This window comes from Streptomyces sp. NPDC058257 (assembly GCF_042881845.1).
In the GTDB taxonomy this organism is placed as follows: Bacteria; Actinomycetota; Actinomycetes; order Streptomycetales; family Streptomycetaceae; genus Streptomyces.
This window is the reverse complement of sequence record NZ_JBHVXJ010000025.1, coordinates 1-57,423: the sequence shown is the minus strand read 5'-3', so window position 1 is coordinate 57,423 and position 57,423 is coordinate 1. Positions and strand designations below refer to the sequence as shown.

The window sequence follows — 57,423 nt, the reverse complement described above, 5'->3', positions numbered from 1 at the left end:
GGGCGCCGACGGTGTGACTGTGGCCACATCCCTTCGGGACGAACTGCCGCACTGCCGCACCATGATCGTGACGAGTCATGGCAGACCGGGGCATCTCAAACGGGCGCTCGCGGTGGGGGTTCGGGGCTTCGTGCCGAAGACCGTGAGCGCGCAGCGCCTCGCCGAGATCATCCGTACCGTTCACGCAGGTAACCGCTATGTGGACCCGGAGTTGGCCGCCGACGCGATCTCCGCCGGGGACTCTCCGCTGACCGCCCGTGAGGCGGAAGTGCTCGAACTGGCCGCCGACGGGGCGCCCGTCGCGGAGATCGCCGAGCGGGCCGCGCTGTCCCAGGGAACCGTCCGCAACTACCTCTCGTCGGCCGTCACGAAGACCGGGGCGGAGAACCGTCATGCCGCGGTGCGTCTCGCACGCGAGCGGGGTTGGGTATAGTTGGGCTCGCGCTTCGGCGCAGCGCGGACGTAGCTCAGTTGGTAGAGCGCAACCTTGCCAAGGTTGAGGTCGCCAGTTCGAACCTGGTCGTCCGCTCCACAGAGAGAACCCCCGGCGCCGAGGCGCCGGGGGTTCTCTCTGTCTGTAGCTGTGCCTCTGCGGGAGGGCGCCGCTACCAGGGCAGGCCCGTCAGGCGCTCGTACGCCTCGATGTACTTGGCGCGTGTGGCGTCCACCACGTCCTGCGGGAGCGGGGGCGGCGGCTGCTCGCTCTTGCGGTCCCAGCCGGAGGCCGGCGAGGTCAGCCAGTCGCGTACGAACTGCTTGTCGAACGACGGCTGGGCGTGGCCCGGCTCCCAGCTGTCCGCGGGCCAGAAGCGGGACGAGTCCGGGGTCAGGACCTCGTCGGCGATGACAAGGTCGTCCCCGTCGAAGCCGAACTCGAACTTCGTGTCGGCGAGGATGACACCCCGTTCGCGGGCGATGTCACAGGCACGGCTGTAGACCGCGAGGGTCGCCTGACGCAGCTGGGCCGCCGTGTCCGCGCCCACCTGGCGGGCCACTTCCTCGTAATTCACGTTCTCGTCGTGCTCGCCGACCTCCGCCTTCGTGGCGGGCGTGAAGATCGCCCCGGGCAGCTCCGAGCCGTCGCTCAGGCCGTCGGGCAGCGCGAGGCCGCAGACGGTGCGCGACTCGTTGTACTCGACCAGGCCGGAGCCCGTGAGATAGCCACGGGCGACGCACTCGACCGGGACCATCCGCAGGGACTTGCAGACCGTGGTGCGGCCCTCCCAGTCGGCGGGGGCGCCGGGCGGCAGGTCGGTGGAGATGACGTGGTTGGGCACGAGGTCGGCGAGCTGGTCGAACCACCACAGGGAGAGCTGCGTGAGGACCCTGCCCTTGTCAGGGATCTCCGTGGGCAGCACCCAGTCGTAGGCGGACATGCGGTCGCTCGCGACCATCACGAGGTCGCCCGCCTCGTTCTGATACAGGTCGCGCACCTTGCCGGTGTGCACATGCACCAGGCCCGGCACCTGAAGCGGCTCGGGCTTTTCTACGAATCCGGACACGGTTCCTCCCCGTGGTTCTGACTGAGTACGGCCGATTCTCCCGCATGGGGAGAGGGCTCGCGGCCAGGGGGAGGTCGGTGGGCAGCCTCTGTGGGTGCGGTGGGTGATGTCGGGGGGCGTCCCGGGGACATTCGGGGGGGGCGTCCGGGGGCGTCCGGGGGCGTCAGTCCCGGGGGCGTCCGGGGGCGTCCCGGGGGCGTCAGTCCCGGGGGCGTCAGTCCCGGGGGGGGCGTCCGGGGGCGTCAGTCCCGTTTGCAGATGCGGTCCAGGAGGTTGGCAGTGGCGCGTTGGACGCGGGTGTCCACATGGCCGGGGCGGTCGAGCGCCGGAGACCAGGCGAAGGTGCCGGAGGCGAAGACCAGGGCGCCGGACGGGGCGCGGTAGAGGGACGACTCCTGGTGGCGTTTGACGCCGTCGGAGTCCTCGTACGGAGAGTGGGCCAGGAGCATGCGGTCCTGGTGCTCCGGAAGCGCCGTGCGCGGGAAATAGCGGTCGGCCTCGCCCGCGACCAGGCCCTCCAGCTCGTCCCCTTCGTGCGCGCCGGTCGCCTCCCACAGCCAGTGGTCGGCGTTGCGCACGACGAGGGGGGCGGGCTCCGGGACCCGTCCCGCGTACTGAATGCCCAGGAGTTGCTGCTCGGCCTTGTCCTGCTCGCGCCAGAGGGCGGGTTTTCCGGGGCCGTTCCGCTTGCGGCAGGTGAGCAGGCGGTCCTCCACGCCGGAGGGGGAAGGACCCAACTCCACCTGCCAGTACATGGTGTTGGCGGAGAGGAAGACGAGGGAGGTGCCGTGCTCGCGGGCCTCCTCCGTCGTGCGGCGCATGTTCGACGACCAGTACTCGTCGTGGCCGGGGAAGACCAGGCCCCGGTAGCGGGTCGGGTCGATGCGTCCCGCGTGCAGGTCGCGGGTGTCGGCGTACGCGAGGTCGTAGCCGTACCGCTCGGCCCAGCGGATGAAGTCGTAGGCGTGACCGACGTGCAGGGGCAGTCCCGCGCCCGCGTACGGACGGTCGAAGGAGACCGTGTGGGCGGCCTCGCTCTCGCCGAGGAGGCGGCCCTTCTCGTCCCACGCGTGGTAGAGGCTGGCGCCCGTGTGCCCGTCCTCGGGGTAGAGGTTGTAGGCCTGCCAGGTGATGTCAGGCAGCAGCAGGAGCAGATCGGCGCGGCTGTCGTCACGGACCGTGAACGGGACGTGCGAGCGGTAGCCGTCGACCGTGGTGAGGACCGCCACATACGCCCCGACGCTCCAGAAGCTCGGGATCTGCAGACGCCAGGAGAGCCACCAGTGGTGGCAGGAGACGGTGCGGTCGGCGGTGAGCGGGGGCGGCTGGACGATGCCGGAGAGGCGGGGGCTCGTGCTGATCTTGCTGGCGCCGTCGCCCCCGTAGTGCCCGATGCGGTAGATGTCGACGCTGAACTGCTGGGGCGGGTCCACCGTCACGTGGAAGTCGATCGCCTCGCCGGGGGCGGCGGCGCCGGTGGAGGCGAAGCCCTTGATCTGGCCGTGCACGTCGTCGGCGGTGCGGGGGCCGTTCGTACGGACGCGCTTGCGGGGCGCGGGGATGTTCTGCGCGCCGGGCGCCGGGGCGTGGTCGATGTACCAGGGCACGACCTGGCCCGTGTCGTCGAAGTAGTGCTCGGGGCCTCGGAGCCAGGGCAGGGGCCCCTGCCCGAAGGGGTCGGTAACGGCGTGCGCCAGGGCGCCCGATTCCCACCTGCGAATCTGCTCCGACCCCATGTGTGGTACCCCTCCCTTGCTGCTCCCCCGAGATTGCTCTGCGCTGTGCGGTGCGGGTTGCTCCGTTGTCCGTCTGTGGCGTGCGGTGCGCGGTGTGCGTCGTGTGGTGCGTGTTGCCCGTGCGTTGTGGCGCGTTGTCCGTGTGGGGGCGCTGTCGGCATGTCCCGTACGGCGGTCGATCCCAGCACATCACATTACGCACGCACTCCGTCACCGTTCGTCGCTAATCGACGAGAACGGAAGGAAGTGTTCCGGTACTTGGGGGCGGATGGGTGGGGTCCGCGCGCAGGGTGGGGTGCCCGGGGTTCAAGTTTTCGCCTCAGACCAGCCGGACCGGCTTCTCCGGCCGGACGCCGAGACGGGCCAGCCAGCCGCGCAGCGGGATGGGGTCGCCGTCCTCCACGAGGCTCAGGACGTGCGGCGTGAGGTCCTTCGCGCGCTCGCCGTCGACCAGGAGGGAGGGGCCGTCGAGCCAGTCGAGGCCGGGGGCCGCGCCCGCCGTGTCCACGGCCGCGCAGCAGACCAGGGCCGTGACGTGGTCGGCCAGCAACTCCCGCCCCGTACGCGGCGGCTGGAGCGGGAACAGCGGCAGCATGCCGTCGTCCCAGAGCGCGTCGTCCGGGCCCTGCCCCGTGGGTGCGGGGCGGGGCGGGGCGGCGGCTTCCTCGCGGGCGAGTTCGGCGGTGAGGCCTGCGGCGAGGGGTCCGCCGGGGCCGTCGATGGGCTCTTCGAGCTCGTCGGTCTCGTCGGTCTGGTCGCGCGCTTCGGTCTGGTCGCGCGCTTCGGTCTGGTCGCGCGGTTCGGTCTGGTCGCGCGGTTCGGCGTCTGCTCCGGGTTCTCCGGCTCCTCCGGCTCCCCCGGCCGCGAACTCGTCGCTCTCGGGCGTGAGGTCGGGCTCGTGGGCCTGGGCGGGGATGCCGTCGGGCTCAGGTTCGAGGTCGAGGTCGCGTTCGCGTTCAAGGTCGAGTTCGAGGTCGGGTTCGGGTTCGGGTTCGGGTTCGGTGGGATGTGTCCCGTCGAAGCCGGGGCCCTGCGCCGTCAGATGGTCCAGTACGCGGCCCAGCGTCGGCTCCTTGGAGTCGGGGGCCGTCGGGTCGGCGGAGTGGCTGACTCCCAGGGAGTCCAGGACGCGGTGGAGGCGGGCGGCGTCCATGCGCCATTTGCGGTCGACGACCTCGTCCGGATACTCGTCCCACGCCACCGGCGCCCAGTCCGGCCCCTGCTCGGCGGGGCCGCCGTGGAAGAGGCGGGCGGCGAGCAGTGAAGCCGCCTCGTCCATCGAACCCGGCTCCTCCAGAAGGTCACAGGCGGGGCGCTCCCCCAAGCGGGACGTGAAGCCCTCGGCCAGACGGTCCCTGCGGGAGAGCTCGGTGAGGGCGGATACGACACCCGCGTCGAGGCGCGAGGGCCAGCGCCCCATGCGCCACGCGGGCAGCGCGACCTTGGTCAGGAGCCGGTCCCACCCGGCATACGCCAGGCCCACCTGCTCCTGGGCGACGATCCGCACTCCGTAGTCCACGGCCTGGGCGCGCTCGGCGGCGGCTGCCGCGACCCCGCGCTCCATCTCACCGGCATGCCCCCGGCAACTGCGCAGGAGCAACCGTGTCACCCAGCCGGCGCCGCTCAGGGTCGCGCGCACGAGCGGGCCGCGTCCCGGAGCGGACGTGACGGCGACCGCGGCGTCGAGCCCGCGGATGAAGCGCCGGGCCGCGGCTATGTCGGGATGCGCCGATGGGCCCGTGCCCGCCACGACCGGGGCGAGCACCGCGCGCAGCTCGCCGACCCGCATCCACCACAGGAACGGGGAGCCGATGACGAGCACCGGTGCCACGGGGGCCTGGCGGCGCGGGGCGGGGCCGCCGTCCCGTACGCCATTGCCCTTGGCCTCCGTCGATACCGGGGCCCGGGCGTCGGCGGGCGGGCCGTGCGCCGGATGTGTGCGGTCCTCCAGCCAGCTGTCGCAGTCCGGGGTGAGCGCTATCGCCGACGGCGCCGGGACGTCGAGGCGGTCGGCGAGGTCCCGCACCAGGCGGTACAGGTCGGGGGCCGAGCTCTCGGCGATCGGGACGGTCGGGCTGACGGCGGGCCTGGACCGCGCGACCACGAGCGCGATGGCCGCGGCGGCGAGCAGCACGAGGGCGGCGACGACGGTCACGACGCCGCGCGCGGCATCCCAACTCCCGCCGGTCATATGACCCGTGGCCCCGCCCGCTGTCAGCACGACGGCGACGGCCGCGGGCAGCAGTGCGACGGCAAGGGCCCTGCTGCGGATGCGCAGCACGGCGAGCGCCTGGGAACGTGCGGACTGCACGCCCACTTCCACACCCGTACCTGACACGACCGATGTCACCCCCTGCTGCCTGTGCCGCCTGCTGCCCGGCCATGGGCCGGGACGGTTGGCGGACGGCAGCCGCCGATGGATTTGCTCACTCCCCCACTGTGGCACCCGCCACCGACATCGCAATGCCGGTGGTCTGTTTGGCTCTGGGCACCTGAACCGCTTGCGCCGCACCCTAGTTGGGGCGCCGGGCATCGTCAGCCGGATGGGCCAGCGGTCACTCGATCGAATGGCTTTGGGTAAAGGTGTAGGGCGGGCGCAGGGCGGGTGCAGGACGGGCGTACGACGGTCAGGCCCCGGATCCGATGTCGGATCCGGGGCCTGTGAGCCGTTGCTTGGGGCCTTGCTTGGGGCCTTGCTTGGGGCCTTGCTTGGGGGCGCGTAGGTGACCTTGGAGACGGCCTTGGTGAAGCCTTGGTGACGGCCTTGGTGACGGGCCTTGGTCAGGGCCTCGGCTACGCCTCCGAGGCCGCCTTCGCCGCGATGTCCGTGCGGTGCTGGGAGCCGTCGAGGCGGATGCGGGAGAGCGCCGCGTACGCGCGCTCGCGCGCCGCGGTCAGATCCGTGCCGGTGGCCGTCACGGAGAGCACACGGCCGCCCGCGCTCACCACGGCGTCGCCGTCGCGCTTCGTCCCCGCGTGCAGGACGTACGCGTCCGGGGCATCCTGTGCCGCGACATCGCCGAGTCCCTCGATGGGGTCGCCGGTGCGCGGCGTCTCCGGATAGTTGTGCGAGGCGATGACCACGGTCACCGCGGCGTCGTCGCTCCAGCGCAGCGGCGGCAGGTCGACGAGGGTGCCGTTGGCGGCGGCCAGCAGCACTCCGGCGAGCGGAGTCTTCAGGCGGGCGAGGACGACCTGCGTCTCGGGGTCGCCGAAGCGGGCGTTGAACTCGATGACGCGTACGCCGCGACCGGTGATCGCGAGGCCCGCGTAGAGCAGCCCGGAGAAGGGGGTGCCGCGGCGGCGCAGTTCGTCGACGGTGGGCTGCAGCACGCTCTGCATGACCTCGTCGACCAGCTTCGGGTCGGCCCAGGGGAGGGGCGAGTACGCGCCCATGCCGCCCGTGTTCGGCCCTTCGTCCCCGTCGAGCGCGCGCTTGAAGTCCTGCGCGGGCTGGAGCGGGACGACGGTGATGCCGTCCGTGATGGCGAAGAGGGAGACCTCGGGGCCGTCGAGGAACTCCTCGATGACGACGCGGTCGCAGGCGAGGGCGTGGGCGCGGGCGGCCTCGATGTCGTCGGTCACGACGACTCCCTTGCCCGCGGCGAGCCCGTCGTCCTTGACGACGTACGGCGCTCCGAAGGCGGCGAGCGCCTTGTCGACGTCCTCCGCGCTCGTGCAGACGTAGGACCGCGCGGTGGGCACCTGGGCGCCGGCCATCACGTCCTTGGCGAAGGCCTTGGAGCCCTCCAGCCGGGCGGCCTCCTCGGAGGGCCCGAAACAGGGGATTCCGGCGTCGCGTACGGCATCGGCGACTCCGGCGACCAGGGGCGCCTCCGGGCCCACGATCACCAGATCGGCGCCGAGGGTGGTGGCGAGGGCGGCCACCGCGCTGCCGTCGAGGGCGTCGACCGGGTACAACTCGGCCACGTCCGCGATGCCGGCGTTGCCGGGGGCGCAGTACAGGGCGGAGACGTCGGGGTCGAGGGACAGAGAGCGGCACAGGGCGTGTTCGCGGGCACCACTGCCGATGACGAGGACCTTCACGGGCGTCAGCCTAGCTGGCGCGGGCCGGTGCGTTCGTACGGGAGCCCTAGGGGTGGGGCCTCCGGCGGTTGTACGTTCCTCCAGGCTCTCTGGCCTTGGGCCTGAACCTGGACCTCGCCTCGGCCTGCCCCGGCACGGGCATGCCTGGCCTGCCTGGCCTGGCGGAGCAGGGGGTGGCGCTCACCCGGTGTCGGGTTCGCGTCCGCGGGTCGAGCCGCACTGGCCCGCCCGTGCCCGGGGTGACGTCCTGACGTGGGGTGGCGGGGAGCATCCGCCGCGAAGCGGGCGGGCTGAACCGGAACCGAACCCACACGCTGGACCTCAGTCGCAGGCGGGCGGCACACGTCCAGCCGTGAGGCTGCCCGGCGATCAGGGCCGCTCGGCCATGGCCACCCGGCCAGGGACACCCGGCCAGGGACACCCGACCAGGGCCACCCGGTCAGGGCCACCCGGTCAGGGCTCGTTGTTGTACTCCTCGACGATCGTCGCACCCAGTTCGCGGACGATCAGGTCATGGCCCGACAGCGCCGACTCGACCAGATCGGGGTCATCGTCCGCCCAGGTGTCGTCCTCCGGAGAGACGTGATCCGGAACACGGCGCTCCGGGGCCGTGGCCGGTGCCGGATCCGGAGCCGGGGCGGGAGTCGGGCTCGGCGCCGACGCCGGAGCCTGCTGCTGCGGAGGCGGAGCCTGCCGGGACGGCGGAGGCGGCGCACTGCCCCCGAAGTTGCCCGCCGCGGGCGGCGGCGCACTGCCCCCCGAGGGGTCGACGATCGCCTCGACCTTCCACTGCACCCCGAACTGCTCGGACAACGCCTGCCGCAGCACATCCTCACTACCGCTGCTGGCGAAGTTGTCCCGCGCCCCCGCGTTGACGAAGCCGATCTGCAGTGTCGTCCCGTCGAAGCCCGCCACCTGGGCGTTCTGGCTCAGCAGGATCCAGGTGAAGCGGCGACGGCCCTTCACCGCGTCGAGGATGTTCGGCCACAGGGAACGCGGGTCGGGCCCGCCCACCGCAGCCGCCTGGGCCGGAGCCTGAGCCGGGGCCGGGGCCGGGGCTGAGGCCGGAGCGGGTGCCGCCTGCGAGGGCTGCTGCGGAGCCGGAGCGCCGCCGCCCGCGTTCGCGGCAGTGGGCCAGCCACCGGGGCGAGGGGCCGCCGGAGGAGCGGAAGCAGGGGCAGCGGGAGCGGGAGGCTGCGCCGGGCCGCTACCGGGCGCCGAAGCCGTGGGCCACCCACCGGGCCGCCGCTCACCGGACGGCGAGGCAGCCTCCTGGGCCGGAGCCTGGGCCGGAGCCGGAGCCGCCTGCACGGGCGCGGCAACCGGCGCCGCATGCTCAGGCGCGGAAGGCACGGAAGGCGCGGAAGGCGCGGAAGGCGCGGGAGAAGCGGGAGAAGCGGGAGAAGCCGGGCCAGAGGGAGCAGCAGCAGGACCCGGAGAAGCAGGCCCCTGCCCCCCGCCCCGCACAGCGGCCCGCGCCGCCGCAGCCCCGCCCCCCGGCGAAACCTGCTGCTCAACGGGGCCGGGCTGCATCGCGCCCCCTGGCTGCTGCCCCCCGGCATGAGCCTCGGGCCCAGGGACGTAAGCCATCGCGGGCCCGGGACCAGGACCGGGACCACCGCCCTGGGGACCCGCCACGAAGTTGCCGCCGCGCTCAAGGCGGTCGAGGCGGGCCATGAGCGAGCGCTCGTCGTCGTACGCGGCCGGAAGCAGTACGCGGGCGCAGATCAGTTCCAGCTGCAGCCGGGGCGAGGTCGCGCCGCGCATCTCCGTGAGGCCTTCGTTGACGAGGTCGGCCGCGCGGCTGAGCTCGGCGCCGCCGAAGACGCTCGCCTGTGCCTGCATCCGCTCCACGACGTCCGATGGGGCGTCGATGAGCCCCTTCTCCGCCGCGTCCGGAACCGCCGCGAGGATCACCAGGTCCCGCAGCCGCTCAAGGAGATCCGCGACGAAGCGCCGGGGGTCGTTTCCGCCCTCGATGACGTGGTCGATGATCTCGAAGGCGGCCGCCCCGTCCCCCGATGCGAAGGCCTCCACCACGGAGTCGAGCAACGACCCGTCCGTGTAACCGAGGAGGGAGGTCGCCATGGCGTACGTGACGCCGTCCTCCTTCGCGCTGGCGAGGAGCTGGTCCATGACGGACATCGAGTCACGCACGGACCCGGCACCGGCCCGCACCACCAGCGGAAAGACGCCGTCCTCGACGGCCATCTCCTCACGACCGCACACCTCCGCCAGATACTCGCGGAGCGTCCCCGGCGGCACGAGCCGGAATGGATAGTGGTGCGTACGCGAGCGGATCGTCCCGATGACCTTCTCGGGCTCGGTGGTCGCGAAGATGAACTTGAGATGCTCCGGCGGCTCCTCGACCACCTTCAGCAGGGCGTTGAAGCCCGCCGACGTGACCATGTGGGCCTCGTCGATGATGTAGATCTTGTACCGACTGCTCGCCGGGCCGAAGAAGGCCTTCTCGCGCAGGTCACGCGCGTCGTCCACACCTCCGTGCGAAGCGGCGTCGATCTCGATGACGTCGATCGAACCCGGGCCGTTCCTCGCCAGGTCCTGGCAGGACTGGCACTCGCCGCAGGGCGTCGGAGTGGGACCTTGCTCACAGTTGAGACAGCGGGCCAGGATGCGCGCGCTGGTCGTCTTGCCGCAGCCGCGCGGACCACTGAACAGGTAGGCGTGATTGACCCGGTTGTTGCGCAGCGCCTGCTGCAACGGGTCGGTTACATGCTCCTGCCCGATGACCTCGGCGAACGACTCCGGGCGATAGCGGCGGTACAACGCGAGAGACGACACGCATACGAGGTTAATGGCGACCACTGACAACACCTACCGCGAACGCAAAGCGCCCCCCACGCACCCGCCAGAGCCAACTTACCCTTGCTGCCTTCCGGCCCTGGGGGAGTTCAGTCAGATAGCGCCACGTGAGGGGCTGACGCCCACCTTAGCGGATCCCGAGGGCCGGAAGCCACGTCGGTCCGCACCCGGCACCCGGCACCCGGCACCCGGCACCCGGCACCCGGCTCGGAACGATCTCGGAAGCGATCTCGGTTCCGGAGACGGCCGGAGACGGCCGGAGACGGCCGGAGACGGATCATGTTCGCGAGCACTCCCCAACGTCTTGTATTGTTTGCGGCGGAGGATTCGCCTAGTGGCCTAGGGCGCACGCTTGGAAAGCGTGTTGGGGGCAACCCCTCACGAGTTCGAATCTCGTATCCTCCGCCAGTGCCTCACCGGGCACGATGTTGAAGGGCCCCGCTGCTTGCAGCGGGGCCCTTCTTCGTGCTCGGTCGCAGTTTTGGTCTCAGTCGGCATGATCGGATGGGGTCGGATGGGCTCGGACCGCAAGCTCGCTTACATGCTTCTCCAGGAGTTCGTGATCCGGCCCGTGGACGAACGGGCATCGGATGAGGCCGGGGACGAGGCGGATACGGCCCCTGGCACGGCGGCCTGAAGGTTCATGCAGATGGTCACGCGCGTGCGGCCCTGAGACGGCCGCACGGGCTCAGCGGGGAGACGTACAACTGACCCGGAAGTAACGCTCAGACCTCTGCTGAGATCCCGAACTCCGCCCCAGAGATCCCCGCCAGCGAAGCAGTCGCCCCCCGGAGTGGCTCCCGCAAGGCGTTCAGGTCCGTGCGGAACGTGTCAGCGTGATCCCAGGCGCTTTCGTGGTCCAGCGGGCTGGTGTGGGGCGGCCGGTCAGCCTCCCAAGCCCTGAGGAGGGGATGCCAGCGAGACAGGAAGGGGCGGAGGATCTCGTTCAGAAGATGGTCCGCCACCGACTGAACGGAGGGCGCCGTGCTCGGGCCCAGCCCGACGCTGTAGCGATGCAGCGTCTCGCGGGTGAACGGGAACAGGCTGTTCAGGGAGGTGAGCGCCTCACGCAGACTCCCGCTGCCGTCCGGGAGCTGCTGCACGCCGATGCGGCTCACCAGCTCAACCTGCAGGTCGAAGGCAGCCATCCGCTCGGCCTCGCTGACCGTCATCGGCACGCTCTCCTTCCGTACGCCGGGAACCGGGAGTCCGGGGGCACCCAGCGTAGTGGCCGTGGCTCCGAGGCTGGAGAGAACCGCACGGCGCAGTGCCTCGGCGCGCGCCGAGTCGCCTTCGTGGTGGAGCCAGGCATGCGCCGTGACCGGGTGCAGGTGGTGCGGGAAGGGCGTGAGCAGTCCACGGGCAATCAGCTCGGCCAGACCTGCACTCGCGCGGCGCAGGGCTACGGCACGCGGCAGCCGATCGGCTGCGGCGAGGACGGTGGCCGCGGTCTCGGCGGTGACCGGCAGAGGGGACAGGGCCAGCGCGCAGCGCAGCACGTCCTGGGCCTCGGCGGGTGCGGTCAGCGCGTCGCGCACGTGATCCGCTGTGAACTCATCGGCGGCGAGGACGTCGAGGAGTGAACGGCCCTGTTCGTACAGCCGCCTTGCCAGGGCCGCAGGATCCTGGCCAGTGCTCACCGCACGGCCGAGCAGTCCGAGCGCCCCAGGGTGCCCGGCGGCAGCTTCGGCGATCTCGGGGGCGCCCGCCAGGACGGCGGCGACCGCGTCGGGGAGCGGTTCCAGGTCGAGGTGTTCGCCGTGTCCCCCGTAGGCGCGGCTGCGTGTGATCAGCAGGGTGCGGACCGAGGGATGCGGGGACGTGAGCTCGGTGACGGAGCGGGGGGCCAGGCCGTGGGGCACGTCGTCCACGACGTACAGACAGGGGCCGTCGGGTGTCTGCGGCGGCTGCGGCGCGTCGGCACGGGCCCAGTGCACGCCGCCGGGGAACGCGGCGCCGAACCGCAGCGCGTACTCGCGTGCGAGCCGGGTCTTGCCGATGCCCGGCATGCCGCGCAGCTGCACAGGTCGGCCCGAGGTGCGGCCCGTGACGAGGGGTGCCTCCTGGACGTGCAGGGCGCTGTGCAGGCGCCACAGTTCGGGCATCCGGCCCATGAACTCCCCCACGGCGGCGGGAATCTCGCCGTGCACGCGTGGGGGCGCGGAGTGCAGCCGCATGGGACCGGGCACCTGCCGCAGGTGGGCCAGGACGTCCGGGACGAGGGTCTCCGGTTCACCGTGCCGGGTGTCGCGCAGCTCGACCGGGTGGATGTGCGCGGCGTCCGGCTCGGGGTTGACCACCAGAACTCGGCGGCGGGGGTCGCCTTCGCCGAGCCCCGCGAGGAATGCGGCGGTCAGTTCCCATTGACAGGCGGGGCGTTCGGGGTAGCCGGTGGAGTAGTACGCAAGCAGGACGCGGGAGTTGGCGAGCGCACGGCGGATGCTGTCGCTGATACCGGCGAACCCGGCGACCGCGGACTCGTCCGTGAACACCGTCAGCCCGGCCGCGATGAGCTCCTCGTGGAGCCGGCGGACGTGCCCGGCGTCTCGGCGGCTGTAGCTGAGGAAGACGTCCCACACGGTGCCATACCCTACTGTGGGGAACCGGGGAGGCGATCATGACGCAGTCCGGCGAGGCGCCGCGGCGGGGGCGTACGGGGCCTTCACAGGTCACGGCGAAACTGACGATCCCGTTCGTCGGCGAGGTGACGGGCCTGTGGGAGCCGGCCGAGGCCGAGCGCACGGCCGCCTGGGAGTTGTACTTCCAACTGGCCAGCCGGGTCGCAGTAGTTCCGCTGGAGCGGGACGAAGGCGTGCTGCGCGAGGCACTCACCTCGCTGTACTCCCTCTATGACGTCACCCGAGGCATCCTGCACGAGCACGGCCCGGCCGTTGCACCGCCGGTGCCGCCGGGGCGTCTCACCTTCGGGGTGCTGGCGATGGTGACACTCAACCGCGTGCTGCGGCCTCTGCTGACGGTGTGGCATCCACGGCTCTCGGCGTATGAGTCGCTGCGGCCGGAGGGCACAGATCCAGTGAGTTACGAGCGGGCCTGGTCCGAGGCCGACGAGCTGCGGCGCCAGCTGGACGCCACCCGCCAAGCGCTGCGGTCACTGGCACGGACACTGCAGCAGGTGGCCGAGGTGGGTGACCTGATCGATCTACCGGTACCCAGGCCGCCGCTGCCGCCCCCGGCTCGTGCGCCGCAGCGGCCCGATCACCCAGGCCCGCGTCATGGCGATGGGCCCATTGGGGGCACCCCCCCCCCGCTGATCAGGGGTAGTACTGCATTTTGCGGGGTTCCACGCGGTTCTGACCTTCCTCCATCGGGGCGGGCGCGCCGCATCCACGTGGGCCGTCCGGCAGTTCGCCCGGCAGCGGCTACAAGAACGCCTCCGACCCGACGGTCTTCATCCGGAACCCACCGGCCCGACCTCTCACCCGACCGTTCCCCAGCTATCGGCCGTTGAGCGCAGAGCGGCGAACTACGCAGGGCATGGCCGCGTTGCGTCCATGTCGACGTACCAGCTGCTCGCGGCCTGCGCGCAACCCAGCTCACAGGGCGGCCAAGCAAATTAGCGCGGATGAGGCGCCAGCCAGGTCGACGGACGTGATCAGGGGCGGTGTCACTGGCCGACGCAGCGGCATCAGCGGCGGTGTCACTGGCCGACGCAGCGGCATCAGCGGCATCAGCGGCCGGCTGACACCAGCGCTGGCCCGGGCCTCTTTGACGCCCCTCTTCCCCTTGGCTGGCCAGAGACCGAGCAGTTCAGTGCAACCGCAGTCCCGACGAACCACGTGTGAACTCTGACTGGCGGGAATTCTCGCTTACGGTGTTGACCAGCACTCGAATCCACCAGGACCTGCATGGAAGGTTGCCAAACAACTTGAAGTGCGCTACTAACCATAGCCGCGAGCCGCGAGCCGCGAGCCGCGAGCCGCGAGCCGCGAGCCGCGAGCCGCGAGCCGCGAGCCGCGAGCCGCGAGCCCGCGTAGGCGGAATCGGACGCGCGGGGGCTCGGAGTGGCCATGTACTTCGCTGACGCCCCGTTCCTGCGGGTCCCGGTCGGTGAGGACGCGCACCGCTGGCGCACCTTCTCCGGAGAGCGGACGCTAGTCGTCGCAGCCCGCACTCTTACTTCCACTATCCGCGTCCTTGAAGTGCTGCCCGCGCTGTTGCGTGACGATCCCCGTATCACCGTCGTATTCGCTCACGACCCCGGATCCGCCTTCAGCGACGGCTCGCTCGACTTGCTGCGCCACTATGGCTGTCGTGTCATGCCGTGGCGGCAGCTCCCGGACATCGAAGCCGACTTGATTCTCAGCGCCAGCGAACACGTGGACCTTCCCGAAGGGGACTGTCCGGTCCTGGTGCTACCGCATGGTATTGGCTTCCAGAAGTACGTCCCCGATTCACGTGCTCCGCGCGACCGTCTGTCCGGTGTCGTACCCGACGCGCTGCTGGAAGCAGGGCGGGCCTGGATGGCGCTCTCACATCCCGACCAGGAGCGGCAGCTCCTGGCTGCATACCCCAAGTCCGCCGGACACACCCTGCTCGTAGGCGACCCCTGCCTGGATGAACTGCTCGTGAGCGAGGAGTACCGGGAGGAGTACCGGCGGTCGCTGGGCGTTCGGCCCGGCCAGCGCCTCGTGATGGTCAGTTCGACCTGGGGCACGACCTCTCTGATCGGCCAGCACCCCACGCTGCCCGCCCAGCTGCTCGGGCAACTGCCACTCGACGGCAGCCGAGTCGGACTGATCCTGCACCCCAACATCTGGTCGGCCCACGGGGCCTGGCACATCCGTACTCTCCAGTCCGCCGCTCTCGACGCCGGCCTGCTGCTGATGCCGCCCGTACACGACTGGCGGCCGGCCCTCGTCGCCGCCGACGCGGTCATCGGCGATCACGGATCGGTGCCCCTCTACGCGGCAGCAATTGGCAGGCCGGTGGCACTGGCGGCCCACGGCAGCGAGGCTGTGCCGGGCACGGCCGGCGCCGATCTGGCACGCATCGCGCCGCGCATCGAACCAGGTGTCACACTCAGCGCGCAGATCGCGGATCTCCTACAGAGCCATGAGAGCCGTTCTGATCAGTACGCCGCCGTCACCGCGCGCGCCTTTGCGCAGCCAGGCGCCGCGCTCGCGCGGCTGCGCCAAGCGGTCTACGACCTGATCGGTCTCCCACAGCCACCCGCCCCCGCACCTCGCCCCTACGTCCTCACCTCCCCGGCCGACCCCTCGACCCCCGTCACCTCATGGATGGTGCGCACCGACCTGCACGACTCACCCGGCCAGATCAGCATCAGCGTGCGCCGGTTCCCTTCCTCCGTCGCCCCTGAACCGCACGAAAGCAAGCACTCCTTCTGGCACCTGGCCGTGCGCCCCGCCGAAGAGCGCGACCGGGGCCTGACCGAGAGCGCCTCGGTCCTGCTCGCCGCCTCGCCCATCCCTGATCGCGCCGCCGCCCAGAACTGGATCGACACCGAACTGAGCCGGCGGCCAGGTGGGCTCCTGGCCGCAGCCGCGACGGCCCGTGGAACCATCCTGGTGGGGCTCCGCACCGGAGCATCTGTCGAGGTGACCGCCACCGGCACCCCGACAACCGACCCCGCGCTCGCGGCCGCTGCCGTCTACGCCTGCCTACGGGCGGGTCTTCCCCTGTACGCGCCCGAAGTGACGTTGCGACTCGACGGCACGGCGTTTGACGAAACACGGCTGGCACTGCGCTCTCCGGCCTGCTAAAGCCCACGACCTTGCCATCTTCGCGGACCTACTGCCAACGTGGCCATGGCCCCTCTACGGTGGTCACCGGGTAGCGGCACAGCTTGCACACCAGCAATGCCCGTACGTGAACCGGTATGTGAAGGGGGCCAGGTGGCGATCGAGGTGGCGGCGCTCGCCGCGTCCGGCGCGACGAGCACGGTAATCGGGCTCGCTGTCACCGAGGCATGGACACAGGCACGCGCCCGGCTCCTACGTCTTTTCGGCCGCCGCGGGCAAGGCGTCAACCCCGACGAGGAGCAACTGCGGCTTGCAGTGGACCAGCTGGCGGCGTCCTTGCGATCGGGCGGCCAACACGCCGTCGCGGACTCCGCCGATCAGTTGCGCCGACGACTGCGGCACTCCCTGCGCCAGGGTTCGGAGACAGCGCAGGAACTGGTGGAGCTGCTGAGTGAGCTGAACAGCCTGGAAGGCGAGCCGTCGCCCAGAACAGGTGGCAGCACCACAGCGAACACCTCGGACCGGTCCGCCGACTCCACCATTTCGTACCACGTTCCGCAGGCCCCTCGGCCGCACAGACCACCGTCACAGGTTCCGGCTCTGCGTCACCGATTCATCAACCGTACTGTCGAACTGGCCACCTTGAACGAGCAGTTGCTCCACGGGGCCTCACACGTAGACGTACGGGTCCTCGCTGGCCCTCCCGGAGTCGGGAAGTCCGCCCTGGCGCAGACCTGGGCGCACACGCGGCAGGCACGTGAGCACTTCCCCGACGGTCGGCTGTACGTCGACTTCACCACCCTGCCCACGCGCACGGGCGGGGACGGCAAGGATGTCTCCGAGGCCGTCGGCCACTGCCTGCGCTCCCTCGGTATCGACGACACGCTCCTGCCCCCGTCGCTCAGCGAGCGCACCGCCCTCCTCCGTTCCCACACCTGCGATCTGCGGGTCCTGTTCGTACTCGACGACGTGTCCTCCCCCGCGCAGGTACGGGCCCTGATCCCCGACGGTCCGGGCAGCGTCGTCCTAGTGACGAGCACGACCCGGCTGGGCGAGCTCTCACTCGACGGCGCACGCCCCCTGGCCGTCGAGCCGCTGGCCGAGGAGGCCGGGCTCCTCCTACTGAGCGACCGGTGCGGCCAAGAACGGATCGCGGCCGACCCCGAAGCGGCCAAACGCGTGGTCCGCCTCTGCTCGGGCCTGCCCGTCGCCCTCCACGTGGCCGCAGCCCGGCTGATGAATGACCGCCACCTCACTCTGGAGTCCTTCGCCACGGAACTGGCCGACGAGCAACAGCGTCTGGCCGCGCTGAGCGAGCGAGGCAGGTCCCCCGTATCGGCAATCCTCGACTACGCCTACCGGGAGCTGCCACCCGACCTGGCACACGGCTACCGCCTCCTCGGCTGCATCCCCGGTCCGTCCTTCGACACGGCAACCGCAGCAGCCGCCCTCGGCACCAGCATCCCGGCAGCCCAAGTACTGCTCGACGTACTGGAAGACATGAGCTTCCTGGAGCTCTCCCAGGAACGCCGCTACCGCTTCCACGGTCTTATCCGGCTCCACGCACGGGACCGTGTACAAACCGAGGACCGTTTCGGTACCAAACTTGCCGTCATCCAGAGAGTTCTGGAGCACTACCTGCTCCTGACGGCTCTCGCGGACCGTGCAGTCCGCGCAGACCGACTGCGGATCACCGACCTCGCGGTTCTGCTGGCCGGACGGCCGGACCCCTTCGCCGCGGACGACGGGCCACGGCCCCTCGACTGGCTGGAGGCGGAGCGCGCGAACATCATGGCGGTCCTGCGCGCGGCGGACGATCCCTCGCTGCACACTGCCGGCTGGCAGCTGGCCGAGTGCTTCACCGTGCTCTTCCTCCACCATCGGCATCTCGGAGACTGGCAGGCATCCCTGGAACTCGGCGCCCGCTACGCGGCTGCGTCCCTGGCCCCGGCAGCCGAGGCCCGGCTGCGCAGCCTGCTCTCCCGCCCGCTGATGGACCTTGGTGAGAACGAGTACGCGGAACGTGCGCTGGCCTCGGCCGTCACCTGTGCGGAGATCGCCGACGACGCAGTGCTCCACGCCTCCGTGCTGGAGTTCTCCGGCCGATACTGGGACCGCTTCGACGCCGAGCGGGCCGTCACCGCATACCGGCGTTCCATGGAACTCAACACTCAAGGCGGGGAGCCGCGCGGCGCCGCCATCGCAGCGTTCTTCCTCGGTCGGGCCCAAGACACGCTAGGTCATCACGAGCAGGCACTCGCCACTCTCCGCAGTGCCCACGCGGGACTGTTGTCCCTGACGGCCCCCGACCGTCGCATGGCGGCCCGGGCCTCCGTCGCGCTCGGACACGTCCTGGACAGCCTGGGCCGCTCGGCCGAAGCCGTTTTGGCCCTGCGGGAGGCCGCACAGGAACTGAGAGGCCACGAAGCGTACGCATACGAAGCCGAGGCCCTCCTCCACCTCGTCGCCATCGCCGAACGCCCCGGTGTCGACCGCTCCCGGCTACGCGACGACCTCACCCGAGTCCTTGCCATCCACACAGACATGGGCAGCCCTCTGACGGAGACGCTGAAAGAGCGGCTGAGGCGCGTGGAGAGTGGCCGATACGAGGGCTGAGGCGTACCAGAGCCTTCTCGCAGCACCCCGCGAGCCCGCCTGAACTCCGCGACTCCCGTCCGCGAGTGCGCGCAGGCCTCAAGCCCGCGCAGTCGCGTGAAGGCGGCGATGCGACCATGAGTCTGGGCCTGCCGACGGCCTCGTCGATCGGGCCCCGCTGCTTGCAGCGGGGCCCTTCGACGTTGTTCAGTCCGATGTCATCAGCCCGTCAGGTCGAGGCCCGCGAGTTGGGACCGGCTGCTGACGTTGAGCTTCGGGAAGGCGCGGTAGAGGTGGTAGCTGATCGTTTTCGGGCTCAGGAACAGTTGCGCGCCTATTTCGCGGTTGGTCATGCCCGTGGCTGCGAGGCGTACGACCTGTAGTTCCTGGGGCGACAGGTTCGCGAGGATGTCGTCGGGCCGTGTTTCCAGCGGCGCTGTCGCGCCTGCCGCGCGCAGTTCCGCGCGGGCGCGGTCCGCCCAGAGGGTCGCGCCCAGTCGCTCGAAGGTTTCCGTGGCGGCGCGGAGGTGGAGTCGGGCTTCCGTCTTGTGGCGTTCGCGGCGCAGGCGTTCGCCGAAGAGGAGCCGGGTGCGGGCCGCCTCCCAGGGGCGGCCGCTGTCGGCGTGGAGACGTACGGCGGAACTGAACAGGTCGTGTGCCGTGGCCCAGTCGGGTTCGAGGAGCGCCCGGCACCGGTGCAGGACCGCATCGGCCCAGGTGAGGCCGGACGCGTCGGCCCATTGCGCGAACTGTTCCAGCGGCTCTCGGGCCGGCAGGCCGAGCCGGGCGGAGGCTTCGACGCGGTCCGGGGCGAAGTAGACGCTCTGGATCTGGCGGCGGACGGGGCCGTCCTGTGCCGCGTCCAGACGTTCCAGGGCCTGGGCGAACCGTCCGTGTCCGAGGTCTCCGAGCGCCAGCGCCCACTGGGCCCACGCCAGGCTGTTGGCGATGCCCGTGGCGTCGAAGTGATCGTGACAGCGGGCGGCGAGCTGCACCGAGCGCTCTCGGTCACCGCGTACGGCCAGGATCCAGGCCAGGATCCCTTCGAGATAGCCGGCCCGGTTGGGCTGACCGGTGTCGGCGGCGAGTTGCAGGCCCTCGCTCGCGGTCGCCTCGGCGTCGCGGAAGCGGCCGAGGTACAGCTCTGAGGCGGCGAGCGTCAGGTGCGCGAGCGGCAGCCAACCGACGTCGCCGCGAGTACGGCAGTCGGCCGCGACGGCGGCGGATATCTCGCGTCCGGCGTCGAAGTCGCCGACAAGACCGGCGACGAAGGCGGCGTTGATCCGAAGTGCCGGTGATCCGGCACGGTTGCGACGGCCGTCGGCCACCAGTCGGCGCATCGTCGGCAGGGCCTGAGCGGGACCGCGCTCCAGATACACGGCTGCCCCGGTCACCGCGGCCACGGCCGGGTCCAGGCCGTCCTCCGGTCGCGGCCGCAGCGCATCGAGGCGATCGGCGGCCTCGCGCAGCCGGAGCGGGTCACTGAGCTGCCAGGCGTTGCGGGCGGCGTCCACGAGCAGGAGGCCCGCCTCCACGCGTACCTCGGCGGTGACCTTGGCACCGGTGAGCTCGTCCGCGGCGGTGACCTCGGCACCGGTGAACTCGTCCGCGGCGGTGACCTTGGCACCGGTGAGCTCGTCCTCGGCGGTGACCGTGGCACCGATGAGTTCGTCCGCGGCGGCCACCAGCAGTTCGTGGGCCATCCCGGGAGCTCCGTCGTCGAAGGCCGTACGGGCACGAAGTGCCTTGATCCGGGCGCGCGTTCGCGGCTCGGTCGTGGTGCGGTCGACAGCCTCGATCAGGGCCTTCGCCCGCGGCGCGAGACCCGCGTGGGCGGCGGCTTCCGCCGCTGCGGCGAGGCGGCGGGATCGGACCACCGGGTCGCGGGTCAGTTCGGCGGCGCGTTCGAGGGCCGCGGCGGTGCCCGCGTATCCATGGCGCTCCTGGGCCCGCCCCGCGGCCTGCTCCAGGGCGACGGCCGCCTCCTCGTCGGCGCCGGTCGCCGCGGCGGCCAGGTGCCAGGCCCGCCGGTCCGGCTGGTCGCGCAGCACCTCGGCGAGTGCGCGGTGGGCCTTCAGGCACGACTCGTACGACGCGTCGTTGAATGCGGCGCCGCGCATCAGCGGGTGGACGAACGACACGCGCCCGGCGGCGACCCGGAGCAGACCGGCCCGCTCGGCAGCGCCCAGAGCGCCGGCGTCCGCGCCCAGCTCCGCGGCCGCACGGAGGATCACGTCCAGATCGCCGCCTTCCTCGGCCGCCGCGATCAGCAGGGCCGTCCGCGCCCCGGCGGGCAGTGCCGCGATCCGTGCGCGGTACGCCTCCTGGATACGGTGCGGCAGGGCCGGCGGCAGCGCGCCGAGGCCGTACTCCCCTGCTGTGCGGGGCAGTTCCCTCAGGGCGAGGGGATTGCCCGCGCTCTCCGCCAGGATCCGGCGGCGCAGGGGCAGGCCGAGACCGGGTGACTGCTCCGCCAGGAGCTGCTCGCTGCTCGCGGGGTCGAGCCCCGCGAGGCGGAGTTCGGGCAGCCCGCCCGGTTCGAAGCCGTCCCGGGCGCCGAAGACCAGGGCGATGCCCTCGGCATGGAGGCGGCGCGCGGCGAACAACAGGGCGCGGGCCGAGGCGTGGTCGAGCCAGTGCGCGTCGTCGACCAGACAGAGCAGGGGTGCGTCCGCCGCCAGTTCGGACAACAGGGACAGTACGGCCACCCCGACCGTCAACTGGTCATCGCCGCCGCCGGGTGCCATGCCGAAGGCGGCCTTGAGGGCAGCGGCCTGCGGCCCCGGCAGCGCGTCGATCCGGTCGAGCGCGGGGTGCAGGAGCAGGTGCAGCGAGGCGAACGGGATCTCTGCCTCGGTCTCGATGCCGGTGGTCCGTACGACGGCCACCTGGTGCGTGGACCGGGCCTGCTCCTCGGCGTACGCGAGGAGTGCGGTCTTGCCTATTCCCGGCTCGCCCCGGATCACCAGGACACCGCTCCGGCCGGTGGCCGCCTCGTCCAACAGCGTGTCCAGCACGCCCTGTTCGGCCGCCCGTCCCTGAAGTGCCATGTGCCCCGCCCCCGTAGCCCCGGCCGGTCTGCCGGTCGGCCGATCCTAGTCACCTGTCCGGTACCGGCCCCGGCGTGGCCCTCATAGCTTTCTGAGCAGGCGGAACGCCCCTTGAGCGGAACACCCCTTGAGCGGAACACCCCTTGATCTGAACGCCCCTTGATCTGAACGACCGGGACGGATGTGCAGTGGCCATGACCCCCATCAACATCAACAGCATGGCCGGGAGCGACACCTCAGTCGTCCTGGAATCGGTGACGAAGAGCTTCCCGAACGGTGACGGCGAGGTCACCGCGCTCGACGAGCTGACGGCCCGCTTCGGGCACGGCACCTTCACCGCGGTGATGGGCCCGTCGGGCTCGGGGAAGTCGACGCTGCTGCAGTGCGCCGCCGGCCTTGAGCGGCCCACCTCGGGCCGGGTGGTCGTGGCCGGTCAGGACCTGGCGCGGCTGAACGACCGGAAGCTGACGGAACTGAGGCGCAGCCGGATCGGGTTCGTCTTCCAGGCGTTCAACCTGATGCCGTCACTGACGGCGGAGCAGAACGTCGCACTGCCGCTGCGGCTGGCCGGCCGGCGGCCCGACCCCCACGTCGTGGAGCAGGGTCTGGCCGCGGTGGGGCTCTCCGGCCGGGCGGGGCATCGCCCCGCGGAACTCTCCGGCGGCCAGCAGCAGCGGGTCGCCATCGCCCGCGCCCTGGTGACCAGGCCGGCCGTGCTGTTCGCGGACGAGCCGACCGGCGCCCTGGACGCGGCCACCAGCCGTGAGGTGCTGCAGTTGCTGCGCACGCTGGTCGACCGGCATGCGCAGACGCTGGTCATGGTCACCCACGATCCCACTGCCGCCGCATACGCGGACCGGGTGCTCTTTCTCGCCGACGGCCGGGTCCGCGACGAGCTCACGGACCCGGACGCTGAGTCCGTCGTCGCGCGGATGATGATGCTGGAGGCGTCGTGCTGACCATCGCTCTGGGCACGCTCCGGACCCGCTGGGTCTCCTTCATCGGCAGCTTCGCCGCACTGTTCCTCGGTGCGGCACTGATCGCCGCGATGGGGCAGGTGCTCGCGAGTACGGTCGGCACACCCGATCGCGGGCCGCAGCGGTACGCCGCCTCGCCGGTCGTCGTCGTCCCCGACGGCCGACTCACCGTGCGGGCACGGCAGGGCGCGACCTCCGCGCCGCTCGCGGAGCCGCGCGGTCTGGCCGCCTCGCTCGCCGCTAGCTTCCCCGGCGCGGTCGTGGACCGGGTGTTCGCGGCCCGCCTCGACGGCGGCCCGTCGGCCGTCGGCCGGCCCTGGTCGGCCGCGCGCACCGCGCCGCAGCGGCTGACTCAGGGCCGCGCCCCGGTGGGAGACGGCGAGATCGCGGTCAGTGCGTCGGCGCTTTCGGGCGGCGCCCGTGCGCGGCCCGGCGACGAGGTCGGCGACGAGGTCCGCGTCGTCACGGCCTCGGGCGCCAAGGCGTACACCGTCGTGGGTGTCACCACCGCGGGGCCGCAGGGCACGGTGTTCTTCAGCGACGCTCACGCCGCGGAGCTCTCGCCCCGTATCGACGCACTCGCCCTCTGGAAACCGGCCGCCGAGGTACGTGCCGCGGTCGGCGGCCGGGCGACGGTCCTCACCGGGGCGGACCGGGTGCTGCCCGATCCGGCCAGGGCCGCGGACGACCGTGCGCGGAACAACGCCAACACCGTCGTCGGGATCGCCGGCGGGTTCGCCGTGTTCGTCGCCGTCTTCGTGGTGTCGTCCACCTTCGCGTTCGCCGTCTCCCAGCGCCGGCGTGAGTTCGCGCTGCTGCGGACGATCGGGGCGACCCGGCGGCAGGTACGACGGATGGTGCTCTCCGAGGCATGGCTGATCGCGGTGGTCGCCTCCGCCCTTGGCGCACTGACCGGACCGTTCGCCACCCGGCCCGTCCTGGACTGGCTGATCGGTCTCGGGGCGGCGCCCGCCTGGACGGTGGCGAGCGGCTCGATGGTCCCCTCGGTCGTGGCGTTCCCCGCAGGTGTCCTGGTCGCGCTCCTGGGGGCGGCGGCCGCGGCCAGGCGGGCAGGGAGGGTGGCCGCGGCGGAAGCCCTGCGCGAAGCCGCCGTGGAGTCGCGGGCGATGACACCGGCCCGCTGGGTGCTCGGCCTGGGGACGCTCGGCACGGCACTGGTCTGCATGGTGGTGGCCGCGGTCGGCGATCCTGCCTCGGCGGCCAACAACAAGTCCGCGATGCCGATCGTCATGCTCCTTGTCGCCGCCGCCGGGCTGCTCTCTCCCCTTGCCGTCGGCCCGGTCACGCGGCTGCTCACCGCGCCCCTGGAGCGGTTGCGCGGCGCGACCGGAACCGTGGTGTCCGGCGCCGTGCTCGCCTCTTCCCGGCAGACCGCCATGACGGCCGCGCCCGTGCTGGTCACCGTCGGACTGACCGCCGCGCTCCTGGGCGGGGCGGCGACCGGCGACGCCGCGAAGACGACGATGCAGACCAAGCCCGTACGGGCGGAGTACCTCGTGCTCCCCGATGCCGGATCGGGCCTCGACCGTCAACTCGTCGCAGATCTACGGGCGTTGCCGGGTCTGGACGTCGCCACCACGGCACAGACCAGCCTCTACACCCTTGAGGGCGACACCGCGCTCATCCGGCGTCCCGTCGAGGCCATAGAGCCGAAGACGCTCCCGGCGACGCTCGATGTCCCGCTGGCGGCGGGCTCGTTGGGCGACCTGGACGACCGCGGCGTCGTGGTCTCTCCCACTTGGGGCAAACGGCTCGGCGACCGTGTTCAGGTCTGGCGCGCCGACGGCAGCAGAACCTCGCTCACGGTGGTCGGCCTGCTCGGGGACGGCGCCGCCGCCGACGCCTACGCGACCAGGGCCCACGCCTTCTCCGCGCTGCCGTCGGTCGCCTACGTCAAGCTGCGCGCCGGGACCTCGCCCGCCAGGGCCGAAGCCGTACTGCGGGCGGCCACAGCCGGCCACAACGCGCACGCGGTGACCAAGGCGGAGTGGACCCGCGACAGCGGGGCCCGCAGCAAGTCCGCCAGCCGCATCGGTCTCCTTGCCGTCCTTGCCATCATCCTCGCGTATACGACGATCTCGCTGGTCAGCACCGTACTCATGGCGGCAGCCGCCCGGGCGCCCGAGCGGCACGCGCTGCATCTGGCCGGCGCGCACCGGGGCCAGATCCTGCGCTTCGTCGCGGCGGAGGCCCTGCTGGTCGTCGGCGTCGGCACGGTCCTCGCGGGCGCCACGGCAGCACTCAGCCTGGCGGGCTTGTGGATCTCCCTGGCCCAGCTCACCGGCCCCATCGCCATCAGCCTCCCGTGGACCACGCTCGCGTCGGTGACCGCGGGCTGCGCGGCCCTCGCGGTGCCGGCCGCGGTCGTCTCAGCCATGCTCGCCGACCGCGACGGTCCGGCTGCCCGGGGCTGATCCGCCGGGACTTCGGCCTCATCGCCACCGTCACCGCCGACCGGGCGCGCGGCATCGACGGCATGCGGCTGCTCCTCGGCCGGGTGCCCGTCGATGACCGGGCGTACGACCGTGCCTGGCGGGTTCGGGAGCTGCTGACCCAGCGCGGTCGGCACCGCAGTGCGGGAGCGGTGGACTCGCCGTTGCCGCCACCGCGGAACTCCAGGGCCTGCCCCTCCCGCACCGCGACCGTGACCGTGACCGTGACCTCGATCGCGTCACCGCCGTCACCGCCGTCACCGCCGTCACCGCCGTCACCGGCCGAGCGGTACAGGGGTACGGCCCGCCGATCGGTGAGTGAACACCGGCGCGACGGACCTCCGCCGGATCTTCGTCCGGTACCACCTTCTATCCTCGCCAGGTGAGTACCGCCCGTCGCACCCACCAGTTCCGGAACACCCTGCGCAGCTGGGCGATCCTGCCCGCCGGCGACGGGAGTACAGCGCGCAGCGTCGCGACGCGGCAGCCCGTACCACGCTCGTCCTTCCTGTCGGCGCCCGGCGCGGACCTGGTGCTGACGGTCGTCGCGTTGCTGCTGGCGGTGTTGAACAGTTACCAGAATCCCTACATGGGACCGGCCGCTCCCTGGGCCAACCTGGTGCTCGCCGTGGTGAGCGCGCTGCCGCTGCTCGTGCGGCGCCGGGCCCCCGAGCTGGTACTCGGCGTCGCGCTGCTCGCCAAGGTCCTCCAGATCTCGGCTTACGCGACGCCCATCGCCTACTACGCGGTGGGCGCCTACCGCGGCCCGCACAGCCGCCGGACCGCCTGGGCCTCGGCCGGTGTCGGCCTGGTGGTTCTCGCTCCCTGGAACGCGGCGGGGTGGGCCAGCGTCCGGACGGTGGTGGCCTGGTTCACGGTGAACTTCGTCTTCTCCTGCCTGGTGCCACTGCTGCTGGGGCTCTATGTGGGCCAACGGCGCGCCGTCGTCGCCGGTCTCGTCGAACGGGCGGAGCGCGCCGAGCGGGAGCAGCGGCTCGTCGCCGAGGCCGCGCGGGAGGAGGAGCGACGGCGCATCGCCGGGGAGATGCACGACGTGGTCTCCCACCAGGTGAGCCTGATCGTCGTACACGCCAACGCGCTCAGCGCCGTGGCCCACGACCCGGAGGTGACGGGCGAGACCGCGCAGATCATTCAGACCGCCGGCCGGCGCGCGCTCACCGAGCTCCGCGAGATGCTCGGCCTGCTCAGGAACAACAAGGCCGATGGCCCGGCCACCGAGCCGCACGATTCCGCCGCGCCGGCCGAGCAACGGCAGGCCCCCGACCCCGGCGCGGCCGTCGACCGGATCACCGAGCTGGCCGACGGCTCCCGGACCGCCGGGCTGCCCGTCACCGTGCGCGTCGAGGGTACGCCGCAGCCGCTGGCGGAGCCGGTCGAGCGTGCCGCGCACCGGGTCGTGCAGGAGGCCCTGACCAACGTGCACAAGCACGCCCCGGGCGCCACGACGCAGATTCGTCTCGCGTTCGACCCGCGCACCGTGCGGGTGGGGATCGTCAACGGCCCGCCCGAGAAGCCTGCCCGGCCGACTGCCGACGGTGGGCCTCTGCTGCCCAGCGGGGGACACGGGCTGATCGGGCTGACGGAGCGCGTCCGCCTGGCCGGAGGCACCATCGAGTCCGGGCCCACCGGTGACGGCGGCTTCCGGATCGATGCCGCGCTGCCCACGACGTCGGTGCGCTGAGGCAGGTCGGGCAGGTCGGGCAGGTCCGGTAGATCCGGTAGGTCGGGCAGGTCGGGTAGATCACGTAGATCAGGCCGACGAAGCAGGCGAGTCAGACGTTCGTTCAGGTCAGTCCGGCGTCGTGGGTGATGAGCGCTACCTGGGTGCGGTTGGCGGCGTCCAGCTTGGTCATGATCCGGCTGAGGTGGACCTTGACCGTGGACTGGCTCACGAGCAAGTCGCCGGCGATCTCGGAGTTGCTGCGGCCCTGGGCGACCGCCACGGCGACCTCGCGCTCGCGGGCGGTCAGCTCCGCCATCCGCGAGCGCGCTCGCACCTGCGCTTCCGCTCGCGGGGCGCCTGCGCCCGTGGCGAAGGCGGCGAGCAGCTTGGTGGTGATGCTCGGTGAGAGCATCGCCTCGCCGCGTGCGAGAACCCGTACCGCGTCGGCCAGTTCACGCGGCGAGCTGTCTTTGAGCAGGAACCCCGCCGCGCCGCTCTGGAGCGCGGCGTAGACGTATTCGTCGACGTCGAAGGTGGTGAGCACGGCGACGGCGGGAGGATCGGGCAGCGCGGCGAGCCGCCGGGCGACCTCCAGGCCGTCGACGCCGGGCATCTGGATGTCGGTGAGCACCACGTCCGGGCGGTGCTCGGCCACCAGGTCCACTGCCACCGAGCCGTCGCCGCCCTCGGCGACCACCTCGATGTCGGGCTGGGCGTGGAGGATCATCCGGATGCCCTTGCGCACCAACTCCTCGTCGTCGAGGAGGATTACCTTGACGGTCACTGGGGCCACCTCCTCGTCCGCCTACGGGCAACGTCGCATCGCCGACACGGTATCCGCCGTCCCTGGTGCGCCCGGCACGCGGCGATACGGCCCGCGTCCTCGGCGGCATCTCCCCGCCCCCTCCGCGATCATCCCGCAGCACGACACGGCCGACGTGCCGTAACACTTTCGGTCAGGCCGGTCCGAGCGCTGAGAGTGACGCGCCGAGGGCGCCGGCCCGGACAAGATCGACGGTGTCGGGTCCGGCCGGGTCCGACATGGACGTTCGACGTGAACGTTCGACGTAGACGTTCGGCATGGACGTTCGACGACGCCCCTCGGCGCGGTCACGCGGAGCCGGTTCCGTTCCGGCGCCGCTCCTGTGCTTCGCGGGCGTCGCATCCTGAACGAGACACAGGAGGACTGATGATCAAGCGCGGCAAGGCGGCTCTGTGTGCGGCGGCGGGAGCGGTCGCACTCACCATGACAGTGGCACCTTCGGCATCGGCGATCATCGGGGGACACGACTCCACCTCGAAGTACCCGTTCATGGTGAGCCTGCAGAAGGACGGCAAGCACTACTGCGGCGCCTCCCTGATCAAGCGGGACTGGATCGTGACCGCCGGGCACTGCTCGGTGAACGTCAAGACCAAGCAGCTTTCCGTACGGGTCGGCGACCAGGACCGTACGAAGGGCGCCAAGGCGAAGGTCACCAAGGTCGTCGCGCATCCGGGCTTCTCCTACGAGCCGTTCCGCAACGACGTGGCCGTCATGAAGCTGGACCGCCCCGTGAACGCGAAGCCCATCAAGCTGGCCGCCGAGTCCGGGCCCGCGGGCACGGACACGCGGATCCTCGGCTGGGGCATGACCTGCGAGGACGGCAGCGAGTGCCCGAAGCCGCCGACACGTCTACAGGAGCTGGACACCAAACTCGTCGCCGACCGCCGGTGCAGCGAGAACTACAACCGGGACAACGAGCTGTGCACCGACAGCCCGACCGAGAACGCGCAGGCGTGCATCCTCGACTCCGGCGGGCCGCAGATCAAGGGCCGCCCCGGGCACTGGGAACTGATCGGCGCGACCAGCCGTGACGGCGACGCCGATCCGGAGTGCGCCAGCGGCCCCGGCATCTACACCGACCTGACCGCCCACCACGACTGGATCGAGCGCACCACCGCGAAGTGACCGGCGACGGCTCCGTGCGCCCGGGCGTCGAGCCGGTGGGCCCCATCGTTCGCGGTGGGGCCCACTGTTCGCGGTGGGGCCCACCGTTCGCGGTAGGGCCCACCGCCGTTCTCGCGTGGCTTCTCAGCCCCTCACGCCCTCCCCACCGCGTCGTACGCCCAGTAGGAGCAGTAGCAGAAGTAGAAGCAGTAGAAGCAGTAAGTACTGACAGGTCCTGACAGCCTCCGGCCGTCGCTGTCAGCGCGCGGGCCGCGCGCTGACAGCGGCGGTCGGCATCGTCTTGTCCATCGAGAGCGGCGAGGGCCAGAACAGGTCCGAGCGGGTCTGAGCGATCTGTGGAGGAGGACAAGATGTCGTACGCCATCAAGGCCGAAGGACTGGTCAAGAAGTACGGGGACTTCGTCGCGCTGGACGGCGTCGACCTGGAGGTACCGGCCGGCAAGGTCATCGGGGTGCTCGGGCCGAACGGCGCCGGGAAGACCACCACCGTGCGGATCCTGTCGACGCTGCTTCGGCCCGACGCGGGGCACGCGACCGTCGGGGGCCACGACGTGGTCAAGGATCAAGTGCGGGTCCGTGGCCTCATCGGGCTCACCGGCCAGTACGCCTCCGTGGACGAGGAGCTGTCCGGCGCCGAGAACCTCGTACTCCTGGGGCGGTTGCTCGATCTGTCGCGGCGGGACGCCAAGGCGCGGGCCGTCGAACTCCTTGAGCGGTTCGAGCTGACGGAGGCCGCCCAGCGGCCGATCAGCACCTTCTCCGGAGGGATGCGCCGCCGCCTGGACCTCGCGGCGAGCCTCGTCGGACGGCCGCAGGTCCTGTATCTGGACGAGCCGACCACCGGGCTCGACCCGCATGCCCGCAAGGAGGTCTGGGCGGTCGTGCGGCGGCTCGTCGCCGACGGGGCGACCGTGCTGCTCACCACGCAGTACCTGGAGGAGGCCGATCAACTGGCGGACTCCATCACCGTGTTCAACCGTGGCCGCGTCGTCGCGGAGGGCCGCCCCGACGAGCTCAAGCGGCGGGTCGGCGGTCAGACGTTGCAGGTCCGGCCGACCGTCGCCCGCGATCTTGACACCGTGAGCGGCATCCTCGCCGAGCTCACCGGCGCCCCGCCCCAGCGTGACGCGGACAACGGTCTGCTCACCGTGCCGGTCGACGACCCGATGCTGATCTCCGCCCTCGTACGACGCCTCGACGGGGCCGGCATCACCGCCGACGAGTTGGGCCTGCGCCTGCCCAGCCTGGACGAGGTCTTCCTGGCGCTCACCGGAAAGGCGGCGTGAGCGCTCCGGCGGTCCTGCGGTCCTGCGGTGAGAGGCCTGCGGGCCGGTGGTGCCTGAGCGCGCAGCTCCCCACGCCCCTACGGGCCCCGCACAGGACCGAAACGCGTACGCCCCCCCAGCGCCCCCAGCGCCCCCCCCCAGCTCCCCAAGCACCCGTGCCACCTTGCCAACTTGCCACTTTGCGAACTTGCCACCTTGCGAACTTGCCGAGAGGACCCCGTCATGAGCACCGTCGCCACCCCGGCCGACCCGATCGCCCCGCAGTCCCACGCCCCCGCCCTCCGCATCACCCCGGCCAAGGCCGCCCGGCACAGTCTCGCCCTCGCCGGGCGCGGCATCACCAAGTTCGTCAAGTCGCCCGCACGGCTCGTCGACGTCGTCCTGACACCGATCGTGTTCCTGCTGATGTTCGTCTACCTCTTCGGTGGCGCCATCGCGGGCGGCGACACCGACGCCTACTTGCAGATGATCACGCCCGGCATCATGGTGATGACCGTCTTCCAGGCGAGTATCGGCATCGGCGTCTCACTCAACGCCGATGCGAGCACCGGCATCTTCGACCGGTTCCGCAGCATGCCGATCGCCCGCTCCGCCCCGCTGATCGGCGCGGTGCTCGCCGACATCATCCGGTACGTCGTCTGCCTCGCCACGCTGGTGGCCCTCGCCCTGGTCATGGGCTACCGGGTCGACACCAACCCGGCGGCGGCCCTCGCCGCGCTCGCGGTGCTCATCGCCTTCGCCGTCAGCTTCTCGTGGATGTCGGTGTACGTCGGCATGCTGGTCAAGACCCCCGGTTCGGTGCAGGGCCTGATGACCGTCCTTGTCCTGCCGCTCACCTTCGCCAGCAACGTGTTCGTCCCGGACGGCACCATGCCGGGCTGGCTGCGGGTCTGGTCGGACATCAACCCCGTGAGCCTGATGGCCGACACCATGCGCGGCCTGCTGAACGGCGGCGAGGTCGCGGGGCCGTTCCTCGGCAGCCTGGCCTGGATGGTCGGCGTGATCGCGATCTTCGCCCCCCTCGCGATGCGGGCCTACCGCAAGCGCGCCGCCTGAGCCCCACACCACAGCCCACGGCACAGCCCACGCCACAGCCCACGGCGCACACGAACCACCCGCTACGAAGCAACCACCGGCTGGCCGGCCTCCTCGGTCAGCCGGTTCAGCGCGTCCGCCCTCGACAGCCCGGCGCCCTTTCCGTACGCCTGCGCGTACCCGGCGTCGCCGAGCCGCCCCACGATCTCGGCGACCAGCTCCCTCAGCTGCGGATCGCCCTCGTCGGACATCCCGCGGACGACCTGGCTCATCCCGAGCGCGGTCGCCGCCCCTGCCGCGTCGCCCTCCAACAGGAGGAGCCGCGCGAGGAGTTCGGCGGCCCGCGCGATGTCCGCGGCCTCGCCCCGGGCGAAGGCGCCGCCCACCGCCCTGGGCCAAAGCTCGCGCGCCCGCACCGCGTCGCCCTGCGCGAGCCGGTTCGCCGTCCGGGCGCCCGCGATCAGGTCGCGGGCCATGTCCTCGGGGAGGGTGAGCCGGTCCGCGACACCGTCCAGGCGGTCGAGGATCAGGTCGGCCTGCGCCAACTCCCCCGACCTGCGGTGCAGATCGGCGAGGCTGAACAGCATCTCGGTCTCCATCCGCCGATACCCCAGCTCCTTGGCCTGCCGCCGCGCCGCGTGGATGTCCCGCAGGGCGCCCTCCCGGTCGCCACCGCGCAGCCGCTCCGCCGCGAGCCCGGCCCGGCTGTTGAACAGGTCGTCCTCGGCGCCGAGTTCGGTGCTGACGGCCACCGCCCTCTCGTACGCGGCGATCGCGTCGCCGTGCTCCCCGCGCAGGGAGTGGTCCCGGCCCACGGCCAGCAGGGCGAGGCCCAGGCCCCAGCGGTCACCCACCGCCTCGAAGCCGTGCAGGGCCGCGCGACGCGCTTCGGCACCGGCAGGCTGCTCGCCCCGCCCGGTGAGCACGAAGTCCCGCGCCCAGTGCGCGCACGCCCGCACCCAGGGATCCGGCTCATCGGCCGCCCGCCTAAGACCGCTCTCCCCGAGGTCGGCATTGCCGGTGAGATGCGCGAGCAGCGGGATCCACAGCAGCAGCGCGGGGTGGAACTCGCCCGCGCCCGCCCGCTCGCAGTCCTCGATGAGCGTCCGCACGGGTACGCCGTCGAAAGCCGGGACTCCTGAAGCGTCCACGTCGTCCGAGGCGCCCGAGGCCCCCGGAGTGCCCGAGGCGCCCGGAGTGCCCGCCATCAGCCGCACCACGCGGAACGCGGCCCGCGCCCGGCCGGGAAGGTCCTCGTCGAAGGTGAGGACCTCGGCGAGGAACGTCTCGAACTGGGTGCTCATCCCCCTGATCCCCCAGTACCAGAACAGCGCGCCCACGAACCGCGACACTAGGTCCGCGTCCCTGGCCTCGACGGCCGCCCGCAGCGCGGAGACCAGGTTGTCGTGCTCGGCGTCGAAGAGCGCGATCGAGCGGAGCTGGCCGCCGGTGCGCAGGGCGGGCTCGTGCCGCTCGGCGAGGGCGAGGAAGTAGGCGGAGAAGCGCGCCGCGGTCCGAGCGCCGCCATCGCCCCCAGCACCATCACCCCCACCGGCCTCGGCTTCACCGGTCTCGGCTTCACTGGTCTCGGCTTCACTGGTCTCGGCTTCACTGGTCTCGGCTTCACCGGTCTCGGCTTCGCTCAGGCGGTCGGCCGCGAAGGCGCGCACGGTCTCCGACATGCGGTAGCGCTGCTCGCCGTCGCCCTGGCCCGTCCCGTCCGGCTCATCGGAGATGTCCGTGTCCAGGAGGGACTTCTCCACCAGGGAGCCCAGGACGTACACGACGTCCTCGGCAGGCAGCGTCCCGTCCGAGCAGACCGCCTCCAGGGCGGCGACGGTCGCACCGCCCGGGAACATCGACAGCCTGCGGGCGAGGATCCGCTCGGGCTCGTCGAGGAGGTCCCAGCTCCACTCGACCAGCGCGAGCAGCGTGCGCTGGCGCGGCAGCGCGGTCCTGCTGCCCGAGGTCAGGAGGCGGAACCGGTCGTCGAGGCGGCGCGCGATCTGGCCGACGCTCATCGAGCGCAGCTTGGCCGCGGCCAGTTCCAGGGCGAGCGGAAGGCCGTCGAGGCGTCGGCAGATCTCCACCACCGCGCCCACGGTGGACTCGTCGAGCGCGAACCCGGGCCGCACCCCGGACGCCCGGTCGGTGAACAGACGTACCGCCGCCGAACCGGCCGCCTCCGCGAGCTCCGGAGTCCCCGCGGGCACGCCGAGCGGCCCGAGGTGGCACAGCGCCTCGCCGGTGATGGCGAGGGGTTCCCTGCTGGTGGCGAGGATCCGCAAGTGCGGCAACCTGTCGAGGAGTTCGTACGCGAGGTCCGCCGCCGCCTCGACCAGGTGCTCGCAGTTGTCCAGTACGAGCACGGCCTCACCTACATCGAGCACCTCGGTCACGTGGTCGGTCACGTGGTCGGCAACGCGGTCGGTCACACCGTCGCTGCTGGCCCCGGTACTGAGATCAGTACCGGGACCTGCACTGAGACCTGCGCTGAGACCTGTACTGAGACCTGTACTGAGCGCGGCGTGCACGGCATCGGCCAGCTGGTCCGGGGTGCCCACGCCGGCCAGCGGCACGAACCACACCCGGCCCCGCTGGTACGCCCGGTGCCGGGTCACGGCTTCGAGCGACAGTCTTGTCTTGCCCGCGCCGCCGGGCCCGACGAGCGTGACGAGGCGGGAGGCGGCCATCAGCGCGGCGAGCTGGTCGAGTTCGGTGTCACGGCCGACGAAGCTGGTGAGCCGGGCGGGGAGCCGCCTGGGCGCGGGCGCGGTCTCGACGCGCGTGGCGGAGTGCTCCAACTCGCCCCTCAGCAAGGCGAGATGCACATCCTTCAGCTCGGCCGACGGGTCGACGCCGAGTTCGTCATCGAGTCTGGCCCGCATCTCCTCGTACACGGCGAGGGCGTCGGCGTTGCGGCCCGCGGCCGACAGCGCGCGCATCCGCAGCGTGGCGACGCGTTCACTCAACGGGCGTTCCGCGCCCGTCGCTTCGAGGTCGGCGAGGACATCGGCGTACCGACCCAGGCGTATCTCGGCGTCGAAGCGGTCCTCCGACGCGGCGTCCCGCAGGTCGTCGAGGCGCGTGGCGGCGACACGGGCGAAGGGCGCCTCCAGGACGTCCGCGAGGGCGGCGCCCCGCCACAGCGCGAGCGCGTCGCCGAGCGTCGCGGCGGCCTCCTGCGGGCGCCCCGAGGCCAGCTCGCGCCTGCCCTGCCCCGCCAGTTCCTCGAAGCGGTACGTGTCCACGTCGTCGGCGTTCACCGCGACCCGGTAGCCGCCCGCGACCGACTCCACCGCCCCGGCCCCGCGCAGGGCCTTGCGCAGCCGGGACACCAGCGCCTGCAGCGCGTTGGCCGCGTCCACCGGCGGCTGCTCGCCCCACAGACCGTCGACGAGGGCGTCGACGGAGACCGGCCGCCCCTCTTCGACAGCGAGCCTGGCGAGCAGCATGCGCAGCCGTACGCCGCCCAGGCCGACCGGTGTCGCGTCGTCGGCGGTGGCTTCGACCGGTCCGAGCAGAGAGATTCTCACCGAGCTGACTTTATCCACCGCCCGTCCGCTCTCCTCGTTAGTTGTACGTAAGGGTTCGGTCACATGGTTAAGCTGGACTGCATGCTTGATACGCGGCGCATGCAGGTACTCCGGGCAGTGGTCACCAGCGGTTCCGTGACCGCCGCCGCACGGAACCTCGGGTACACGCCCTCCGCGGTGAGCCAGCAGATGGCGGCCCTGGAGAAGGAGGCGGGCATCGCCCTCCTGGAGCGCACCGGGCGCGGGGTGCGGCCGACGGACGCCGGGCGGCTGCTCACCGAGTACGCGGTCGCCATCGGCAAGCAGATCGCCGAGGCGGAGACCGCCCTCGCCGAGCTGCGGGCAGGGCGGACGGGCCGGGTCTCGATGCGGTACTTCACCACGGCGGGTTCGACGCTCGTCGCTCCGGCACTCGCCGCGCTGCGGCGCGCACAGCCCGGCGTACAGGTGGAGTTGAAGCTGTCCGACCCCGACGATCCGATGCCGCAGGTACGGGACCGGCTCGCGGATCTCGCCCTCGTGGTCAGGCCGCACGGACAACCGGGCGCGGACGGCCAATCGGGCGTGGACGGCCAACCCGGCGCGGACGGCGTGCGGTTCGAGCACCTCCTGGACGACCGGTACCACGCGGTGCTGCCCGCCGGGCACCCGCTCGCCGCGAAGCGGCTGCTCGACATGACGGACCTGGCCGAGGAGCCGTGGGTGGCCAGCGAGACACCGGGCCCCTGCCTCGATCCCATCCTGGACGCGTGCGGCGCGGCCGGGTTCAGCCCGGACTTCGTGGTGGAGAGCGGGGACTACGCCACGGCGCAGGGCTTCGTCGCCGCGGGCCTCGGCGTCAGCCTGGTCCCGCGACTCGGCCTCGACGCGCCCCACCCCGGCGTGGTCGTCCGCGAGGTCCACAACCCCGTGCCGGTCAGGTCGATCCACGCGGCGGTGCGGGGGCCCGCGCCCGACCGGCCTGCGGTGCGGGGCCTCCTCGACGCGCTGCGGGACGCGGTGGCTCAGATCGGTGAGGCATCCGCCGCTGCCGACTCTCCCTCCGGCCCGGCGTAGCACCGCACGGTGACCGTCTGCCGCCGGCTCCAGCGCTGTTCGCCCGTGCCGAGGAACCGCCAGCCCGTACGTTCGTAGAGGGCGGTGGCCGACGTGTCGTACGCGACCACGTCAAGGACCGGGTGCAGGCCCAGCTCGGCGGCCCGCGCCACGGCCCGCGCGAGGAGCAGCGCCCCCAGTCCGTGGCCGCGGGCCCCCGGCGCGACGAACAGCCGACCGACCACGGCGATCTCGTCGACCGGAACGCCCTCACGGCTGCTCCACAGGGCGGGCGCCACGTCATCCGGCGCGCTCGGGCAGAGCACGACGTGCCCGGCGACACGGCCGCCGAGTTCGGCGACCCAGGCCCCGATGGGCGAGTCCCCGTCCCCGTCCCCGTCCCCGTCCCCGTCCCCGTCCCCGGTCAGCCAATCGGACGGCTTCTCGGGCCAGTTGGTGGGATAGCCGTCGGCCACGTGCACCTGGGCGAGTGCTTCCACACAGGCGGGCAGATCGGAGGCGCGGCGGGGGCGGATGTGAGGGGTGGGGGCGGGGCGCATCGTCGTATGCAAGCACAGGAAGCGTGACTGTCTGCCGCCCTGCTCGCGCCACACCTCAAGTGCCCGGGGTCTGGCCCCGTTCTTGACGCTCAGATGACTCTGCCGACCATGGGCGCCCCGCGCCCCCCGCGCTAAGGTCGGGATCAGACAGAGCCTGCATGACATGGGGGAGGCGGCCGCCAATGGCGCCGGATGAGGCTGTGATCGGCTGTACCGGTGAACTCGTCATCGGTACACGCGGATCCGCGGGGCCCGGAGAGGTCCTGGTGCGGATCCGAGGGGGTTCCGAGACGTTTCTCGCCTGGTCCGACGAGCCGCTGCCGCACGGCGCGGCCGTGCTCGTGATCGAGTCGCGGGGCAGCCGCCAGGTCGATGTCATCAAGTGGGCTGACCCGTTGGACGCGTTGACCGGCGAAGACGCCGGCAGCGCAGGTTGAGGAGTCGATCCATGTTCGGTTACCGCGTTCCCGCCCCCGATGAGGCGATGCTGATCTCCGGCGGCAGGCGAGGCCTAGGCGGCGCCCCGTTCCGGGTGGTGACGGGGCACGGCAAGTTCGTGCTGCCCGTCTTCCGCAAGACCCGCTTCCTCACGCTGTCCATGTGCGAGGCGGAGGTCGCCGAGACCTGCGTGACCCGGCAGGGCATCGCCCTGACCGTGCGGGCCGTGATCGCCTTCAAGGTCGGCAACGACACGGAGAGCATCGTCAACGCGGGCCAGCGCTTCCTCTCCGACCAGGACCAGATGTCGCTTCTGACCGGCCGGATCTTCTCCGGTCATCTGCGCTCCATCATCGGCTCGATGACCGTCGAGGAGATCGTCACGGAGCGGCAGAAGCTCGCCACCGAGGTCCTGGACACCTCGAAGTCCGAGATGGCCAAGATCGGCCTGCACGTGGACTCGCTGCAGATCCAGTCGATCGACGACGGCGAGACCGGCTACATCGACGCGATGTCCGCCCCGCACAAGGCCGCCATCCAGCGCCAGGCCCAGATCGCCCAGGCGCAGGCGACCCAGGCCTCCGCGGAGGCCGAGCAGGAGGCCGCGCGGAACCAGGCCGAGTACGCGCGACAGACCGCGATCGTGCAGGCCCAGTACTCCGCCGAGATCGAGCAGGCCCAGGCGAGGGCCGCCCAGGCGGGCCCGCTCGCGGAGGCGCACGCTCAGCAGGAGGTGCTCGACGCGCGCACCGAACTCGCCGAACGTGCGGCCCAGCTGCGTCAGCAGCAGCTGGTCGCCGAGGTGATCAAGCCCGCGGAGGCGGACGCCGAGCGCATCCGGGTCCTTGCCCTGGCCGAGGCCGAGCGGATGAAGATCCAGGCCGAGGCGGCGGCGTCGTACGACCGTGTCGCGCTCGACCGGATGCTGATCGACCAGCTGCCGCTGATCGTGAAGGAGGCGGCGACCGGCCTCTCCGGTGCCAACGTCAACGTACTGAACGGCGCGGACGGACTCGGTGAGATCGCGGCCGGGCTCGTCGGGCAGGGCCTGACGATCCTGGACTCGGTACGGAACAACCTCGGTGCGCCCTCGGCGCAGGGCGGGCAGGGGCAGGGCGGGAGCGAACCGGTGGACATCAAGCGGTACTTGGGTGCGCCCGCGGGCCGTGGCCAGGCGGACGGCGGGGGCGGCAGCGGCGGCAGCAGCAGCAGCAAGGGGGACGGCCCCGTCGAGATCCAGTAGCCCTGGGCCCTCGGTGGTACGTCCCCCCGGCTCCGGGGCCGGGCTCCGGGGCGGGCTCCATGCATGCCGGGGCTCCGTGGCCGGGCTCCGGGGCGGGCCCGGAGTCAGGCTCGCGGCCGGGCTCGCGGCCGGGCTCGCGGCCGGGCTCCGCAGAGTGTCCATGTTGCCCGAATTCAGGTTAAATGCGACCCATGTCGCAGCCGGGGACGCTCATCCTGATCATGGCCATCGCCGTGCTCGCGCCCCTCCTCACCTACGGCTTCAGCCGCTGGATCCCCGTCCCCCTGGTCATCTTCGAGATCCTGCTCGGCATCGTCATCGGCCCCGACGCGCTCGGCCTGGCCCACCACGACGCGGCCATCGACGCGCTCTCGGACCTCGGCCTCTCGATGCTGATCTTTCTCGCGGGGTACGAGATCCAGTTCGGCGCCGTCCGCGGGGACACCCTGCGCCGTTCGGTGTGGGCCTGGGTGATCTCGCTGGCGCTCGGCCTCGGTGTCGCGTTCGCGCTGACCGCGGGCGCGGCCACCAAGAGCTTCGTCATCGGCACGGCGCTGACCAGCACCGCGCTCGGCACGGTGCTTCCGGTCCTGCGCGACTCGGGGGATCTGCGGGGCCGCTTCGGGACCGTGATGATGGCGTTCGGCGCGGTCGGGGAGTTCGGCCCGATCATCGCCATGGCGCTGCTCCTGAGCGGCCGCGCCCCCGGCGTGTCGACCGTGCTGCTCGCCGCCTTCGCCGCCGTCACGGCCGCCGCGGTGTACTGGGCGCTACGGCCGAGACCTCCCTGGTTCTCCCGGATCATCGCCAAGACTCTGCACAGCAGCGGCCAGTTCGCGGTGCGCTTCGTGATGCTGCTGCTCGCCGCGATGCTGGGACTCTCGTACGCCTTCGGACTCGACTCGCTCCTGGGCGCGTTCGCGGCGGGCCTGCTCACCCGTCTCGTACTGCAGGGTGCGGCGCCCGAGAGCAGTGAGGTGGTCCTCGGGAAGATCGAGGCGATGGGGTTCGGCTTCCTGGTGCCGGTGTTCTTCATCGTGACCGGCATCGACTTCGACCTGGACGCGCTGCTGCACGGTGGCCGCGCTCTCGTCCTGCTGCCCGCCTTCCTTCTGCTCTTCCTCCTCGTACGGGGTCTGCCCGTCCACTTCCTGGCCCCACGTGACCTGGACGCCCGGGACCGGCGTGCCCTCACGCTCTACTCCTCCACGGCCCTGCCGCTCGTCGTCGCGATCAGCGCCATCGGCCTCGACGACAAGGCGCTGACGGCGGGCGAGGCGGCGGCGCTGGTCGGGGCGGGGATGGTGTCGGTCCTTGTCTTCCCGCTCCTTGCGCTGAGGCTGCGAGCACGCTCAACGGGCCAGGCGTGCGAAGCCCCGGTGCCCGGGGGATGATCGATTCCATGGACGTCACCCTGCACCTGGCACAGGAGCCGGAAGCCGATGAGCTCCTCGGCCGCAGTCCGCTGGCCGCGCTCGTCGGGATGCTGCTCGATCAGCAGGTTCCGATGGAGTGGGCGTTCGCGGGCCCGCACACGATCGCCCGGCGGTTGAACGCGGACGATCTCGACGCGCACGAGATCGCGGCGTACGACCCCGACGCATTCGCGGCGCTGCTCTCCACCAAACCGGCGGTGCATCGCTATCCGGGGTCGATGGCGAAGCGGATCCAGCAGCTGTGCGCGTACCTGGTGGAGCACTATGACGGTGATCCCACCGCCCTGTGGGAGGGCGCCGAGTCCGGCAAGGAGCTGCAGCGGCGCCTGAACGACCTCCCCGGATTCGGAAAGCAGAAGTCCCAGATCTTCCTGGCCCTGCTCGGCAAGCAGCTGGGCGTACGTCCCTCCGGCTGGCGGGAGGCGGCGGGGCCTTACGGAGAGCCGGACGCGTACCGCTCGGTGGCGGACATCACCGGCCCCGAGTCCCTCCAACGGGTCCGCGCCCACAAGCAGCAGCTCAAGGCCGCGAAGGCCTCCGGCGGCTGACCCCCTCCAACCTCCCGGCGTCGCCCCCCACCGAACAGGCTCTCCCACCCACCCGCCCGATTGCCCCGCGTTGCCAGGGGTGGGCGGGTGGGGGCATTTGGTGCGGTCGGGGTGTGGAGGGCGTCCTTGGTCCGGTCGGGGTGGGGAGGGCGTCCTTGGCGCGGTCGGGGTGGGGGCGTCCTTGGCGCGGTCGGGGCAGAGGGCGTCACCTGGCGGCGGTCGGGGTGGAGGACGTCATTTGGTGCGGTCGAGGTGGGGAGGGGTTTCGTCTGGTGCGGTCGGGATGGAGGCGTCATCTGGCGGCGGTCGGCATTGGGGGCATCACCTGGCACGGTCGGGGCGGAGGCGTCACCTGGCACGGTCGAGGTGGAGGGGCGTCACCCGGCGCGGTCGGGATTGGGGGCGTCACCTGACGGCGGTCGGCATTGGGGGGCGTCACCCGGCGCGGTCGGGGTGGAGGGCGTCACCCGGCGCCGTCGGGGTGGAGGGGCATCACCCGGCGGCGGTCGGCATTGGGGGCGTGAGGAGCGCGTCAGCCGCGTGCCCCGTCCGTAGCCCATGAGGGCGGATCTCGGCGTCGAGGAACACCAACCGGGTCCAGTCGGGGGACATGACCCCTCATGAGCCGCGCCGCGTCACCCCGACCCGCGTGGCTCCGAGCTGCCCTCGTCCTGCTGGCGCTCCTCGGCACCGTCCTCGTCCCCGTGGCCCCCACCGAGGCCGCCCCCGCCCCACCCGCGAGCGCCGCCGTATCCATCGAGCCCACCGGCGAGACCCACCAGGACACCACCGACAGCGCACTCCGCGTACCCACCAGACGCCCCACCCCCGTCACCACCCCGGCCGCCACAGGCCACCGCACCCCCGAACCGGCCCCACCGCCCACACCCCCGTACCTCCACCTGCCCGCCCCACGCTCCGTCGTCCTCCGCTGCTGACAGTCCCCCAGTCCCCACCCCGGGCTGACCACACCCCCATCAGCAGCAGCGAACCGAGGAAGACACCCATGCCCATCGACCCGTACGCGGCCCTGCACGCCCTTCTCCGCGCCGAAGCCGTACGCAACGCGCCCAGCCCCGAGGCCCCCGCCCCGGCCCCGTCACAGATCGAGGACGAGGACGCCGAGAAGAAGCACAGCTCCGAGCAGAACGGACGCTGACCCACCGGCGCAGACGCGGACGCGGACACGGAGACTCAAGGCACTCGCCCCGCCCGCCTCAGCGTCTGCGCCGAGCCGTCCCGAACACCGACCGGGAGATCTCCCGCCCGATCTGTGTCCCCAACGACCGCGCCAACGACCGCGCCAACGACTTGAAGATCCCGCTCCCCACGACCTGGTCCACTACAGACCCGGACCCGGACCCAGACCCAGATCCGGACCCAGACCGGGGACCCGGAACCAGCCCCCTGCGCCTGCGCTTTCTTCTCTTCCGCAGCCGCTTCCTCCGCCTCCGCCTGTGCCTGACGCGCAGTCAACTTCTCATACGCCGACTCCCGGTCCACCGCCTCCGCGTACCGCCCGTCCCACAGGAGCGCACCGAGTTCCAGCGCGGGCCCCGTGAAGGCGTACCCGGAGACGATCTCCACCGCCTCTTGAGGCAGCGCAGCGCCGCACCCCCACCGGAAGCCCCTTCAAAGCCCCCTTCAGAAGCCCCACCGGAAGCTCCATCGGGCGCCTCACCGGAACCCTCCCCTCCGCTCGTCACCCCCGCGACCGGCGAAGACTCGTTAGAGGGGTTCGCGCTCCCCGTCGTGGACGGCACCGGTCGGCTCTCGCTCACTTCTGCCCCTGTTCCCGGCCTGAGTGTTTCCGTTATGCCCCGGTATCCGACGTCATTTCCCAGCGTCGTACTCCGTCGCCATGGCTGCGCCCGGAGAGCCTTGCCCGGTAGGCTTTCCGTGTGATCTTCAAGCGCATCGGAAACGGCCGGCCGTACCCCGACCACGGCCGGGAAAGCACCCGGCAGTGGGCGGACGTCGCGCCGCGCCCGGTCCGCCTCGATCAGCTCGTGACGACCAAGGGCCAGCTGGACCTAGAGACGCTCCTCGCGGAGGACTCGACGTTCTACGGCGACCTCTTCGCGCACGTGGTGAAGTGGCAGGGCGACCTCTACCTGGAAGACGGACTGCACCGCGCGGTCCGCGCGGCGCTCCAGCAGCGCCAGGTGCTGCACGCCCGCGTCCTCGAGATGGGCTGACCCGCTGTCGACAGCGGTCGTCGGCGGACTACGGCGGACTACGGCGGCGGACGACAGCGGACGACAGCCGTACCACTGGGCACTCACGCCCTCATTGGCCCTTTTGGGTTGCACTGAGCCCGAGTCAATGATCATTTAGTAGGCATCACGGCGTCACCGCACTACGCTGCGCCCATGAGCATGCTCACTCCCCCCGGCATGGGCGGCAAGTACCGCATCACGGGGGCCAAATATCCGCGTATGCGCCGAAACCGTGGCCGCCGCAGAATCGTGCTCGCGGTGGTCGCGTCCGTCGTCGCGGTCGGACTGATCGGCTGGGGAACCCTGCAGCTCATCGATGTCTTCACGGGCGGCGACAAAGCCACGGCGGCGAGCTCGCGCGGCGACTGCGCGGCCAGGAGGACCGGCCCCTCTGACGGCCCCTCTGACGGCCCCTCGGGCAAACCGTCCGGGCTCAAGGCACTCCCCGAACCCGGCCAGATCAAGGTCAACGTCTTCAACGCCACGGCCCGTGGCGGCCTCGCCAAGGACGTCGCCGCCGAGCTCAAGAAGCGCGGCTTCACCGTCGGCAAGGTGGACAACGCGCCGAAGGCGTACGACAAGAAGGTCAAGGGCACCGGGATGCTGCTCGGCGCCAAGTCCGCCACCGACAGCGCGCTGCCGGTGCTCGGCACGCAGCTCGCGGACGCCGAGAGCCGGACGGACGCCCGCAAGGGCGCCGAGGTGGACCTCATCCTGGGCGCGAAGTTCAAGGATCTGGCAAAGAAGAAGGACGCCGACAAGGCTCTGGCGGTACTCGCCAAACCCAAGCCGACGCCCTCGCCGTCCAGCGGCCGGAAAGACTGCTGAGCGCTGCTCCCGGACTCCCCGGAAAGACTGCTGAGTGCTGCTCCCGGACTCCCCGTAGGGACTGCTGAGCGCTACTCGGCAGTCCCGTACATCCGGTCCCCTGCGTCGCCGAGGCCCGGCACGATGTAGCCGTTCTCGTTGAGCCGCTCGTCGACCGATGCCGTCACGACCGTCACCGGCGTGCCCGCGAGCTCGCGCTCCATGACCTCGACGCCCTCGGGGGCGGCGAGCAGCACCACGGCGGTGACGTCGTCGGCGCCGCGCTTGATCAGTTCCTGGATGGCCGCGACGAGCGTGCCGCCGGTGGCCAGCATCGGGTCGAGGACGTACACCTGGCGCCCGGAGAGGTCCTCGGGCATGCGGGTCGCGTACGTCGACGCCTGCAGCGTCTCCTCGTCGCGGATCATCCCGAGGAAGCCCACCTCGGCGGTCGGCAGGAGGCGCACCATGCCGTCCAGCATGCCGAGCCCGGCGCGCAGGATCGGCACGACCAGGGGGCGCGGGTGGGACAGCTTGACGCCGGTCGTCGGGGTGACCGGCGTCTCGATGTCGACCTGCTCGGTGCGCACGTCCCGGGTGGCCTCGTAAGCGAGCAGGGTGACCAGCTCGTCGGCGAGGCGCCGGAAGGTAGGAGAGTCGGTGCGCTTGTCGCGCAGCGTGGTGAGTTTGTGCGCCACCAGCGGGTGGTCGACGACGTGGATCCGCATGACATCAACAGTAACCGCGCCCCGGACCACCTGGACTCCCCCCGTTGACGGCCGGTCCCGCCCCGCCCCGGGCCCCTGGAAACACCCCGCGCTGGCATCAAACCCGCCGAACGGGGGAAAGTGGACGTACGACCTGGGGTGGTGTTGCCATGCCGGACAGAGAGCCGGGCGGCCGAGAGCCGGACCGCGAGACCGAAGCAGAGCGCCGTCGCCGTCGTGCCCAGTTCCTGCACGAACGGGCGGAGGCCATCGAGCTCCGCGACCGTGTGAAGCCGCGCCGCGCCCGGGCGGCACGGATGCGTCAGCAGATGCGTATGCGCACCTTCCGCTGGTAGCGGCCACCGCTCGCGCGGGCTTCGGGGGAGCCTTCCGCGCGACTCGACGCGGACACGACGCGAACACAGCGGGCGGAAGACCTCTCCTCAGGCCGTGGTTTCTGCCACGATTCCGAGTGGGCGGGGCTTGGAACAGCAACTCCCCCGCTCCCCGAACTCGCCGGGGGGACACCCAAACCGTCAACCGGCACTGTCTATGACCAGTGGGAGAGTCACGGTGTACTTCGCCGCACTGCTCGCGCGCACCGAAGACGGGTGGGAAGCGAGCGACACGGAGCTCGACGATGTGGAGAGCCTGTCGGATCTGACCGACCTGGCCCGTGAGGCCACGGCCGGCAGCGCAGAGGACGACACCGTCCTCGTCTTCATCGAACAGGAGGGCGCCTGGTTCGGCGTCGTCCGTGTCGACGGTGAGGAGGACCCTCGCATCTACGTCTCGGACGCGGCCGCGGCCGCCCGGAGTTCGTACGGCGAGATCCTGCTCACCGACGAGATGCTCGGCCGTGAGCCGGGCACCGACGATCCGGGCGCCGATCTGGACGCCCTCGACCTGGACGGCACGGAGGACGGCGAACCCGCCGACCCTGATGCCGCCCCCGATTCCGCCACCGACGACGACACGGGGGACGCCGCGGACGACGCGGTGCCCGCGGGGCCCCTCGGCGACTCGCAGCTCCTGATCGACCTCGGCGTGCCCGAGAAGGAGCTGCTCGGCCTGGAGCCCGGTGACGCGCTCAGCGACATCGCCGAGATCCTCGGGGCGGCGGAGGTGCTCGAAACCGTCCGCTAGGTTCCCGGTGTGACCGACCGGACCGCCCCCATCCCCCCACCCGAACCCGACCGAGAATCCGACCGAGGACCCGACCGAGAACCCGATCCCGTACGCGACCGCTGGCGGGCGCCCATGCGGCTCGCCCTGGCCGAGGCCGAACTGGCCGTCCAGGGCGGCGATGTGCCCGTCGGCGCCGTCGTGCTGTCCCCGGACGGCACGACGGTGCTCGCCGCGGGCCACAACGAACGCGAGGCGACCGGCGACCCGACGGCGCACGCGGAGGTGCTCGCCGTCCGCCGGGCCGCCGCCGCGCTCGGCGAGTGGCGCCTGACCGGCTGCACGCTGGTGGTGACCCTGGAGCCGTGCACGATGTGCGCGGGCGCGCTGGTCCAGTCCCGGGTCGACCGGGTCGTCTACGGAGCGCGTGACGAGAAGGCGGGCGCCGCGGGCTCCGTCTGGGACGTCGTACGCGACAGAAGGCTCAACCACCGCCCCGAGGTGATCCAGGGCGTCCTCGAAGACGAGGCCGCCGGGCTGCTCACCCGCTTCTTCCGGGGGCACTGAGCGGCTCCAGCGCGGGCCTGTGGCAGCGCTCGTGCGGGCGCCGGGCAGCCGTCGGCCAAACGGATTTCGGACCACGGCCCACCTTGGGCTAGAGTTCCTCTCGGTAGCGTGTCCGAGCGGCCGAAGGAGCTCGCCTCGAAAGCGAGTGTGGGGAAACTCACCGTGGGTTCAAATCCCACCGCTACCGCTCTTGATACGAAGGCCCCGTCCGCGAGGACGGGGCCTTCGTCGTTTCCGGGAACGGGAACAGGAACGGGGACGGGAACGGGAACGGGAGTGGCAACGGGAACGGCGATGGGGACAGGCGATGGGCGGGGCATGGCCCGCATGCGTCAGAGCCCCGATGCCGTGAAGGCATCAGGGCTCTCTGCGGACCGGCGGACCCGGCAGCGGTCAGGCGGACCGGCAGCCAGGCGGTCAGGCAGACCGGCGGTCAGGCAGGCATACAGACGGATAGGTCGGGGGAAGCGGCATCGGGGGGACAAGCCGCTTCCCCCGATGAGGACTGGAACCCTCAAGCCAGCGCCGTCGTTCGGGGGAAGCAGACGGCGCGTGACCCCGCAGTGGGGCCAGTCCCTTGCCCGCGGATTCCTGCCAGATCCGCTGGGGCACATCACCAATCCTGCGCCCCGCGCCGCGGGGAACCGTCCGGCAAAGGGCCTCTGCTGCCGGGCCGTTGGTCCCTAAAGACCTAGTGAGCGAGGCCCGGGTTAGACTCACGCCCGTCACAGGGGCCACACGGCGCAGTAGGTAAGGGGAGGCCGAGAGCATGGCGGTGCAGTGGAAAAAAATCGGCCTCTTCGCGGTCGTCGTCTTCATTCTCTACGTGATCATCACTGATCCCGCCAAGGCCGCGGATTACGTACAAATAGGCTTCGAGGCGGTTTCGGACGCCGCCCGGAGCATCGGCGACTTCATGACGTGGGTCGCCAACGGAGGCAAGGACTGAGCGGTCGACGGCCGGCGGCTCGTCCCGCCGTCCCGCGCCCCTCTCCCTCCCCCCTCCCCGTCTCGCCCGGTTCCCCGGCACCTCCCCCGATCTCCCCGGCCTTCCAGGAGTGCGCATGATCCGCCATCTGGTCCTCTTCAAGCTCAACGACGGTGTCCGGCGCGACGAGCCGCGCGTCGTCGAGGGCGTCGAGGCCTTCCGCGCGCTCGGCGGGCAGATCCCGGAGCTCACGTTCTGGGAGTGCGACTGGAACATCACCGACCGGCCCATCGCGTACGACTTCGCCATCAACTCGGCGGTCGAGGACACCGATGCCCTGAAGCGGTACATCGAGCACCCCGCCCACCAGGCGGGCGTCGCTCTGTGGCGTGAGTTCGCCACGTGGGTGATCGCGGACTACGAGTTCTGAGCGTCTGAGCCACCTGGCCCAGCAGCCCCGCACCGAGCGGCCTCTCACCTGAACGGTGAGGGGCTTTTCTGCGTCTTACGGCCCAACTTGCCCCTCAACACGTAGTTATCAGGTGCTTGCACACAGTGCACATGTCTTGTGATGCTATGACCGCTTTTGACGGATGAGTTGGCCAAGGTCGGCTGATCTTGACCGAGCTCGACAGGACTTGACCTGGCTTGACCTGGCTTGACCGAGAAGGGGTGGCGTTGACCGTGCCGGCCAGTACTGCGCCCGAAGCACCACCCGCACCGACCGCACCACCTGCACCACCCGCACCGACCACACCACCTGCACCATCCGCACCACCCGCACCACCGGTGACCCCGCAAGCGAGCAGCGGCCCCGGCGCACAGAGCGCGCCGGGCCTACAGGACGTACAACCGGGCCTACAGGACGTACAGACCGCCCCCAGCACGCCCAGCGCTCCCAGCACGCCCAGCAGCCGGGGCGCCGACACCCGGGCCCTGACGCAGGTGCTCTTCGGCCAGCTCAAGGATCTCGAGCCGGGCAGCCCCGAGCACGGCCGCGTCCGCGGTGCGCTCATCGAGGCCAATCTGCCGCTGGTGCGCTATGCCGCCGCCCGCTTCCGCAGCCGCAACGAGCCGATGGAGGACGTCGTCCAGGTCGGCACGATCGGCCTGATCAACGCCATCGACCGCTTCGACCCCGAGCGCGGTGTGCAGTTCCCGACCTTCGCGATGCCCACCGTGGTCGGTGAGATCAAGCGGTACTTCCGCGACAACGTACGAACCGTCCACGTGCCGCGCCGCCTTCACGAGCTGTGGGTGCAGGTGACCGGGGCGACCGAGGACCTCACCACGGCGTTCGGGCGCTCGCCCACGACCTCGGAGATCGCAGAGCGGCTGCGGATCACCGAGGAGGAGGTCCTGGCCTGTATCGAGGCCGGACGTTCGTACCACGCGACGTCGTTGGAGGCGGCCCAGGAGGGCGACGGTCTGCCCGGCCTGCTCGACCGGCTCGGCTATGAGGACCCGGCTCTCGACGGCGTCGAGCACCGCGACCTCGTACGGCATCTCCTCGTCCAGCTGCCCGAGCGCGAACAGCGCATCCTGCTTCTGCGCTACTACAGCAATCTGACGCAATCACAGATCAGCGCCGAATTGGGCGTTTCTCAGATGCATGTGTCAAGACTGCTGGCCAGAAGCTTTGCGCGACTTCGATCCGCAAACCGTATCGAGGCGTAACCGTATCGAGTGGACTGCTCTCTCGGCGGTCCCGACGATCTCGCGAGCAGAAAAGCCCCAGACCCCCTCTTTCCTGCATCGATGTCACCCTTCATTGTCGACATGTAACTACAGCGTGTTGCCGACATGTGACATTCTGCTGGAACAGCGTTTGCGACAGCCTCACGTCCGGTATTCAGGTGGAGGCTGCGTTCCTCCGACGGGAACGTCCGCCGTGACCGTCCGCGACCTCAAGGGGGTGGCATGTCCGCAGACCAGGGCAGCTCGAAGGTGCTCACGCTCACCAAGAGCGAATCAGCGCCCGACGCGCTTGCGAGCTCAAGTGTTTCCGGGGCTTCCGCAACCATCGACACCCGCACTCTGTCCCGCTCCCTGTTCCTGCGGCTCGCCGCACTCGACAAGGACAGCCCGGAGCGTGTCTACGTAAGGGACACGCTGATTGAGCTCAATCTCCCGCTCGTTCGGTATGCGGCGGCACGCTTCCGCAGCCGCAACGAACCGATGGAGGACATCGTCCAGGTCGGCACGATCGGCCTGATCAAGGCGATCGACCGCTTCGACTGCGAACGGGGCGTGGAATTCCCGACGTTCGCCATGCCGACGGTCGTCGGTGAGATCAAGCGCTTCTTCCGCGACACGAGTTGGTCGGTGCGCGTCCCGCGCCGCCTCCAGGAGTTGCGTCTCGCGCTGACGAAGACGAGCGACGAGCTGGCGCAGAAGCTGGACCGCTCACCGACCGTTCCCGAACTCGCCAAGGCGCTCGGGGTGTCCGAGGAGGACGTGGTCGACGGCCTGGCCGTCGGGAACGCGTACACCGCCTCCTCGCTGGATTCCCCGGCCGTCGAGGACGACGGCGGCGAGGGCTCCCTCGCGGACCGTCTGGGGTACGAGGACAGCGCACTCGAAGGCGTCGAGTACCGCGAGTCCCTCAAGCCCCTGCTCGCCAAGCTTCCGCCGCGTGAGCGCCGCATCATCATGCTGCGCTTCTTCGCGAACATGACGCAGTCGCAGATCGGCGAGGAGGTCGGCATCTCGCAGATGCACGTGTCGCGCCTGCTCACGCGGACGCTTTCGCAGCTGCGGGAAGGGCTCATCGCGGACTGATCGCACTCCCCCTGTGGCTCACGGCGCCGCGGGGGGACCGGAGTTGCTGACGGGGTTCCTAATTGACGGACCGTCAGACACACTGGCGCCATGCGACGTGGCATGCGGAACGTACTGGGTGCGTCTACGGCCGCTCTGTGCCTGGGCGGACTCCTCGCGGCTTGCGGCAGCGGGGACGGCGACGGGTATGTGGCTACGGGGCCGGTCGGCGCGGGGCCTCAGCGGAGTCCGGGTAAGGGTGCCGCCCCCACCGGGGACGTTGAACTCGTACCGCTGGACGGCAGCGAGGCGTCGTCCGGCGGCAAGAGCGGCGATGACTCCGACTCTCCGGACCCGGGCGGCTCGGGCGGCCCGGGCAGCTCGGGCGGCTCCGCCGACAAGTCCGCGGGCGGCAAGTCCGCGACCGACAAGGCCGGTTCGGGTGCTCCGGCCACCCCGGACGGCGACGGCTCCACGGCCGACGGCGCCAAGCCCGGCCGCACGCCGGGGAATTCATCAGCGGGAAGCCCGGGGGGCGGGACGAGCAGCGCCCCCTCCTCCCCTTCCGCGCCCGCCACCGGCACTGGACCCAGCGGGCCCGCGAAACTCGGCGTCGGCGATCCGCAGCGCAAGCCCGCGGCCGACCGCTGGTGCGAGAAAGTGACCGTCGCCTTTCACAACACCGGCGGATCGCCGGTGCGCTCGGGCACGGTCACCTTCGGGACGCACGTCATCGGTGCCCTTGGCGTCGACTGGGCGACGCTGAAATCTACGGAGAAGCTCCCTGCACCCATTAAGGCGGGGAAGACCGTCAAGAAGACCTGGCCCGTATGCGTGGAGGCCTGGCGGGTGCCGCTAGGGATGCACATTGAGACGCGGGACGTCTCGGTCAAGTGGGAGTAGCGCGTCTTTTGCCCGCGGGTCCGCCGTGGCTGGTCGCGCAGTTCCCCGCGCCCCTAAGCTCCCCCTCGGGGCGCTCGGGGGCGCCCGCCCCGGCCGGGAGGTCTACTTCAGCGCCAGCCAGGCCACCCCCGCCACCACCACGATCGCGAGTACGACGCCGATGATCAGGCCGATGCGCGGGCCCGCGGGTGCCGCCGCCGGCTGCTGTACTCGGCCCTGCGGGGACTCGTCAACGAAGGCGCGGAACATCTGCGTGCTGCCGGCGGGGTCGGGAGTGTTCTGGGGACCCTGAGGGTTGTGTGCCATAGCGCAGGACCCTAGCGAACCATCGGGGGTCGGCCCAACCCCCACTGACCACGGACTTTACGCGCGCGGTCCCAGACCTTTGCCGACTCTTTAGGGCGTTGGTCCAGTTTTAGTTTGCCTGCGGCAACCAACTGTCTTTATGGTTGCCCTAAGCAACAACATAGGAGGTGCCGTGGCCGCGCAGCGTCAGTACGAGGAGCTGGCCCGACAACTCAGCGCCATCGGTGCCGTGAAGCGTGGCCTCGGAAGAGGCTTGCCGCACGACTGCCCGGCAGGGTCCGCCGCCGTACTCATCCTGCTCGACCGGCACGGAGAGATGCGGATGAGCAGGCTCGCCGAGCTGCTCGCCGTGGACATGTCCGTGACCAGCCGCCACGTGGCCCATGTCGCCGAGAAGGAGTGGATCCTGCGGGATCCCGACCCCGCCGACAAGCGCTCTCGGATCCTGCGCCTGACCCCCGAGGGCAAGGCCAAGGTCGACGAGCTGTCCGACCTGTCCATCAGGACACTCACCCACTACTTGCATGACTGGTCAGACGACGAGGTCGTCCAGCTCAGCACGCTGCTCGCGCGACTGCGCGACAGCTTCGGGGACTGCCGTGCGGCTTCGGCCCGGCTCCCCTTCGAAGAGACCACCCGTACACCCGCGTAACGAAGAGGAAGCCCATGGCAACAACCACACCATCCGGTGTGCGGGGCAGCCACGCCAAGCACGGAGCGGTTCACGACTCCGGCGCTCCGATGTCACACCGCCAGATCATGGAGGCCCTTTCCGGCCTGCTGCTCGGCATGTTCGTCGCGATCCTGTCGTCGACGATCGTCTCCAACGCCCTGCCTGAAATCATCGGCGACCTGGGCGGCGGCCAGTCCGCCTACACCTGGGTCGTCACCGCCTCGCTCCTGGCGATGACGGCGACCACGCCCCTGTGGGGCAAGCTCTCGGACCTCTTCAGCAAGAAGGCCCTGGTCCAGATAGCCCTGATCATCTACGTGGGCGGTTCCATCGTCGCGGGTCTCTCGCAGAGCCCCGAGATGCTGATCGCCTGTCGTGTCGTGCAGGGCATCGGCGTGGGCGGTCTCTCCGCCCTCGCACAGATCGTGATGGCCGCGATGATCTCGCCGCGCGAGCGCGGCCGTTACTCCGGCTACCTCGGCGCGACCTTCGCCGTCGCCACCGTCGGCGGCCCGCTGCTCGGCGGTGTCATCACCGACACGTCGTGGCTCGGCTGGCGCTGGTGCTTCTACGTCGGCGTGCCCTTCGCGATCATCGCTCTGATCGTCCTGCAGAAGACCCTGAAGCTGCCCGTCGTGAAGCGGGACGTCAAGGTCGACTGGGGCGGCGCCTTCTTCATCACGGCGGCCGTCTGCCTGCTCCTGGTCTGGGTGACCTTCGCGGGTGACAAGTACGACTGGATGTCCTGGCAGTCCGGCGTCATGGTCGGCGGTTCGATCGTCCTCGGCCTGCTCTTCCTGCTCGTCGAGTCCAAGGCGAGCGAGCCGATCATCCCGCTGCGCCTCTTCCGCAACCGCACCATCACCCTCGCCTCGCTCGCCTCGCTCTTCGTGGGTGTCGGCATGTTCGCGGGCACGGTGTTCTTCAGCCAGTACTTCCAGCTGGCGCGCGACAAGTCGCCGACGATGTCCGGTGTCATGACGATCCCGATGATCGGTGGCCTGTTCATCTCGTCGACGGTCTCGGGCCAGATCATCACGAAGACCGGCAAGTGGAAGGTCTGGCTGGTCTCCGGCGGCGCGCTGCTGACCGCGGGTCTCGGCCTGCTCGGCACGATGCGGTACGACACCGAGTACTGGCACATCGCGATCTTCATGGCGCTGATGGGTCTCGGCATCGGCATGATGATGCAGAACCTGGTGCTCGCCACGCAGAACCAGGTCGCTCCCGAGGACCTCGGCTCCGCGAGCTCGGTCGTCACCTTCTTCCGTTCCCTCGGTGGCGCCATGGGCGTCTCGGCGCTCGGCGCCGTGATGTCGACGCGCATCACCCACTACGTGAAGGAGGGCCTGGAGGACCTCGGTCCCAAGGCCTCGGGCCTGGGCCACGGCGGCACGGGCGGCGGCGGCATCCCGGACCTGGACAAGCTCCCGGCTCCGTTCCGCACGGTCATGGAGAGCTCCTACGGGCACGGCATCGCCGACGTCTTCCTGATCGCCGCCCCGCTGGCGTTCCTCGCCTTCCTGATCACGATCTTCATCAAGGAGGTTCCGCTGCGTACGTCAGGCGGACTCGCCCAGGCCGCCGAGGCCTCCGAGGTCCCCGCGGCCTCTCCCGCAGCCCCGGCGACGGCCGCCTCCGCGGTCACCGACGAGCAGCCGGTGCTCGCCTCCGTGGGCGCCCACACCGAAACGGGCCCCGAGGGCACGCAGAAGCTCGCGGCGGTGGCCTCCTCGGCCGCCGGTGACGCCCCTCTGCAGAGCATCGGCGGCGGAACTCCGGTCCACGGCTTCGTCCGCGGCGCGGAGAGCGCCCCGGTCCCGCGGGCCGCGGTCACGCTGATCTCCCTCGCGGGACGCCAGCTGGGCCGTGCGGTCGCACAGGGCGACGGGTCCTACGCGGTGGACGCGCCGGGCGCGGGTTCGTACGTACTGATCGCGTCGGCCGACGGCTTCCAGCCGCAGGCCTCCACGATCGTCGTCTCCGACGAGCCCCTCGCGTACGACATCCTGCTGAGCGGCACGAGCGGCCTCAGCGGTGTGGTGCGGGCCTCCGACGGCAAGCTGCCGGTCGCGGGCGCCATGGTCATCGTGACCGACGTGCGCGGTGACGTCCTGGCCACCGGGCTCACCGGCGAGCAGGGCGAGTTCACCTTCGCCGAGCTGGTGCCGGGACAGGTCACCATCGCGGTGAACGCCGCGGGGCACCGTCCGATGGCGCTGCCCGTCGAGGTCGGCGCGGTCGGCGTCACCCGGGTCGAGGTCGAGCTGAAGTCAGGTTCGCGGGTGCTCGGCACCGTGCGCGCCAAGAGCGGCCCGCTGAACGACGCCCGGGTCACGCTCGTGGACGCGGCGGGCAACGTCGTCGCCACGGCGACCACCGGCTCCGACGGCGCGTACGCCTTCACCGACCTGGACAGCGGCGAGTACACGGTCATCGCGACCGGCTACCCGCCGGTGGCGACGGGCCTGACCGTCTCCGGTGAAGGTGTCGGCGACCACGACATCGAGCTCGCCCACCCCGGCGAGTAGTCGACCCCGGCCCGTGCGGGCACTTCGAGCGGATGAGCGCGCACGGGCCGGTTGTGTAAGGGCCCCCGGGTCGGCGGTGACGTACACGGCAGGGGACGGCCGTGTCACCGCCGCCGGGGGCCGCACTCTTTTTGAGCTTGGCTTTTTGAGCTTTGGCAATGGGCAAGGAGAAAAACGGGATGGGACTCAGCGCTCGGATTCGGACGCGTGACGGGTGGGCGGTATCCCACGCCGTCGTCACCCTCACCGATATGACCGGTACGCAGGTGCTGCGGGCCGCGGCGGACCAGGAAGGCGCCGTGCGCGACACGACGGAGCTGGCCCCGGGCCCGTACACCGTGATCGTCACCGCGGTCGGCTACGCGCCCGTGGCCTCGACCTCGCTCGTCACGGCGAGCGGCCGCGCCGAGGTCGGCAACGTCGTCCTGGCCCGGCAGGGCGGCACCGAGCTGCCGCCGCCCGGGCCGTGGACCATCGACCCGGCGCACTCGACGGTGGGCGCGGTCGCCCAGCACCTGGGGATCACCAGCGTGCACGGCCGGTTCACCGAGTTCGGCGGGCGCGTGGAGATCGCCGAGGACGTGGAGAAGTCACGCGTCGAGGCGGTCATCAGGTCGGCGTCCATCGACACCGGCAACGGCATGCGGGACGGCCACCTGAAGTCGCCGGACTTCCTGGACGTCGAGCAGTACCCGGAGCTCACCTACCGGTCGACCGGCCTCACGCCGGCCGGTCCGGACCGCTGGACGGTCCAGGGCGAGCTGCAGATGCACGGTGTCGTACGCCCGGTCGACCTCGACCTGAGCTACCTCGGCACCGGTGCGGACCCCTGGGGCGGCACCCGCGCGGCCTTCAGGGCCACGGCGGAGCTGCGCCGGGAGGACTTCGCCATGAACTACAACCAGGTGGTGCAGGCGGGCATCTCGGCGATCGGCACGACCTTGCGGGTGGAGCTGGACATCCAGGCCGTCCAAGGGGACTCCCTCCCCCAGGTCTAGCCCCAGGTCCAGCCACAGGTCCAGCCACAGGTCCAGCGGTCCGTGTGCGGCGGCCCGGGCGGGATTAGGGTGCGCTCATGGCACCCAACATCGCTACCAACACCAGTGTGTCCCTCGATGAGTTGCTCGACTTCGTCCGCCCCCGTCACCGCGCCATCCTGCTCACCGCGCGGGCGGACGGAACCCCGCAGGGGTCGCCCCTGACCTGCGGGGTCGACGGCTCCGGACGGATCGTGGTCTCCACGTACCCGGAGCGGGCCAAGACGCGGAACGCCAAGCGGAATCCCAAGGTCAGCCTCATCGTCCTGAGCGACGAGTGGAACGGCCCCTGGGTGCAGATCGACGGGGCGGCCGAGGTCATCGACTCCCCGGAGTCGGTGGAGCCGCTCGTCGAGTACTTCCGGAACATCTCCGGTGAGCACCCGGACTGGGACGAGTACCGCGAGGCGATGGTCAAGCAGGGCAAGTCCATCATCCGGATCACTCCGGAGCGGTGGGGCCCGGTGGCCACCGGCGGTTTCCCGGCGGCCAAGGCCTGAGCCAAGGGGCGCGGGAGATCCTTCAGAAGGGCCCCACCAGCTCCCCGGGGCCCTAGGGCCCTAGGGCCCCGGCTTGAGCGTCGCCTCGATGCCCGCCACCAGCAGGTCGAGCGCGACCTCGAAGTCCAGCTCCCACATCTCCTCGACCGTGGACCCGCCCCGCGCCTCCAGCATCTCGGAGGCGCTGTGCAGGGTCTTCTCCACGTCCGGGTGGTCGTGGACCGCGCCCATGGCCTCTTTGAAGTACTCACCCGGGGTCAGCCCCGCCGCGGCGCACCGCGCGATGTAGTGGCCCTGCACGGTGCCGAATCCGTAGACGAACTGGAAGACCGCGGCGATGGCCCCGGCCTGCTTCTCCACCGGCAGGCCGGTCTCGCGCACCACTTCCTGCACGGTCAGGGCGAATTTGAGCCAGTTCGGGCCGATGTTGAGGTAGTTGCCGACGAGCGGTGACACCCAGGCGTGCCGGACCAGCAACCTCCGGTACTCCTCGGCCAGTTCGCGCAGCGTCTCGCGCCACCGGTCGGGCGTGACCGAGCCCTGGTCCGGCATGACCATCTCCCCGGCTGCCGCGTCCAGGGCCAGTTCGAGGAGGTCGTCCTTGGTGTCGACGTACCAGTACACGGACATCGCCGTGACGTTCAGGTCCGCCGCGAGGCGGCGCATGGAGAACTTGGCGAGGCCCTCCTCGTCCAGGAGGCGGACCGTGGCCTCGGTGATGCGGTCCCGGTCGAGGCCCGACGGCTGATCACTCCTGCGGCCCGCGCCGTTCCGGGGGGCTTTGCCCTCCAGCCAGACGCTGGTCCGCGCGGGGCTCTTCGCGCTGTCGGCTGCCTTCGCCATGGCGCACCTTCCTGGTCCTGAGTTCTTGTACCGGTACTGGTGGTCCCGAGAGTTCTTGTACCGGTACTGGTGGTCCCGAGGTGGGCGACAGACCGGAATCGGCCAGTCCGTCGCCCACACGTCGATGCTATGCAGACGCCGTGGCCGGGTCCGCCTTGGCAGAGTCTGCCCTCTCCGCACGCTTCAGCAACGCCGCCGCCAGCATGCCTCCGAGGAGCACGGCGACCGCGCCCACCAGCTGACTGGTCTCCAGGCCCGAGGAGAACGCGTCGGCGATTCTCGTACGTTCGCCGTCCGACTCCGCAGCCGCGAGCGCGGCGGGCAGCGACACCGCGGAGACGGTGACGAGTGAGGCGAAGCGTGAGTTCAGGACAGCGCCGAGCACGGCGACGCCGAGACCGTTGCCGAACTCCGCGAGCGTGCCGTTGACGCCCGCGCCCACGCCCGCCTTCTCCGGCGGGATCGCGCTCATGATCGCGTTGGCCATGGCGGGCATGGCGAGTGCGATGCCCGCGCCCATCACGACGAGTCCTGTCAGCATCCCGGTGTAGTTGTCGCCGCCGAACAGGGCGATCCCGGCGAGCCCCCCGGAGAGCAGGGTCATGCCGATGGCGATCGTCGCGGGGGTGCTCGTCCGCTTCAGGAGGCGTGCGCCGAGTCCCGTGAGGTTGAGGACAACGACGGTGACCGCCATCGGCGCCGTGCGCAGGCCCGCCTCCAACGGCTCGTACCCGAGGACGAACTGGAGGTGCTGGGTCAGCAGGAACAGCGAGCCGCCCATGCCGAAGGCGACCAGGATGGCGCCCGCGACGGCGCCGATGAAGCGCTGGTTGCGGAAGAAGTGCATGTCCAGCATCGGGTACGGGATGCGCAGCTCCCACCAGACGAAGACGCCCAGTACGACCACGCCCACCCCGGCCGCGGCGAGCACCTGCGTCGACGTCCAGCCGTGCTCGGGCCCGGAGATGATCGCGTACACGACCGAGGCCATGCCGATGGTGGAGAGCAGCGCGCCGAGCAGGTCGGGGCGGTCGCCCTGCGGGTTCTTGGACTCGGGGACCAGCTTGATGACAGCGGCGAGCGCGAGGAGCACGACGGGGATGTTGATCAGGAAGATCGCGCCCCACCAGAAGTGGTTGAGCATGACCCCGCCCATCAGCGGGCCGAGCGCGAAGCCCAGGGAGTTGACGGTCGACCAGAGGCCGATCGCCTTCATCCGCTCCGTGTCGTCGAAGATCTGCACGACCACCGCGAGCGTGGTGGTGATCAGGAGCGCGCCGCCGATGCCCATTCCGGCCCGCGCGGCGATGAGCTGCGCGGAGGACTGGGCGAGGCCCGCGACCAGCGAACCGATGCCGAAGAGGGCGAGGCCCGCGGTGAGCATCTTCTTGCGGCCGTAGCGGTCGGAGGCACTGCCCGCGGTGAGCAGGAGGCCGGACTGGACGAGCGAGTAGGCGTTGATCATCCACTGGATGTCGGCCGTGGACGCGTCCAGCTCCTTGGTGAGGGAGGGGATGGCGACGTTCAGGACGGTGTTGTCCAGGAGGACGGTGAGCTGGGCGAGGCAGATGACGCCGAGGATCAGCCAGCGCTGGGGGTGCCCTTGTGAGGCTATGGGGGACTCGGCGGTCGTCGGTGCCGTCATGCCCTCTCCTTCTGCTTATACGGTGTATGGGTTGTCAGCGATGTACACCGTAAGGCATCTCTCGTACGGCGTACAAGAGGGTTTTCCGGCGGGTACGACGGCGGGGCCGGCCGCGACCTTCAGGAAGGGGGCGGGCGGCCCCCCGCCGGTCGAGCGGGCGGCGCGGGGCCGGGGGGGGGTGTTGGGCGGGGGGATGTCAGAGGCGGGGGGGGGGCGTCGT

At 71.2% G+C, this 57,423-nt stretch carries 44 protein-coding genes, 3 tRNA genes, 1 other RNA gene and 1 pseudogene (1 of these 49 only partly in view); 33 read left to right on the top strand and 16 right to left on the bottom strand.

All coding sequences use genetic code 11. The annotated features are described in order from the left end of the window. Positions 1 to 433: the 3' portion of a response regulator transcription factor gene (locus ACFVXC_RS37340; protein WP_249589031.1), read on the top strand. The gene continues 176 nt to the left of window position 1, outside the view; the window shows 433 of its 609 coding nt (coding positions 177-609); its start codon lies off the left edge, out of view; its stop codon occupies positions 431 to 433. Between the two features lie 23 nt (positions 434 to 456). Further along, a tRNA-Gly gene (locus ACFVXC_RS37335) sits at positions 457 to 532 on the top strand. A gap of 73 nt (positions 533 to 605) precedes the next feature. Here ACFVXC_RS37335 and ACFVXC_RS37330 read toward each other — a convergent pair. The 6 genes from ACFVXC_RS37330 to ffs all read right to left on the bottom strand — a co-directional run bounded on the left by ACFVXC_RS37330 (position 606) and on the right by ffs (position 10,228). Further along, entirely contained in the window at positions 606 to 1,502 is an 897-nt protein-coding gene (locus ACFVXC_RS37330; RefSeq protein WP_389915026.1) for a phosphoribosylaminoimidazolesuccinocarboxamide synthase, read from the bottom strand. A gap of 242 nt (positions 1,503 to 1,744) precedes the next feature. Next, the gene (locus tag ACFVXC_RS37325) at positions 1,745 to 3,238 is read right to left on the bottom strand and encodes a N,N-dimethylformamidase beta subunit family domain-containing protein (protein WP_389915023.1); all 1,494 of its coding nucleotides are present in this window, start codon (positions 3,236 to 3,238) and stop codon (positions 1,745 to 1,747) included. A gap of 319 nt (positions 3,239 to 3,557) precedes the next feature. Next, positions 3,558 to 5,576 (bottom strand): hypothetical protein, encoded by a 2,019-nt coding sequence (locus ACFVXC_RS37320; protein WP_389915021.1) that lies wholly within the window; start codon positions 5,574 to 5,576, stop codon positions 3,558 to 3,560. A gap of 455 nt (positions 5,577 to 6,031) precedes the next feature. After that, a complete protein-coding gene (gene purD / locus ACFVXC_RS37315; RefSeq protein ID WP_389915018.1) occupies positions 6,032 to 7,285 on the bottom strand; it encodes a phosphoribosylamine--glycine ligase in 1,254 nt (417 codons plus the stop codon). Positions 7,286 to 7,738: 453 nt separating this feature from the next. Then, entirely contained in the window at positions 7,739 to 10,087 is a 2,349-nt protein-coding gene (locus ACFVXC_RS37310) for a DNA polymerase III subunit gamma and tau (protein WP_389915015.1), read from the bottom strand. A gap of 42 nt (positions 10,088 to 10,129) precedes the next feature. Beyond that, an RNA gene (ffs, locus tag ACFVXC_RS37305) (signal recognition particle sRNA small type) lies at positions 10,130 to 10,228 on the bottom strand. 200 nt (positions 10,229 to 10,428) lie between these two features. Between ffs and ACFVXC_RS37300 the strand changes: the two genes are divergently transcribed. Continuing rightward, positions 10,429 to 10,516 (top strand) — tRNA-Ser (locus tag ACFVXC_RS37300). A 317-nt stretch (positions 10,517 to 10,833) separates the two neighbouring features. Here ACFVXC_RS37300 and ACFVXC_RS37295 read toward each other — a convergent pair. Further along, complete coding sequence (locus ACFVXC_RS37295) at positions 10,834 to 12,687, bottom strand: TIR domain-containing protein (RefSeq protein ID WP_389915013.1); 1,854 nt, start codon at positions 12,685 to 12,687, stop codon at positions 10,834 to 10,836. 1,449 nt (positions 12,688 to 14,136) lie between these two features. Here ACFVXC_RS37295 and ACFVXC_RS37290 point away from each other — a divergent pair. Together ACFVXC_RS37290 and ACFVXC_RS37285 are read left to right on the top strand one after the other, a co-directional pair. Next, complete coding sequence (locus ACFVXC_RS37290; RefSeq protein ID WP_389915010.1) at positions 14,137 to 15,849, top strand: hypothetical protein; 1,713 nt, start codon at positions 14,137 to 14,139, stop codon at positions 15,847 to 15,849. A gap of 132 nt (positions 15,850 to 15,981) precedes the next feature. Next, positions 15,982 to 18,444 (top strand): NB-ARC domain-containing protein, encoded by a 2,463-nt coding sequence (locus ACFVXC_RS37285; RefSeq protein ID WP_389915007.1) that lies wholly within the window; start codon positions 15,982 to 15,984, stop codon positions 18,442 to 18,444. Positions 18,445 to 18,644: 200 nt separating this feature from the next. Here ACFVXC_RS37285 and ACFVXC_RS37280 read toward each other — a convergent pair whose 3' ends face one another. Continuing rightward, a complete protein-coding gene (locus ACFVXC_RS37280; protein ID WP_389915005.1) occupies positions 18,645 to 21,473 on the bottom strand; it encodes a LuxR C-terminal-related transcriptional regulator in 2,829 nt (942 codons plus the stop codon). 194 nt (positions 21,474 to 21,667) lie between these two features. Between ACFVXC_RS37280 and ACFVXC_RS37275 the strand changes: the two genes are divergently transcribed. The 3 genes from ACFVXC_RS37275 to ACFVXC_RS37265 all read left to right on the top strand — a co-directional run bounded on the left by ACFVXC_RS37275 (position 21,668) and on the right by ACFVXC_RS37265 (position 26,605). After that, complete coding sequence (locus tag ACFVXC_RS37275) at positions 21,668 to 22,432, top strand: ABC transporter ATP-binding protein (protein WP_389915002.1); 765 nt, start codon at positions 21,668 to 21,670, stop codon at positions 22,430 to 22,432. Continuing rightward, positions 22,426 to 24,885, top strand: coding sequence for an FtsX-like permease family protein (locus tag ACFVXC_RS37270; RefSeq protein ID WP_389914999.1), 2,460 nt, complete (start codon positions 22,426 to 22,428; stop codon positions 24,883 to 24,885). The genes ACFVXC_RS37275 and ACFVXC_RS37270 overlap by 7 nt, the downstream gene beginning before the upstream one ends. Positions 24,886 to 25,285: 400 nt before the next feature. Next, positions 25,286 to 26,605, top strand: a complete 1,320-nt coding sequence (locus tag ACFVXC_RS37265; RefSeq protein WP_389914996.1) for a sensor histidine kinase — start codon at positions 25,286 to 25,288, stop codon at positions 26,603 to 26,605. Between the two features lie 103 nt (positions 26,606 to 26,708). Here ACFVXC_RS37265 and ACFVXC_RS37260 read toward each other — a convergent pair whose 3' ends face one another. After that, on the bottom strand, positions 26,709 to 27,371 hold the full coding sequence (locus ACFVXC_RS37260; RefSeq protein ID WP_389914993.1) for a response regulator: 663 nt from the start codon (positions 27,369 to 27,371) through the stop codon (positions 26,709 to 26,711). Between the two features lie 405 nt (positions 27,372 to 27,776). Here ACFVXC_RS37260 and ACFVXC_RS37255 point away from each other — a divergent pair, with 405 nt between their 5' ends. From ACFVXC_RS37255 to ACFVXC_RS37245, 3 genes are all read left to right on the top strand, one after another. Next, positions 27,777 to 28,535, top strand: a complete 759-nt coding sequence (locus tag ACFVXC_RS37255; protein WP_389914991.1) for a S1 family peptidase — start codon at positions 27,777 to 27,779, stop codon at positions 28,533 to 28,535. 350 nt (positions 28,536 to 28,885) lie between these two features. Next, complete coding sequence (locus tag ACFVXC_RS37250) at positions 28,886 to 29,821, top strand: ATP-binding cassette domain-containing protein (RefSeq protein ID WP_389914988.1); 936 nt, start codon at positions 28,886 to 28,888, stop codon at positions 29,819 to 29,821. Positions 29,822 to 30,043: 222 nt separating this feature from the next. Continuing rightward, a complete protein-coding gene (locus ACFVXC_RS37245; RefSeq protein ID WP_389914986.1) occupies positions 30,044 to 30,877 on the top strand; it encodes an ABC transporter permease in 834 nt (277 codons plus the stop codon). 62 nt (positions 30,878 to 30,939) lie between these two features. On the opposite strand, the gene ACFVXC_RS37240 is transcribed toward ACFVXC_RS37245, so the two are convergent. Continuing rightward, positions 30,940 to 34,392, bottom strand: coding sequence for a BTAD domain-containing putative transcriptional regulator (locus ACFVXC_RS37240; protein WP_389914983.1), 3,453 nt, complete (start codon positions 34,390 to 34,392; stop codon positions 30,940 to 30,942). A gap of 81 nt (positions 34,393 to 34,473) precedes the next feature. Between ACFVXC_RS37240 and ACFVXC_RS37235 the strand changes: the two genes are divergently transcribed. Further along, positions 34,474 to 35,448 carry a LysR family transcriptional regulator gene (locus ACFVXC_RS37235; RefSeq protein ID WP_389914980.1) on the top strand — a complete coding sequence of 325 codons (975 nt, stop codon included), beginning with the start codon at positions 34,474 to 34,476 and terminating at the stop codon, positions 35,446 to 35,448. Here ACFVXC_RS37235 and ACFVXC_RS37230 read toward each other — a convergent pair. Continuing rightward, complete coding sequence (locus ACFVXC_RS37230; RefSeq protein WP_389914977.1) at positions 35,397 to 35,987, bottom strand: GNAT family N-acetyltransferase; 591 nt, start codon at positions 35,985 to 35,987, stop codon at positions 35,397 to 35,399. The two genes, ACFVXC_RS37235 and ACFVXC_RS37230, sit on opposite strands and share 52 nt — an antisense overlap. A gap of 182 nt (positions 35,988 to 36,169) precedes the next feature. On the opposite strand from ACFVXC_RS37230, the gene ACFVXC_RS37225 reads away from it, so the two are divergent. The 6 genes from ACFVXC_RS37225 to ACFVXC_RS37200 all read left to right on the top strand — a co-directional run bounded on the left by ACFVXC_RS37225 (position 36,170) and on the right by ACFVXC_RS37200 (position 40,811). Continuing rightward, positions 36,170 to 36,424 (top strand): hypothetical protein, encoded by a 255-nt coding sequence (locus ACFVXC_RS37225; protein ID WP_389914975.1) that lies wholly within the window; start codon positions 36,170 to 36,172, stop codon positions 36,422 to 36,424. Between the two features lie 11 nt (positions 36,425 to 36,435). Beyond that, a complete protein-coding gene (locus tag ACFVXC_RS37220; protein WP_389914973.1) occupies positions 36,436 to 37,668 on the top strand; it encodes an SPFH domain-containing protein in 1,233 nt (410 codons plus the stop codon). Between the two features lie 191 nt (positions 37,669 to 37,859). After that, a complete protein-coding gene (locus ACFVXC_RS37215; RefSeq protein WP_389914970.1) occupies positions 37,860 to 39,062 on the top strand; it encodes a cation:proton antiporter in 1,203 nt (400 codons plus the stop codon). An 8-nt stretch (positions 39,063 to 39,070) separates the two neighbouring features. Further along, a complete protein-coding gene (locus tag ACFVXC_RS37210) occupies positions 39,071 to 39,652 on the top strand; it encodes an HhH-GPD-type base excision DNA repair protein (protein WP_389914967.1) in 582 nt (193 codons plus the stop codon). A 620-nt stretch (positions 39,653 to 40,272) separates the two neighbouring features. Continuing rightward, entirely contained in the window at positions 40,273 to 40,590 is a 318-nt protein-coding gene (locus ACFVXC_RS37205; RefSeq protein WP_389914964.1) for a hypothetical protein, read from the top strand. A 68-nt stretch (positions 40,591 to 40,658) separates the two neighbouring features. Then, entirely contained in the window at positions 40,659 to 40,811 is a 153-nt protein-coding gene (locus tag ACFVXC_RS37200; protein WP_389914962.1) for a hypothetical protein, read from the top strand. Positions 40,812 to 40,869: 58 nt separating this feature from the next. Here the strand turns inward: ACFVXC_RS37200 and ACFVXC_RS37195 are convergent. After that, positions 40,870 to 41,173 (bottom strand): annotated as a pseudogene (locus tag ACFVXC_RS37195) (helicase HerA-like domain-containing protein); the annotation flags it as partial. 380 nt (positions 41,174 to 41,553) lie between these two features. Between ACFVXC_RS37195 and ACFVXC_RS37190 the strand changes: the two are divergent. Both ACFVXC_RS37190 and ACFVXC_RS37185 read left to right on the top strand, forming a co-directional pair. Further along, complete coding sequence (locus ACFVXC_RS37190) at positions 41,554 to 41,850, top strand: type II toxin-antitoxin system VapB family antitoxin (RefSeq protein ID WP_014155093.1); 297 nt, start codon at positions 41,554 to 41,556, stop codon at positions 41,848 to 41,850. A 174-nt stretch (positions 41,851 to 42,024) separates the two neighbouring features. Next, a complete protein-coding gene (locus ACFVXC_RS37185) occupies positions 42,025 to 42,699 on the top strand; it encodes a LytR C-terminal domain-containing protein (RefSeq protein WP_389914959.1) in 675 nt (224 codons plus the stop codon). Between the two features lie 71 nt (positions 42,700 to 42,770). Here ACFVXC_RS37185 and upp read toward each other — a convergent pair whose 3' ends face one another. Further along, positions 42,771 to 43,406: a uracil phosphoribosyltransferase gene (gene upp, locus ACFVXC_RS37180; protein ID WP_160505979.1), complete on the bottom strand. Its 636-nt coding sequence runs from the start codon at positions 43,404 to 43,406 to the stop codon at positions 42,771 to 42,773. Between the two features lie 149 nt (positions 43,407 to 43,555). Here upp and ACFVXC_RS37175 point away from each other — a divergent pair, with 149 nt between their 5' ends. From ACFVXC_RS37175 to ACFVXC_RS37135, 9 genes are all read left to right on the top strand, one after another. Further along, complete coding sequence (locus ACFVXC_RS37175) at positions 43,556 to 43,741, top strand: hypothetical protein (protein WP_160505980.1); 186 nt, start codon at positions 43,556 to 43,558, stop codon at positions 43,739 to 43,741. A 217-nt stretch (positions 43,742 to 43,958) separates the two neighbouring features. After that, the gene (locus ACFVXC_RS37170) at positions 43,959 to 44,531 is read left to right on the top strand and encodes a hypothetical protein (RefSeq protein WP_389914955.1); all 573 of its coding nucleotides are present in this window, start codon (positions 43,959 to 43,961) and stop codon (positions 44,529 to 44,531) included. A gap of 114 nt (positions 44,532 to 44,645) precedes the next feature. Next, a complete protein-coding gene (gene tadA / locus ACFVXC_RS37165; RefSeq protein ID WP_389915166.1) occupies positions 44,646 to 45,077 on the top strand; it encodes a tRNA adenosine(34) deaminase TadA in 432 nt (143 codons plus the stop codon). Positions 45,078 to 45,179: 102 nt separating this feature from the next. Further along, positions 45,180 to 45,264 (top strand) — tRNA-Ser (locus ACFVXC_RS37160). A gap of 582 nt (positions 45,265 to 45,846) precedes the next feature. After that, the gene (locus tag ACFVXC_RS37155) at positions 45,847 to 46,026 is read left to right on the top strand and encodes a hypothetical protein (RefSeq protein WP_383268396.1); all 180 of its coding nucleotides are present in this window, start codon (positions 45,847 to 45,849) and stop codon (positions 46,024 to 46,026) included. A 115-nt stretch (positions 46,027 to 46,141) separates the two neighbouring features. Then, on the top strand, positions 46,142 to 46,435 hold the full coding sequence (locus tag ACFVXC_RS37150; protein WP_389914952.1) for a Dabb family protein: 294 nt from the start codon (positions 46,142 to 46,144) through the stop codon (positions 46,433 to 46,435). Between the two features lie 242 nt (positions 46,436 to 46,677). Further along, on the top strand, positions 46,678 to 47,682 hold the full coding sequence (locus tag ACFVXC_RS37145) for an RNA polymerase sigma factor SigF (RefSeq protein ID WP_389915163.1): 1,005 nt from the start codon (positions 46,678 to 46,680) through the stop codon (positions 47,680 to 47,682). A 243-nt stretch (positions 47,683 to 47,925) separates the two neighbouring features. Further along, positions 47,926 to 48,786 carry an RNA polymerase sigma factor SigF gene (locus ACFVXC_RS37140; RefSeq protein ID WP_389914949.1) on the top strand — a complete coding sequence of 287 codons (861 nt, stop codon included), beginning with the start codon at positions 47,926 to 47,928 and terminating at the stop codon, positions 48,784 to 48,786. A gap of 90 nt (positions 48,787 to 48,876) precedes the next feature. Further along, on the top strand, positions 48,877 to 49,668 hold the full coding sequence (locus ACFVXC_RS37135; RefSeq protein WP_389914947.1) for a hypothetical protein: 792 nt from the start codon (positions 48,877 to 48,879) through the stop codon (positions 49,666 to 49,668). 102 nt (positions 49,669 to 49,770) lie between these two features. On the opposite strand, the gene ACFVXC_RS37130 is transcribed toward ACFVXC_RS37135, so the two are convergent. Further along, positions 49,771 to 49,974, bottom strand: coding sequence for a hypothetical protein (locus ACFVXC_RS37130; RefSeq protein ID WP_389914944.1), 204 nt, complete (start codon positions 49,972 to 49,974; stop codon positions 49,771 to 49,773). Positions 49,975 to 50,146: 172 nt separating this feature from the next. Between ACFVXC_RS37130 and ACFVXC_RS37125 the strand changes: the two genes are divergently transcribed. The 4 genes from ACFVXC_RS37125 to ACFVXC_RS37110 all read left to right on the top strand — a co-directional run bounded on the left by ACFVXC_RS37125 (position 50,147) and on the right by ACFVXC_RS37110 (position 54,715). Next, complete coding sequence (locus ACFVXC_RS37125) at positions 50,147 to 50,626, top strand: MarR family winged helix-turn-helix transcriptional regulator (protein ID WP_389914941.1); 480 nt, start codon at positions 50,147 to 50,149, stop codon at positions 50,624 to 50,626. Positions 50,627 to 50,640: 14 nt separating this feature from the next. After that, positions 50,641 to 53,178: an MFS transporter gene (locus ACFVXC_RS37120; RefSeq protein ID WP_389914938.1), complete on the top strand. Its 2,538-nt coding sequence runs from the start codon at positions 50,641 to 50,643 to the stop codon at positions 53,176 to 53,178. Positions 53,179 to 53,357: 179 nt separating this feature from the next. Beyond that, a complete protein-coding gene (locus ACFVXC_RS37115; RefSeq protein ID WP_389914935.1) occupies positions 53,358 to 54,176 on the top strand; it encodes a YceI family protein in 819 nt (272 codons plus the stop codon). Between the two features lie 77 nt (positions 54,177 to 54,253). Continuing rightward, the gene (locus tag ACFVXC_RS37110; protein ID WP_389914932.1) at positions 54,254 to 54,715 is read left to right on the top strand and encodes a PPOX class F420-dependent oxidoreductase; all 462 of its coding nucleotides are present in this window, start codon (positions 54,254 to 54,256) and stop codon (positions 54,713 to 54,715) included. A gap of 60 nt (positions 54,716 to 54,775) precedes the next feature. On the opposite strand, the gene ACFVXC_RS37105 is transcribed toward ACFVXC_RS37110, so the two are convergent. Next, complete coding sequence (locus ACFVXC_RS37105; protein WP_389914929.1) at positions 54,776 to 55,558, bottom strand: TetR/AcrR family transcriptional regulator; 783 nt, start codon at positions 55,556 to 55,558, stop codon at positions 54,776 to 54,778. 127 nt (positions 55,559 to 55,685) lie between these two features. After that, positions 55,686 to 57,203, bottom strand: coding sequence for an MFS transporter (locus tag ACFVXC_RS37100; protein ID WP_389914926.1), 1,518 nt, complete (start codon positions 57,201 to 57,203; stop codon positions 55,686 to 55,688). Positions 57,204 to 57,423: the final 220 nt, after the last annotated feature.

What these genes read in the sequence shown, in the direction of transcription:
- ACFVXC_RS37230 (WP_389914977.1), bottom strand. Translation starts at nt 35,987, where the DNA reads ATGCGCCCCGCCCCCACCCCTCACATCCGCCCCCGCCGCGCCTCCGAT.
- ACFVXC_RS37120 (WP_389914938.1), top strand. Translation starts at nt 50,641, where the DNA reads ATGGCAACAACCACACCATCCGGTGTGCGGGGCAGCCACGCCAAGCAC.
- ACFVXC_RS37110 (WP_389914932.1), top strand. Translation starts at nt 54,254, where the DNA reads ATGGCACCCAACATCGCTACCAACACCAGTGTGTCCCTCGATGAGTTG.
- upp (WP_160505979.1), bottom strand. Translation starts at nt 43,406, where the DNA reads ATGCGGATCCACGTCGTCGACCACCCGCTGGTGGCGCACAAACTCACC.
- ACFVXC_RS37235 (WP_389914980.1), top strand. Translation starts at nt 34,474, where the DNA reads ATGCTTGATACGCGGCGCATGCAGGTACTCCGGGCAGTGGTCACCAGC.
- ACFVXC_RS37130 (WP_389914944.1), bottom strand. Translation starts at nt 49,974, where the DNA reads ATGGCACACAACCCTCAGGGTCCCCAGAACACTCCCGACCCCGCCGGC.
- ACFVXC_RS37105 (WP_389914929.1), bottom strand. Translation starts at nt 55,558, where the DNA reads ATGGCGAAGGCAGCCGACAGCGCGAAGAGCCCCGCGCGGACCAGCGTC.
- ACFVXC_RS37205 (WP_389914964.1), top strand. Translation starts at nt 40,273, where the DNA reads ATGAGCCGCGCCGCGTCACCCCGACCCGCGTGGCTCCGAGCTGCCCTC.
- ACFVXC_RS37280 (WP_389915005.1), bottom strand. Translation starts at nt 21,473, where the DNA reads ATGGCACTTCAGGGACGGGCGGCCGAACAGGGCGTGCTGGACACGCTG.
- ACFVXC_RS37245 (WP_389914986.1), top strand. Translation starts at nt 30,044, where the DNA reads ATGAGCACCGTCGCCACCCCGGCCGACCCGATCGCCCCGCAGTCCCAC.
- ACFVXC_RS37150 (WP_389914952.1), top strand. Translation starts at nt 46,142, where the DNA reads ATGATCCGCCATCTGGTCCTCTTCAAGCTCAACGACGGTGTCCGGCGC.
- ACFVXC_RS37155 (WP_383268396.1), top strand. Translation starts at nt 45,847, where the DNA reads ATGGCGGTGCAGTGGAAAAAAATCGGCCTCTTCGCGGTCGTCGTCTTC.
- ACFVXC_RS37325 (WP_389915023.1), bottom strand. Translation starts at nt 3,238, where the DNA reads ATGGGGTCGGAGCAGATTCGCAGGTGGGAATCGGGCGCCCTGGCGCAC.
- ACFVXC_RS37250 (WP_389914988.1), top strand. Translation starts at nt 28,886, where the DNA reads ATGTCGTACGCCATCAAGGCCGAAGGACTGGTCAAGAAGTACGGGGAC.
- ACFVXC_RS37210 (WP_389914967.1), top strand. Translation starts at nt 39,071, where the DNA reads ATGGACGTCACCCTGCACCTGGCACAGGAGCCGGAAGCCGATGAGCTC.
- ACFVXC_RS37100 (WP_389914926.1), bottom strand. Translation starts at nt 57,203, where the DNA reads ATGACGGCACCGACGACCGCCGAGTCCCCCATAGCCTCACAAGGGCAC.
- ACFVXC_RS37290 (WP_389915010.1), top strand. Translation starts at nt 14,137, where the DNA reads ATGTACTTCGCTGACGCCCCGTTCCTGCGGGTCCCGGTCGGTGAGGAC.
- tadA (WP_389915166.1), top strand. Translation starts at nt 44,646, where the DNA reads ATGCGGCTCGCCCTGGCCGAGGCCGAACTGGCCGTCCAGGGCGGCGAT.
- ACFVXC_RS37225 (WP_389914975.1), top strand. Translation starts at nt 36,170, where the DNA reads ATGGCGCCGGATGAGGCTGTGATCGGCTGTACCGGTGAACTCGTCATC.
- ACFVXC_RS37220 (WP_389914973.1), top strand. Translation starts at nt 36,436, where the DNA reads ATGTTCGGTTACCGCGTTCCCGCCCCCGATGAGGCGATGCTGATCTCC.
- ACFVXC_RS37255 (WP_389914991.1), top strand. Translation starts at nt 27,777, where the DNA reads ATGATCAAGCGCGGCAAGGCGGCTCTGTGTGCGGCGGCGGGAGCGGTC.
- ACFVXC_RS37200 (WP_389914962.1), top strand. Translation starts at nt 40,659, where the DNA reads ATGCCCATCGACCCGTACGCGGCCCTGCACGCCCTTCTCCGCGCCGAA.
- ACFVXC_RS37175 (WP_160505980.1), top strand. Translation starts at nt 43,556, where the DNA reads ATGCCGGACAGAGAGCCGGGCGGCCGAGAGCCGGACCGCGAGACCGAA.
- ACFVXC_RS37135 (WP_389914947.1), top strand. Translation starts at nt 48,877, where the DNA reads ATGCGACGTGGCATGCGGAACGTACTGGGTGCGTCTACGGCCGCTCTG.
- ACFVXC_RS37275 (WP_389915002.1), top strand. Translation starts at nt 21,668, where the DNA reads ATGACCCCCATCAACATCAACAGCATGGCCGGGAGCGACACCTCAGTC.
- ACFVXC_RS37115 (WP_389914935.1), top strand. Translation starts at nt 53,358, where the DNA reads ATGGGACTCAGCGCTCGGATTCGGACGCGTGACGGGTGGGCGGTATCC.
- ACFVXC_RS37140 (WP_389914949.1), top strand. Translation starts at nt 47,926, where the DNA reads ATGTCCGCAGACCAGGGCAGCTCGAAGGTGCTCACGCTCACCAAGAGC.
- ACFVXC_RS37185 (WP_389914959.1), top strand. Translation starts at nt 42,025, where the DNA reads ATGAGCATGCTCACTCCCCCCGGCATGGGCGGCAAGTACCGCATCACG.
- ACFVXC_RS37215 (WP_389914970.1), top strand. Translation starts at nt 37,860, where the DNA reads ATGTCGCAGCCGGGGACGCTCATCCTGATCATGGCCATCGCCGTGCTC.